We start from the raw sequence: 57,671 nt of genomic DNA, 5'->3' as shown, positions 1-57,671 counted from the left end.
TCATGGGGCGACCAAGCTTGCTAGTGCTTTGCGAGGACAGTTGGGTGAACGTGTACTCGGACCAGAGCCTCCATTAGTATCTCGTGTACGGAATTATTTTATTCAAACAATTACTTTAAAAATCGAGCGTAATAACGTGAGCATCGTAAAAGTGAAAGACTTGATACGTGTTTCTATTCAACAGTTTGAAATTGATAAAACAAATAAAGGGATAAGGCTGTCCATCGATGTTGATCCATATTAATCTGGGGATCGTTCCGGATCGATTCTATTTGAGTTTCTCCTGCTCTTTCCACTGTTTAGAGAACGATTTTTTAGCGATTGGTGGTAGTTCTCTTTTGGTGCCCCAGTTCTTTTTAAAGAACAGTCTTATGAAGAAATTTTTGAATTTTCCACCGAACATATCAATCAGTTTTCGGCGCTGGATAGCGTAGGTGAAGCCTTTCCACGTTTGCTTCTCTGCTGTCGAAACTAGGTTTTGATCAACAGCATCTTTTCGATTAAGCAGAAGCATGGTTTGTATGTCGATGCCTACTGGACAAACCTCCGTACATTTTCCACACAGCGAAGAGGCGTGACTGAGGTGATTAAATTCTTTCATGCCCTGTAGGTGGGGCGATATTAACGACCCGATAGGGCCTTGGTAGGTCGTTCCATACGTGTGTCCGCCAATGTTCTGGTATACGGGACAGACATTTAAACACGATCCACATCGAATGCAGTATAATCCCTGGCGCTGCTCCTTTTGCGCAAGCAGGTTCGTGCGCCCATTATCCAAAAGAATGACATACATTTCTTCTGGACCGTCCGATTCGTTAGTTTGTCGTGGACCGCTAAGTATCGTGTTATAAACGGTTAGGTTTTGTCCTGTGCCGTGTGTGGCGAGCAGGGGCCAAAATAAATCCAAATCCTGCATGTTTGGAATTATTTTTTCTATTCCCGCCACCGCGATGTGAATTTTTGGAAATGTTGTAGTTAAGCGTGCGTTACCTTCGTTTTCTGTAATTGCGATACTTCCCGTTTCGGAAACTAAGAAGTTGGCTCCGGAAATACCGATGTCTGCCGTTTTGTACTTTTCGCGAAGTAGTTCTCGAGCGGTCATCGTGAGCTGTTCGGCGGTTGCATCCAGAGGGGTGTCAAATTTCTCGTGGAACACTTTGGCAATTTCTTCCAAACTCAAGTGCATTGCTGGAGTTACAAAATGGTAGGGCTTCTGTCCTAAAAGCTGGATAATGAACTCTCCAAGGTCACTCTCAACGGTCTGGATACCATTTTCTTCCAAGAAACTGTTAAGTTCAATCTCCTCAGTAACCATCGACTTGGATTTGATGACAGATTTCGCTTGATGAAGATCTATAATGCGTGCTATTTCACGCTGCGCCTCTTCGGCATCGTTGGCCCATATTACATTCCCGCCGCGCCGCGTGAAGTTGCTCTCAAAGTCTAGTAAATATCGGTCGAGATTTTCCATGACTTTCCATTTAATCAGGTTAGCCTTTTTTTTGGAATTATCGAGATCTAAAAATTTACTTTTACCGCCCTCAAACGCCACATTGTATTTGTCGATATTGACATTAATAATGTCCCGGTGCGCTTGATCAAATGACTTGACAGCACTGTCGGTAAGAAATTTTTCTGCGATATTTTGCGCCATGTGGGTAAAAATAATCTTTTTTCAATGGATTAGCAAGGTAACTGGACTATTGGTTTGCGGTTAACGAAATGGGCGGCAGCTAAATGTAAAAGTTACGTATAGCTCGGATAGCGTGCTTTATGGATTTAAGGGGCTATAGTACAAATTTTAATTGTACTATAGCCCCTTAAATCACTAGAATTCTAACGGGGAATTAGTCTTGCACGTCTAGCTGGAGGTGCAATTCTTGTAATTGCGTTTGGTCGATCGCGGACGGCGCATCGATCATTATGTCGCGACCAGCGTTGTTCTTCGGAAACGCGATGAAATCGCGGATAGTTTCTTGCCCTCCTAAGATGGCGGTTAGCCGGTCAAGTCCAAATGCCAGACCTCCGTGCGGTGGCGCGCCGTATTCAAAGGCGTTCATCAGGAAGCCGAATTGTTTTTCGGCCTGCTCTTGGGTGAACCCGAGGTGTTTAAACATTAAGGCTTGCGTCTGTTTATCGTGTATACGTATTGACCCCCCACCAATTTCATTTCCGTTTAATACCAGGTCATAGGCGTTGGCACGCACTTCAACCGGATTCGTGTCAAGCAAATGTATGTCTTCCACTTTTGGTGAGGTGAAAGGGTGGTGCATCGCGTGGTAGCGGTTTGTATCTTGATCCCACTCTAAAAGCGGGAAGTCAATAACCCATAAAGGCGCGAATTCATCAGGCTTACGAAGACCTAGACGATTTCCTAGCTCCATGCGAAGCGCGCTTAACTGCCCGCGTGTTTTGTCGGCGGGTCCTGAAAGTATCAATATTAAATCACCTGCGCGTGCTTGGGTTGCTTTTGACCAGTTGGCTAAATCTTGTTGATCGTAGAATTTATCGACAGACGATTTAAACGTGCCGTCAATTTCGCATTTGCAGTACACCATACCCAAGGCCCCTACTTGCGGACGTTTAACCCAGTTGACCAGCTCGTCAATTTGTTTGCGTGTATAGGATGCAGCGCCCGGAACAGCGATACCGACAACAAGCTCTGCATTATTGAATACGGTGAAATCTTTGTTTTGAGCAACAGTGTTTAATTCACCGAATTCCATTCCAAACCGGATATCCGGTTTGTCATTACCATATTTATTCATCGCCTCACGATACGTCATGCGAGGGAACTTGTCGAGTTCAATATGATGTATTTCACGCAATAAATGACGTGTTAGCCCTTCGAAAACTTCTAGTATATCTTCCTGATCGATAAATGACATCTCACAGTCTATCTGTGTGAACTCAGGTTGACGATCGGAGCGAAGATCTTCATCACGAAAACACTTCACAATTTGAAAATAACGGTCCATACCGGCGACCATTAATAGTTGTTTAAACGTTTGCGGCGATTGTGGTAGGGCGTAAAATTGACCCGGATTCATTCGCGAGGGAACAACGAAATCTCTTGCACCTTCGGGTGTGGATTTAATTAAATAAGGGGTTTCTATTTCGCAAAAATCTAGGTTCGATAAATAGTTTCGCACCTGCTGGGTTACTTTATGACGAAACAATAAGCTGTTTTTAACGGGATTTCGGCGGATGTCAAGATATCGGTATTTCATGCGGATATCTTCACCTCCGTCTGTATCATCCTCGATCGTAAAAGGAGGAACTTGCGCCTGGTTTAATATTTGTAACTCATTAACAAGTATTTCGACTTCACCGGTTAACATGGTTGTGTTTTTTGCCTCGCGTTCGATGACCGTACCTTTTACCTGTATAACGAACTCTCGACCCAGAGACTTTGCCAGTTGCATGATGGATTTTTGCGTCCGAGATTCGTCAAATATGAGCTGTGTAATACCGTAACGATCCCGCAAATCGACCCAAATCATAAAACCCTTATCACGGGACTTCTGTACCCATCCAGATAGGGTAACATCCTTTGTTACGTCGGCAATACGTAATTCGCCACAATTATGACTTCTATACATTATAAACTAGAAATTTTAAAAATTTATACAAAATGAGCATAAGCACGCACGTCGCATTGTTTCACGGCGGGATATACCAAACGAACTCGATTTCGTACAAAAATATCGCATTTCGTGGACAATAAAGAAAGTTTGTAGTTCTAATCTACTCTCTTTTGTGACACATTCTCCCACCGCCGTTTAAGAACAGGGACAGGTTACACCACTTTTCCCCACCAAGGGGGCAGTTGCTTGAAAATTTCGGTATTTGAAGGCTTTTGTTTGAGATGTAAATGTGCCAAAATTGCTTATCTAATTACCAGGTGTTTCGATGACTAACGAAATTAATTTTCGCGAGGATCACCTTGTAACCCTTTGTTTGTAAGGCTGTACGCGGGTGTTAGCCAACTCGAGTTTCGTTTGTAGTGGCGTTATTTTCGATGTGGAAAACTTTTTTGTGTTATATTGTGGGGGAAAGTGGGAGAAAGTGTATACTTTTACATTATAATTAGAAAGAAGTGATATAAATAAATGGATTATTTAATCGGAGAATACGAATGCAAGTTGGACGCCAAAGGAAGAATGGTTGTTCCTGCCGGGCTCAAAAGGCAATTGCCTGATGTCGAGCGTGAAGGGCTTGTGGTGAATCGTGGTTTCGAGAAGAATTTAGTTGTTTATACGCGCGGTGAATGGAATAAGATTTTGGATCAACTTTCGCGCCTCAGTCAGTTTCAGAAAAAGGGGAGAGAGTTTGTGCGCAAATTTACGAGCGGTGCTACCGAATTGATGTTGGATTCGGCTGGGCGGGTTTTGTTACCAAAGAGTCTGTTAGAGTATGCGGAAGTGGGTAGTGAGCTCGTCTTAGCGTGTAACCTTCGGAAAATCGAAGTGTGGTCCAAGTCAGAGTATGATAGGCAAATGGTAGAGTTGGCGACAGAGGATTTTTCAGATTTAGCGGAGCAGGTGATGGGTGGATTTGATCTGGAAGGAGGTTTAAATGGCTAATCCTCGCGCATATCATATCCCGGTGATGTTGAACGAATGCATGGATGCACTGGCAATTAAACCTGATGGTGTTTATGTTGATGTTACTTTTGGTGGGGGTGGACACTCTAGAGAGATTTTAAGCCGCTTGGGTGAGAATGGTCGCCTGATTGCTTTTGATCAGGATCCTGATGCAGTGGAGAATGCTATTGACGATCCTCGGTTTACCCTTGTGCAGCATAATTTTAAATTCTTGAAAAACAATTTAAGATTACTCGGTATACGCAGTGTGGATGGGGTTTTAGGTGACCTAGGGGTTTCCTCGCATCAGTTTGATTCGCCGGAAAGAGGTTTTTCAATTCGTTACGATGCTGACCTAGACATGCGCATGGATCAGGTAGCTGACTTGGACGCTAAGAAAGTGCTAAATACATACAGCGAGGCGGAATTACATCGCATTTTTGGGATGTACGGTGAAATTCAAAATGCGCGTACACTCGCGAAAGCGATTGTTGTAGCTCGTTTAACCAAGGGCATTGAAACAGTTGCTGAATTGAAAGAAGCGATTGTGCGATTAGTACCTAAAGGTAAAGAACATAAATATCACGCACAGGTGTTTCAGGCATTGCGTATTGAGGTTAATCAAGAACTCGATGCTTTGCAGGAGTTTTTGGAGCAAACTGTTGCTGTGCTGAAGCCCGCGGGGCGGTTGGTTGTCATGTCCTATCATTCCTTAGAGGATAGATTGGTGAAGAATTTTATGCAAAAGGGAAAGTTTAGGGGAGATGTAGAGAAGGATTTTTATGGTAATGAGATCAAACCTTTTAAAGTTATAAGCAGAAAGGCTATAAGTGCTGGGGCTGATGAGTTGGAGTTAAATAATAGAGCACGTAGTGCGAAGTTGCGAGTGGCAGAACGACAGACTTAAGCTTAGATTATGGCTAGGAATACAATAAAAAGTAAAGAATTAAGCGACGAGGTTCAGGAAGAGATTCAGGAATCTGTCGAAGAGAAAGTTGAGGAAACGCATCATTTTCTGCGTTCGATCTTTGTAGCTAAGCCGCTTTCAAGCTATTTGGTGACCAAGAATCTTCCGTTCGCTGCCTTTGTTGCTTTAATTGGATTGGTTTATATATCAAATAGGCATTTGGCTGAAAGAACAGTTCGTTCCATAGATGGTTTAGCCGGAGATGTGAAGGAATTGAGTTGGGATTATAAGTCACTTTCTGCGGAATTAATGAAATTAACAACGCAATCAGAAATCGCTAAGCGCGCAGATACATTGGGATTAAAAGAACGTCGACAGCCTGCAATTAAACTGGAAGTAAACGAAGAAGCGGAGTAAAAGTAAAAAAGAAAACTAGAGGCAAATGAATATAAGGAAATCTATACTTATGAGGGTATACCTGGCATTCGGGCTTATGGTGTTTGGTGCTTTGCTGGTATTTGGGAAATTGATTCATTTGCAATATGTAGATGGTGCGGAGTGGCGCGCGATGGTTGATAGCTTGACGATTCGCGAGCGAACTATTGAGGCGGTTCGTGGGAATATTTACTCGAATGACGGTAGCTTGTTAGCGACGTCGGTTCCCGAGTATGAGGTGCGGTTTGATGCAATGTCGATTCCGGAGGAAGCGAATGATATATTTAATTCAAAAGTCGACTCGCTGGCAAGTCGTTTAGAAAAGAAGTTTGGTGATCGTTCTTCACGTCAATATTTAACGCTACTGAAGAACGCACGCGCTAAGGGACATCGCTACGTACTGCTACAGCGAGACGTGTCGCATCAGGACTTAAAAATAATTAAAAATTTCCCTTTGCTTCATACTTTTCGGGATGGTAAAAAACGTTATCCTACAAGCCTTGTTACGGTGCGTCAAAATAAGCGAATATTGCCTTTTACGAACCTAGCGGCACGTACGATTGGTTATAAAAATACTAAAGGAGATACCGTTTTAGTTGGATTGGAGGGAGCCTATGGTTCTTATATCGATGGTAAAAGTGGTTCTCAGATAATGCAGCGGATCGCCGGAGGCGTGTGGGTTCCGGTAAATCGAGAAGTTGAGGTCGCGCCGGTTGATGGGTCTGATATTATTTCTACGCTCGATGTTAATATGCAAGATATGGCACAACGTGCTTTAGAAAAGCAGTTGATTGCTGTCGATGCTGACAATGGTTGTGTTGTTTTAATGGAGGTTAAAACTGGAGAAGTGCGGGCGATTGCAAATTTCACGAGGGATAGTGAAGGTGTGTTTCGTGAGAAATATAATTATGCTATTGCGCAGGGGGCAGATCCTGGTTCAACGTTTAAGTTGGCAAGCTATTTAGCCCTTTTGGACGATGATTATGTGGATACCACCTCGACCGTGGACGTTGGAAACGGAACGTATAAAGTTCCCTCGCACACCATTCGTGATTCACATGCGCCAAAGAAATCGGTTATGACCGTTAGTGAGGCATTCGAGCAATCCTCAAATGTGGGAATTGCAAAATTAGTGAATACGTTCTATTCCGAGCATCCAGAAAAATATACGGAAAAGCTGCATGATTTTGGCCTTGGAGATCCATTAGGCTTGCAGATTCCCGGGGAAACAAAACCGTGGGTTAAATCTCCCGATAGTCGCACATGGAGTAAGCTTTCCTTAGTGCAGATGGCGTATGGGTATGAGCTTCGACTAACTCCGTTGCAAACGTTGGCTTTTTACAATGCCGTTGCAAATGATGGTAAGCTCCTAGCCCCCCTTTTTGTCAAGGAGATACGGCATTTAGGAAACACCATTGAAAAGTTCGATGCGCGTGTTCTTAGAGAGCGTATTGCTTCGCCTGATGCTATTCGTCAGGCACAGGATATGCTCGAGCGAGTGATGGTAAAAGGAACCGGAAAAACGTTAAGTTCTCCGCTTTACAGCTCTGGTGGTAAAACTGGGACTGCGCAAATGAACGATGGTGCTCGAGGGTATGGTGCTCGGCGTTATCAGTCCTCATTTGCTGGCTATTTTCCAGCGGAAGATCCGAAGTATTCCATGATTGTGGTTATTAGAAATCCAAGAAAAGGGTATTACGGGGCGACAACAGCGGGGCCTGTGTTTAAAGAGTTGGCCGATATGGTTTTTGCTAACGATATGGGGTTACATAAGACATTTGCAAGTAGAAAAGTGAATACCGTGGGGTCAACAATTCCATTGACGCTCGTCGGATCCAAAGAGGCTTCGAATGCAGTTTATCAAGCATTAGGATTTCGACCGACTAATTGGAGTGCACTCGTGCAAAATGTAGATACGGCCGGTAAAGGAATCCCATTTGTGGAGACGAGTATCAAAGAAGGTGTCGTTCCTAATGTACAGGGGATGGGGTTGACCGATGCGATATATGTAATGGAAAATGCGGGGTTTAAGACACATGTTACCGGAAAAGGTAAAGTCATCAACCAGTCGCTTGCCGCGGGAACAAAATCGAAAGTTGGTACGCCAATCATATTGGCATTGAATTAAGGATATGAAGCTGAAAGAACTATTACATGCGATTCCCGTTCAGCAATTTCAAGGAGAACTTGAGGTTGATGTCTTGTCGTTGTGTTTCGATTCTCGAATCGCAGTGGATGACAGTTTGTTTGTTGCAGTTCGAGGTGAACATACCGATGGTCACCTGTATGTTGATAAAGCGATCGCTCAAGGTGCTAAAGTAATCGTACTTGACGAATATCCTGTCGTGTTTAACGATGATGTAACCTATGTTTTAGTTGCCGACACCTCGTATGTGCTGGGTTTGTTAGCGACAAATTTTTACGGTGATCCTTCAAAAGAACTAAAACTTGTCGGTGTTACCGGCACCAATGGTAAGACGACCATCGCGACCCTATTATTTAATTTATTTGAAAATTTGGGTTATCACGTTGGTTTGATATCCACTGTTGAGAACAGAATTGGTAGTGAAATAATTGCAGCAACGCACACCACGCCAGATCCTATAGTCTTGAACTCGTTGTTGCGTAGAATGGTCGACCAAGGTTGTGATTACTGTTTCATGGAGGTTAGTTCCCATGCGATTGTGCAGCAACGTACTGCTGGATTACGCTTTGCAGGTGGGGTTTTTACGAATATTACACACGATCATTTAGATTTCCATTCGACGTTTGCTAATTATATCAACGCGAAGAAAAAGTTTTTCGACGATTTGGATCGTTTTGCATTTGCTTTAACCAATCATGATGATCGCAACGGTATGGTTATGCTTCAAAATACGTTTGGCCATAAAAAAACCTACGGTTTGAAAAATATGGCCGACTTTAAGGCGAAGATTATCGAAAGTCATTTTGACGGGATGCTGCTAGAAATCGATAGTCATCAAGTGTGGGTGAAACTCGTTGGTGGATTTAATGCTTACAACCTGTTGGCGGTCTATGGCACGGCAATCCTACTGGAACAAGAAACAATGAAGGTATTGACGATGATGAGTGAAATTGTAGGTGCTGAAGGACGCTTTGAGGTGGTGCATGCTAAAAATGGCGTGGTTGGCGTAGTCGACTACGCTCACACCCCCGATGCTGTTGAAAATGTGCTCTCCACCATACGGGAATTGCGTCAAGGAAAACAACAGATAATCACTGTTTTGGGTTGCGGTGGGGATCGTGATAAAACCAAACGGCCCGAGATGGCAAAGACTGCGGTTCGTTTGAGCGATAAAGTTATCATTACTTCTGATAATCCGAGGACAGAAGATCCACTGGCGATCATTCGTGACATGGAGCTAGGCGTGGATAGTAAAGATCGTAAGAACGTTTTTACTATCGCAGAAAGACGAGAGGCTATACGTGCCGCTTGCCATTTGGCCCAACCCGGTGACGTTGTTTTAGTAGCAGGGAAGGGGCACGAAAAGTATCAAGAGATTTCAGGCGTTAGACATCATTTCGATGATAGGGAAATATTAGAAGAAACATTTAACGAACAATAGAGATGTTATATTACTTATTTACGTGGTTACAAGAAAATATGCATATACCTGGAGCGGGGTTGTTTCAATACATCTCGTTTCGGACGGCTATGGCTGTTATTGTTTCGTTGATTATTACCACAGTATTCGGTGGGCGGTTGATAAGAGCGCTCCATAACAAGCAAGTTGGTGAAACAATTAGGGACCTAGGTCTGGACGGGGAGAAGCAAAAAGCCGGAACACCAACCATGGGTGGGCTAATAATTATTGCGGGGATATTAATTCCTACGCTACTGTTTGCGAAATTGGATAATATCTACGTCATCATTTTGATCATTACTACCGTATGGATGGGTGCGATCGGCTTCTTGGACGATTATATAAAAGTATTTAAAAAAAATAAAGAAGGTTTGGCTGGTCGCTTTAAAGTTATTGGGCAAATTGGTTTGGGGACTTTGATCGCTATTACGATGTATTTTCATCCTGATATTGTTGCGCGTCAACAGGTTCAAAACCCCACCTCAACCAAGGCTGTTCAAATAATGACCGACACCCAAACGGGTGAGCGCTATTATGCGGAAAATGTAAAGTCAACTAAAACGAATATTCCATTTTATAAAAACAATGAATTTGACTACGCTAAGGTGCTTAGTATGTTCGGGTTGAATAGTAGCTTGGCTACTTTTATTGTGTTTTTGATCGTTGTTGTTTTTATTGTGACTGCGGTTTCTAACGGGGCCAACATTACCGATGGTATCGATGGGCTCGCAACGGGTACATCTGCTATTATTGGGATTACTCTGGCCATCTTAGCTTATGTTTCGGGTAACGTTATCTTTTCGGATTACTTGAACATCATGTATATCCCAAACTCCGGCGAGCTCGTGATTTTTGCAGGTGCTTTTGTGGGGGCGTGTACCGGTTTTTTATGGTACAATGCATTCCCAGCGCAGGTGTTTATGGGTGATACGGGAAGTTTGGCTATTGGAGGAATCATTGCGGCCTTTGCAATACTTATTCGCAAAGAGTTGTTGATACCTATTTTATGTGGCGTATTTCTCATTGAGAATGTATCAGTTATACTACAGGTATCGTATTTCAAATATACAAAAAAGAAGTATGGAGAAGGTAGGCGTATCTTTTTAATGTCGCCGGTTCACCACCATTATCAAAAAAAGGGGTATCACGAATCAAAGATCGTTATGCGGTTCTTCATCGTGTCCATTATTCTAGCAATTTTAACGATAGTAACCTTAAAAGTTAGATAGAATGCCAAATATTGAAAATACATATTATCCACAGTCGGGTTTTCTTGTCGTTCTTGGCGCAGGGGAAAGCGGTATTGGTGCTGCAATATTAGGCAAAGAGAAAGGTTTCGATGTATTTGTTTCGGATAAGGGTGTTATCGCCACATCCTTTGAAGAAACATTAGTATATGAATCGATTGCCTTTGAACAGGGGCAGCACAGTGTCGACAAGATCTTGCGGGCCGACCTGATCGTAAAAAGCCCTGGAATTCCCGAACACGCTCCGCTCATTACGCAGCTAAAGGCTTCAGGTGTGCTTGTGATATCGGAGATTGAATTTGCAGCGCAATATACCGACGCTACATTGTACTGTATCACGGGGTCTAACGGTAAATCGACTACAACAATGTTAACCTACCACATGTTACAAAAAGGAGGCGTAAATATCGGCCTGGCGGGAAACATTGGGAAAAGTTTTGCATTGCAAGTTGCACGTGAAAATTTTGACGTGTATGTTTTGGAAATCTCGAGTTTTATGTTGGATGATATGTATCATTTTCGTGCTGACGTTGCTGTGCTGCTAAATGTAACGCCGGATCATTTAGATCGCTACGACCATAAAATTGAAAATTACATCGCTTCGAAATTTCGCATAATTCGAAATCAACGTGAGAGCGACTACTTTATTTACTGTGCAGACGATGAACTTACCGTTCAAGGATTAGCGGAATATAAAACCGATGCGACATACTTGCCATTTACCCAATTAGGGGATGTTCAAGTAGGGGCGCACCTTGACGGCTCAAATAATATTATAATTAACGTACCTAACAAAGACACTTTTACGATGAATATCGAAGAACTATCCCTTCAGGGAAAACATAACGTCTACAATAATATGGCCTCTGGGTTAATAGCGAAAGTACAGGAGCTGCGCAACCAGACGATGAAAGAAAGTATGGAGTCCTATGTGAACATTCCACATCGTTTGGAGCATGTCGCTTGTATAGGTGGGGTGAACTATATCAACGACTCGAAAGGAACAAACGTTAACTCTGTTTGGTACGCTCTCGAGAGTTTTTCGCCGGATATTGTCCTCATTATGGGTGGAGTTGATAAAGGGAATGATTACGAAATGTTGCGTGATTTGGTTAAAACCAAAGTGAAAGCCATTGTGTGTATTGGTAAAGACTCAACACGAATTCATGAGTCTTTTGAGGATGATACCGATGTTATCGTGAATGCCTCCTCGATGAAGGACGCCGTAGAAATTTCGTCATACTTAGCAAAAAAGGGTGATACCGTTCTTCTTTCGCCAGCGTGTGCCAGTTTCGATTGGTTTAAGAATTTTGAAGAACGAGGTGATAAGTTTAAAGAAGCTGTAATGAGCCTTTAAAAGATTAAATAATGGAACAGATATTTAGTAAGCTACGAGGAGATAAGTGGATATGGATAATTGTTATTATCCTATCTGGCTGGTCTTTGCTTGCCGTATACAGTTCAGTTGGAACTTTGGCCTATAAAGAGGGTAAAGGCACGGAGATGTACTTAGTTAAGCATTTCTCGATCATCGCCATCGGGTTGGTGTTGATGTATCTGTCGCACAAGTTGGATTATCGTTATTATGCAGGTATATCTAAATTGCTAATGCTGATAACGATACCCTTGTTGCTTTTTACATTGATCGGTGGCAATAGCGTAAACGATGCAAGTCGCTGGGTTACAATTCCGGTGATTAATCAAACGTTTCAAACGTCAGATTTAGCAAAGCTGGCCTTAATCACCTTTCTTGCGCGGATGCTCTCGCGTAAACAGGAGGATATCAAAGATGTGAAGCGCTCATTTGTTCCTATTATGGGGGCCGTTTGTGCGGTGTTTATTTTGATTGCGTGGGCGAATTTGTCAACAGCCCTGATGTTATTTGGTACCTGCGTTCTGTTACTTCTTATTGGTCGTATTAGCGCTAAGCAGATAGGCATTGTTTGTGTGGGGGGGGGATTTCTACTCGTGCTGGTGATACTTATCGGACCAAGAAGGGCAACCTATTTAAGTCGAATCGAAGGTTTTTTTCGTACGGAACAGGCTACGGGAAATCCGGTACCTTTTCAAGAAGATAAAAACTACCAAGCCAAGCTTGCAAAAATGACGATTGCGTCGGGAGAGTTTTTCGGAAAAGGGGCAGGGAATAGCGTAGGACGTAATTTGTTACCGCATCCCTATTCCGATTTTATTTTCGCGATTATAATTGAAGAGTACGGGACACTGGGTGGCGCAATTTTATTGTTTCTTTACCTTGCACTGATGTATCGATGTATTCGTATTGTGACTTTATCGCCACGCGCATTCGGTGCTTTTTTAGCAGCAGGGCTTGGCTTTAGTTTGACGATACAGGCGCTGTCAAATATGGGTGTGGCAGTTGGATTGGGGCCGGTTACCGGTGTTCCACTTCCGTTAGTAAGTATGGGGGGGACCTCGATATTATTTACCAGTATTGCATTAGGAATTATCCTCAGTGTGAGTAGGAATGTAGAGGAATTAAAGAATAAAGAAGAATTAAATGAATCACCACAATCTAGGAAGGTTGTAGTGGGGACAATATAATGATGATGGCTCATAAGATAATTATAAGTGGTGGGGGAACCGGAGGACATATCTTCCCAGCGATCGCAATAGCGAATGCTTTGCGTGCTATCGACCCAACTGTTGAGATTCTCTTCGTGGGTGCACATGGTCGTATGGAGATGGAAAAGGTACCCGCAGCTGGTTATCAAATTAAGGGATTGGATATTCAAGGGATCAATCGACAGTCGCTGTTTAAAAATCTTTTGTTACCCTTTAAGTTAATTTCAAGTTTGTGGACCTCGCGGCGAATAATTAAAGAGTTTAAGGCAGAAGTTGCCGTTGGTGTGGGTGGTTTTGCATCGGGGCCGCTATTGATGGCCGCTAACATGATGGGTATACCGACGCTAATACAAGAACAGAATTCTTATGCGGGCGTCACCAACAAGAGGCTCGGCGGAAAAGCAAAGAAAATCTGTGTTGCGTATGAGCAGATGGAAAGATTTTTTCCTACAGATAAACTGCTGCTCACCGGCAATCCTGTTCGTCGTGCATCCGTCGAAATTCATGGTAAACGTGAGGAGGCACACCTGCATTTTGGGATAAAGACGACAAAGAAAACGATTTTGGTTACCGGGGGAAGTTTAGGGGCAAATACCTTAAATACATGCGTTCGCCAGGCGCTGGGAAAGCTTCAAGAGGCAGATATCCAGGTGATTTGGCAATGTGGTAGTTATTATGTGGATTCATTGCAAGCAGATCTCGAAGGTGAGCTTTCTGAAAATGTGAAATTGATGCCGTTTTTACAACGGATGGATTATGCTTATGCGGCTGCAGATATTGTAATATCACGGGCGGGAGCAGGGACTATTTCTGAATTATGTGTTGTTGGTAAGCCAGTAGTGCTCGTACCATCTCCAAATGTTGCCGAGGACCATCAAACCAAGAATGCTGATGCTTTAGTACGTAAAGGCGCCGCCGTGATGATTAAAGACCGTGAAGCGACCGATATATTGATGACGACTGTTCTTAATCTACTCGATCACCCTGAACAATGTGCGTCTTTGGGCCGGGAAATAAATAAGATGGCGAAGCTCGATGCTGACGTCAATATAGCAAATGAAGTGTTGAAATTAATAAGATAAATGATGAATATCGACCATATTAAACGTGTTTACCTTCTAGGAATTGGAGGGATAGGAATGAGTGGGCTTGCTCGTTACTTCCATCACCTAGGGTGTGAGGTTGAAGGGTACGATAGAACCGAGACCGAATTAACCAAAGCGCTGGTAGCAGAGGGTATCCGTGTTATTTATCAGGACGATACTTCGTTAGTGCCCGATTCGTTTAATGAGCCGTCGAAGGAAAATTTAGTGATTTTCACGCCTGCTGTGCCACAAGATCTATCCATAAAGAGGGCTTTACTAGACAGTGGCGTTCGTCTTTATAAGCGGTCCGAAGTGCTAGGGATTATCAGTGCAAGTAGGTTTACTATTGCCGTAGCTGGAACGCATGGGAAGACAACAACCTCAACGATGATTGCTCATGTACTGAAAGATTCAGGTTACGACTGTTCGGCTTTTTTGGGTGGCATAAGTTCGAATTATAACACGAATGTGTTGTATGGAGAAAATAATGTTGTAGTAGTGGAAGCCGATGAATATGATCGTTCATTCCTGACATTACATCCGAACATAGCAATAGTTACCTCGAGCGATGCCGATCATTTGGATATCTATGGTGATGAGAAACATTTATTGGAATCTTTCGAGCTGTTTTTAGCGCGTGTTGTCGAGAATGGTACGAAGATCGTCAAAAAGGGACTCCCATTTGAAGGTTCTGTCCGTTATGCCTTAGAGGACAAGGCCGATGCATATGCCGCAAATATTCGAATTGAAAACGATGCTTTTCATTTTGATTTTTATGGAAAAGACGATACTATATTAAATATCCATTTGGGGATAGCTGGTATTCACAATGTGGAAAATGCCGTAGCCGCAATTGTCGTTGCCTTGGAATTAGGAATATCGGTCGAGAAAATAAAACAAGCTCTGTCCTCGTTCCGAGGTGCGAAAAGACGTTTTGAATATGTTGCACGCAATGAGCGCTCGATTTATATTGATGATTACGCACATCATCCCGAAGAATTAAAAGCTTTTTTAGCTTCGGTTAGAAAATTATACCCAAATCGGGAACTAACTGTTGTGTTTCAGCCACATCTGTTCAGCAGAACCCGAGATTTTGTGGATGGATTCGCCCAAGCTTTAAGTAGCGCAGACGTTCTGTTGTTAATGGATATTTATCCCGCACGAGAAATCCCGATAGAAGGCGTAAATGCTAGATGGTTATTCGATAAAGTAGAACTGGAAAATAAACGTCTTGTAACGCCCGAACAAGTTTTGGAATATGCGAAACAGGAAAAACCAGCATTGATCGTCACAATGGGGGCCGGAGATATTGATAAATTGGTTAAACCATTAAAGGAGATTATTGAACATGCTTAAATTTGTTCATAACATACCGTGGCGCATTGTAGGCTATTTCTTTTTAGCAGCTATTGGTCTGTTCGGTATTGGTATGCTAATGAGTTTGGTTAAGACGAAAGATACTGTTCAAATCTGCACTTCGATGAAAGTGATGGTTGAAGGTAAAGAAACATTTATTGATCAGCATGATATTTCTGATTTGGTCAACAAAGAGTTTGGTAGAATTGTTGGAACGGAACTCGCAACACTGCCATCCGAGCAAATTGAAAAGGCATTGTTGAAACTGCCTTATGTTGCTACTGCGGAGGTACATGCAGACATGGACGGCGTTCTACAGATTGCAGTCACACAACGAGAAGTGATATTGCGTATAGTAAACAATGTCGGACAGGAATATTATGTCGATACTGACGGCGCAAAGGTTCCTGTAACATTAAAATATGTTCCACACGTTTTGGTGGCAAATGGAAATATAACGGAGGGTTATAAGACCGCGTTGGATACTATTCAAACACAGCTTGTAAAAGATCTATTGTCGATTGTAAAGCATGTTAAGAATGATCCCCTTTGGAGCAATCAAATCGTTCAACTTTTTGTGAACGAGCAAAAAGATATAGAAATAATACCGCGGGTTGGCACCCAACAGCTTCTTTTAGGAGATGCGGATAATTTAGATGGAAAGCTTGATCGTCTGTCCATCTTTTATACGAAGATTTTACCAAAAGTTGGTTCAGATGCCTACAAAACGGTAAATGTAAAATTCGATGATCAGATAATTTGTGAACGTAAAGGCAGTTGGGTACTGGATAGTTTGCAAATGAAATTAAAAATGAACTAGAAAACAGAAATAATAACAGCAACAAAATACACAGCATATGAAACCAAGATTAGCAGAAAACGAGAGAGAAAATCCAATTATCGTAGGATTGGATATCGGTACAACAAAAATTTGTGTAACCGTTGGTCGTCGTAGTGGTACGAATAAGATCGAATTGTTGGGTGTGGGGAAAGCAGAATCTTCGGGGGTGAACCGTGGCGTAGTGGCCAACATCCAAAAAACAGTGGGCAGTATTAGAGAAGCAGTGTCGATAGCTGAATCTCAATCTAATGTCGACATTAAAGTTGTTAGCGTGGGGATTGCTGGTCAACATATAAAAAGTATTCAACACCGAGGTATCTTAACTAAACGAGATTATGACGAAGTCGGACGCATGGATGTCGAACAATTGATTTCGGACATGTACAAGTTGGTGCTTCCTCCGGGTGAGGAGATTATTCACGTTCTTCCGCAGGAATTTACAATTGATAACGAGCCTGGAATTAAAGAACCGATTGGTATGGCTGGTAGGCGTGTAGAGGCTAATTTTCATATTATTTCTGGTCGGGTGACCGACATTCGTAATATCAAGCGTTGCGTTGATAATTCGGATTTAGAAGTGTCATCGTTAGTGCTTGAACCTCTTGCATCATCTGAAGCTGTGTTAGATGAAGAGGAAAAAACTGCTGGTGTTGTTTTAGTTGATATTGGGGGGGGGACTACGGACCTCGCTATCTTCCATGAAGGAATTATTCGTCACACGGCGGTGATTCCATTGGGCGGGAATATAGTAACGGAAGATATTAAACAAGGTTGTTCCGTTTTGCGTAATCAGGCTGAACAATTAAAGGTTCGTTATGGTTCTGCTTTAGCCGATGAGAATAAAGATAACGAAGTTATCTGTGTGCCGGGTATTCGAGGACGCGAGGCGAAAGAAATATCCGTAAAAAACTTGGCCTATATTATCCAAGCTCGGATGGAAGAGATTATCGAGCACGTATATTACGAAATTAAGTCTTCAGGCTACGAAGATAAACTTATTGCTGGTATCGTTATCACTGGTGGAGGTGCTCAGTTGAGACATTTGGTCCAGTTGGTGGAGTACATTACGGGCATTGGGTGTAGAATCGGTTATCCAAATGAGTTTTTGGCTAAAACCGAAATGCTGAACAAACAAGCCTTAGAAGAATTAAAGAGCCCGATGTACGCCACCTCGATTGGTTTATTGATAAAAGGGGTGCAGAATATTGAAGAAGATGATGCAACCCATCAGGAAGTGGTCTCTAAATCAGCGCCAAAAGAGAAGGTTACAGAGATTGCGGAGGAGAAGCGGAAAAAGGAAAGCTGGTTTACAAAGATTCTCTCGGATTTTATTAAAGATGACGCGGGAATTGACGACGACACCTTTATTGGAAAGAAGTAGTTTTCCACAACGGATAATTTTTCCACAAATTAACAATTGTGGAAAACTGTTGTGAAGATTTTGGTATTATTACATTGTATTGTTGAATCTGTTTTTGGTTTTCTAAATGGTTTAACAAGAGTTAAATAGGGTAAATTTATGTCGATGCAATTTGAAATGTTAAAGGAACAATCATCAATAATTAAGGTTATTGGGGTTGGTGGAGGCGGCGGAAATGCCGTTAATCACATGTACTTGCAAGGAATAAGTGGGGTTGATTTTATCGTTTGCAATACCGATGCGCAGGCGTTAGAGCTTAGTCCAATTCCTAATAAGGTGCAATTGGGAACAAGTTTGACTGAAGGAATGGGCGCAGGTGCCGATCCGGATGTCGGTGAAAATTCCGCGATTGAAAGTATTGAGGATATCAAACGTATGTTAGGTACCAATACAAAAATGCTTTTTATCACTGCAGGAATGGGTGGCGGTACTGGAACTGGTGCGAGTCCCGTATTAGCTAAAGCAGCAAAAGAACTTGGCATTTTAACCGTTGCAATCATAACTACCCCTTTTACATTCGAAGGTAAACGTCGTCGTTCCCAGGCCGAAGAAGGATTAGAAGAATTACGGAAATATGTGGATTCGTATTTAGTAATCTCTAACGATCGTTTACGAGAGATCTTTGGCAACTTAACAATGACTGCTGCATTTGCTAAAGCAGATGATATATTAACGACAGCAGCAAAAGGTATTGCCGAAATTATCACGATTCCTGGTTATGTAAACGTTGACTTTAAAGACGTTCGAACCGTGATGAATGATAGTGGTGTAGCAATAATGGGTAATGCGGTGTCTAAAGGTGAAAACCGAGCCATTGAAGCGGTGACAGGTGCACTTGCTTCGCCTTTATTGAAAGATAATGAGATCGAAGGTGCTCGCTATATATTATTGAACATAACATCGGGTACCAAAGAAGTAACGATGGACGAGGTTGCAATCGTTACGGATTACATTCAGGAGAAAGCTGGCTTGTCAGCTGACTTGATTTGGGGTAATTGTATCGATGAGAATTTCGAAGATGAATTATCCGTAACAATTATTGCCACCGGTTTTCAGACTGCGGAGCAGCGTGTGAAAGAAAAGGAAAAAGAAAAAATTGCATTGCCGCTAACACCAGAGCCTACGGCTAATCAATTTGTAAAGCCTGTTGTTCAAAATCAGTTTTCTACCGAGCCTACTGATCCTACTCAGCCTTTCATTAAGCCCGTGCAAGATACAGTTGTTTCGACTCCGACTCCTAAGCCTGCGCCATCGGCAGATTTGTTTACCTCGCCAAAGCCTATTAACTCGGCGGTTACAAAGCCGCAAGAGGAGCCTCAAATAATACGTCATACATTAAGTTTCGATGACCCAGAGGATGTTTCGGAAAAGGAAGACGATACGCAAGGGTACGAATTAAAGACTTCGCCATCGGTATTTGAGTTTAAACTGCCGTCTGTGTTTGATAATTATAATGCGAAAGACGAAGGGACGAAAGAGGAAAGTGCGCCACTTGAAAAAATGCAGTCAGAATCGGCCGCTTCGGCATCGATTGAACAAGATAATAAAGAAATAGATTTCGAAGATCAACTAATGAAAACTAAGGAGCGTATTTTACGCTTAAAAGAGTTGAGTATGAAATTGAAATCGAGCAATGGTTTGCAGGAGCTAGAAACGGAACCTGCTTATAAAAGAAGACAAAAGCCGCTAGATGAGGTTCCTCATTCATCACAGTCTCAGGTATCTCGTTTTACGTTGTCCTTTGATGATGGTGAAACAGAAATTCGTCCTAATAACTCGTTTTTACATGACAATGTAGATTAATAATTACCCTATTATAAAAGGAGGACGGCGATGCTGTCCTTTTTTTGTTTAACGAATAATTTAATTTAAAACTTGGAATGTCAAATAAACTAAACAACCCGATTTGGGTAATGAGTTCTGCTTATGATAAGCTGCCCCTGGATCAATTGATTGAAGTCTCAAAAAATGTAGGTGCGCAGGGAATTGATTTATGTGTTTTTCGCAAAGATGGAACACGTACGGACCATACGGCCACACATTTGGACTACGAGAATTTTTCTACCGAGGATGCTAAAATTTTGCTAGATAAATTTAATACGGCTCAATTAGGTCTCTCTCTTGGTGCATTCGAGAACATGATCGGTGGCGAGGAAAAAGAGCGTGTTGCAAACCAAAACCATTTGCTCCGCTTGATCCGAATAGCTCACCTATTAGGTGGTGATCGTAATGACGTTAAAGTCGGTACTTTTGTCGGCTATAATCATGATCTGGGTAATCAGATCGATGGATTCGAAAAGAATTTAGAAGAGTATCAACGTGTTTTTACGCCGATTGTAAAATATGCGGAGGATTTGGGTGTGACGATCGTCTATGAAAACTGCCCGATGGAAGGGTGGCGTTCTGCTCGGTATACATCAACCTATAATAACTTGCCTGGTGTACTTGCGGCACGTAAATTAATGTATGCTATGATTCCTAGTCCGGCACACGGCGAAATTTATGACCCGTCGCACGATATATGGCAAAATAATAATCCTGTTGATGTAATTTCGCAAATGGATATGAATCGTCTTAAACGCATCCACGTAAAGACGACGCGTAACTTGAAGACAAAGGCTCGTGTGGAATGGGGAGGGATGTATCCTATGCAGCATGTAAGTGAAGCACTTGCTAGTCGGGCTGGTGTTGATATACCTGAGCACGATTGGGATCGTCATCACTATGAGGCAATGTTACCTGGTTTTGGAGGTACAGATCATATGGATTGGAATGATTTTGTATCGATATTGCAGGAGCGTGGGTTTAACGGCCCGTTTGAAATCGAGAATGAAGCGAAAAATTCTAAAGATACCGGCAATGTGCATGCGACCAACCAAGGTTTTGCACACTGCATTGGTTTTCTAGCACCATTGCTTTGGGATATAGATTGTAATCAGGGTTACGTTTACCCTAAATCGCAAGGTAATCTTCAAGTGCCAAGCGTTTCTGATATTCCTGAAATTACTATTGATCGATTGTAACGGAGCTACAGTCTTGAAAATATGGGGCATAACGGTCTCAACAGTGGGGTGGCTTCCTGGAGATTTAAATAGTCTCTAGGAAGCCACCCCACTTTTTAAAAAGAATAAAAATAGAATTATATTGCTATTGGAAGTCTCCAGTATGAAGCTTGTAAATCTCTATTAACTCCGGGATATTGTTTATATTTAGCTTTTCAAAAATTCTACTTTTATAGGTGCTAACGGTTGAGGAACTTAACCCCATTAGATTTGCAACTTCCAAAATTCCAAGCCCTTTTATGAGGTGTTTTGCAACGTCCATCTCGCGATTCGACAGTTGAAATAATGGGTTATTCTCATTAAATGAAGCTTTGCTACTGGTGATTTTTTGTACATAAAGCTCATTTACTGTGTCGGACATGTATTTCCCGCGCGATTCGATACTTTGTATTGCATTTTTTAATTCTGACATGGCCGTGTTTTTATTAAGGTAGCCAGCGGCGCCGGCGCCAATATACCGTAGGGCATATAAGTTCTCCTCGTAGGAAGAAAATACGAGAATTTTGATTGATGGCAGAATCGATAGTATTTTCTTTATCACGTTGATATTGTTCCCCCCAGGCATGTTTATGTCAAGAAGGATTAGATCGATCGGGGAATTATTCAGCGTCGCGTATACTTCATCGTAGGTCTGTGCCTGCAAAATTGTTGCTGTCGGCAATGTCTCCTTGATAATAACAGAGGCTCCTAGCCTAACGATGCTGTGGTCGTCCGCAATTAAAATGTTTTTCATAGGTTTAAGGCAGGAGTCACGCGTTATCCGTAGAGGGTGTGCGTGAGGAATGCGCCTGCGTATCGCTGCTTCCTGTTAATAATTATTGTTAATATCCCCTTATTTCCGTCGTTTTGCTGTCGTGATTTTTTTAGTATCGACGGCTTGTTTAGCATCTATTTTAATGATAGTTCGTAAACGTGCTCGACATAACATTCAAGTGGCAACAAAGTAATGTCCTTTTTATTAAGCTTCGTTAATAATTAGTCGTCTTTTACAAGGTCGCGTTCAATTTCTTATGTTTCGTAAGTAATGTTTGTTATCGTCGTTTCTCCCGCTGTGCAATTTCAAAATAGTTAACGAACAGCTTGCAGTTTTCATTTAATAGGCAGCTGATCATTTCTTGTATCTCAATATCTAAATTTAAGAAAATTATGCTAAACTTTTAGAGGAGTCTTTCCTAAAATAAAAATTAACTGATCCCGACCAATTGTCTTAATATTGTCATGGATTTGTGTATATTTATGTATACATTCATGTTTGTTAAAAATAGTTAATAGTTAAATTATGGGATTTGTAAAAGAATTTAAAGAGTTTGCAATGCGCGGAAGCGTAGTTGATCTCGCTATCGGTGTTGTTATCGGCGCTGCGTTCGGGAAAATTGTTACTTCATTAGTGGCTGATATTATTATGCCTCCAGTTGGGTATATAACTGGCGGGGTTGATTTTGCAAGTTTAAAATACGTAATGAAAGAAGCGAATGAGGCAGCTGGAGTTGCCGAGGTATCGATAAACTACGGTAACTTTATCAATGTGGTAATTCAGTTTTTGATTGTCGCCATGTGTATCTTTGCGGTGATTAAAGCGATGAATTCAATGAAAAAGAAAGAGATTGCAGCACCGGAAGCGCCGGCAGCCCCTACCAAGGAAGAAGTGTTGCTAACAGAGATCAGAGATTTACTCGGATCTAAATAGCGACACTAAAAGTCTAACGCACAGGCATAGCCACCGCTCGATCGGTGGCTATATTTTTCAGGTGGTTTTGTGATTGTTAGTGGTAATAAAAAAAGAGAATAATGTTTGCTTATTTTCTAAAATTACCTTACTTTTGCATTCCCCTTGGAGGGAACAAGTTGATTAAAAATATTTAAAATAAGCAATATAGCGTCATGAAAAGAACATTTCAGCCTTCGCAAAGAAAAAGAAGAAATAAGCACGGATTCAGAGAGCGTATGAGTTCTGCTAACGGTAGAAGAGTATTGGCTTCTCGTAGAGCTAAAGGTAGAAAGCGCTTAAGCGTTTCTGACGAATACCGTCACAAAGGTTAATATGTGTATGCGGTGACTGCTGAAGGCTTGTACGCCGACATAAAGTCATTATGAAACATACATTTAAAAAAGAAGAACGATTGTGTAGTAAAAGGTTGATTGATAGACTTTTTCATGATGGTTCTTCTTTTGTTGTATATCCCTATCGGGTTGTATTTAAGTCATTTGATCCTCTTGCCAAAGAGGTTCCCTTACAATCCATCCTCTCTGTATCTAAACGAAGGTTTAAAAGAGCTGTTGACCGAAACTTTATTAAGCGACGAATGCGCGAGGCGTTTCGATTGCAAAAGTACGTACTCGTAGAGTTCCTTGAAGAACATTCGTTACATTTGCTTCTTGCATTACAATATATAGGAAAGGGGAGTGATATGCCTGCATCAACAGATTTACATCTGCGGATGCTGACCGTGATAGAAAGATTGAAGGATGAAAGTAGTAAATTATATCTGGGAAAAGTTGATTAAAACGCCTTTGCAAGGGGTTTTTGTATTCATTATCCGTCTTTATCAGATGTTTCTATCTCCACTGCTTGGTGCGAATTGCCGCTATTCTCCTACCTGCTCACAATATGGCAAAGAAGCTATATTGAAGTATGGTCCATTTAAAGGGGGGTATTTGGCAATTCGGCGTATTCTTCGTTGTCATCCTTGGGGTGGTCACGGACATGACCCCGTTCCATAGTGAAGAAATATGAAAGATATCTTTATTCTGCAAATAGAAACGGCTACTTCTGTTTGCTCTGTAGCAATTAGTAAATCGGGAGAAACAGTCGCTGTTATAGAATCTGCCGAACCGAATATTCATGCGAGCTACTTAACACTTTTTATAAACCAGGCATTAGTAAAAGCCGGGATTTCAATGTCGCAGCTTGATGCGGTTGCCGTAAGTATGGGGCCTGGGTCTTATACAGGACTTCGAATTGGGGTGTCTACCGCCAAAGGAGTGTGTTATGGTCTGGGTTTGCCTCTAGTGGCAGTGGATACATTAGATGCGATGGCCTGCGGCTTTTCCAAAGCCGTGGAAGTTAAAGCCGATCAGATCTTGGTTCCGATGATAGATGCTCGTCGGATGGAAGTTTATACGGCGCAGTATACAAGCAAGCTGCGGAGATTGGACGAAACCAAAGCGCGCATAATTGACGGCGATTCATTTGCACCTGATCAGAGCAATTTTGTGCTGTTTGGCACTGGAGCTGATAAGTTTATTGATCTGTTTTCTGCAACACCTAATGTAGCTGTTACAACGCAATTTTATAATTCAGCCGCCCACTTAAGTGATTTAGCTTTTAAAAGATTTCAAACCGAACAATTCGAAGATATTATTTATTTTGAACCTTTCTACTTAAAGGATTTTATCGCAAGTACACCTAAGTCGCGGTAGTTATAGCCATTTACGTTTTCGAAACCAGTAGTAGATCAAAAGTGCTAAAATCGCCATCAACAGCAGGACTGAGGGATATCCGTAGTACCAGTCTAATTCAGGCATATTTCTAAAATTCATCCCATAGATGCCAACGATAAAGGTCAGTGGCATGAAAAATACGGATATGATCGTCAGCGTACGCATTATATCGTTGGTGTGATTAGACTCGATGTTGAAGTAGATAGAGAGTAATTGCGTTGTGTTTTCTGCTGTATTACGATAAAGCGTCGAGCACCTATTGTATGCATCTTTCAGATCCTGTGTATATATGGTATTAAACGCTGAAACATGAAAGAATTCAACTATATCTCTGTATAGGGTAAGTATAATGCGAATCAAGTCTACCTGTCGCTTAATATAGTACAACTGGCGTAAAAACCCTTTTTTTCGTTTATGCAAGAAAACCATTTCTTCATAATTATCGAGGCGTGGCGTTAGTTTATTGATGAGTAGGTTTTCAAAAGTTTTAAGCGCTTCGTAGGCAATCTGGATAATTAAGTGTTTGCTTGTTGTTATCTTTTTAGCGGGGTAGTTTTCGATTAACCTGTCTAGGTAGGTAATCGAACCGCGGTGGACAGTAATCACAAACTTATCGCCAAAAAATAAAGACACGCGTTGCGAAATTTCCGTAAGGGTATCCGAGAAATTACCTAACTCGGTAGGGATAGATCGAATGATTAGAAAGTGATAGGCTTCGAATTCTTCTATTTTTGGAAGCTCTCCTGCCTGTAGGCAGTCGTCGATTGACGCGTCGTGGAGTTTATATTTCTCTTTTAGGTCCGCGAAATCGGCTAAAGTTGGTTCCGAAATGTCAATCCACTCAAATCCTGAGGAAGGGTGTTCTAATATTTTTCTAACCATGGTTAAGCCGTTTAATGGTTAAACAAGATATTAATCAATCCATTAAAATCCAAATCGAAACTGACCGAAACTAAAATAAAAAAACGGCATTCTATTTTATTAGAAAGCCGTTCTATAGAACTAATAAGAAGTCCTTATTTTTTTTCTTTGTCGTTTTTCGCTTTATACTCTTTGTTTAGAGCCTCGATCACCTCGTTTGTAATCTCAAGTTTTGAATCCGCGTATAATACGGTTGGGTTGGATTTTGAGTAAGTTAATACAAGTTTGTATCCGTTTTCCTGTGCGTGTTTTTTCAAGTATTCAGAGATGGTCGTGTACACATTGTTAAATTCAGTTGACTCGTCTTGTGCGAGAGAGGCCGAAGCATTTTGATCCAATTTACCAAGCTCCTCTTGTTTACGCGCTAATTTTTCTTCAGTCGCTTGGCGATCTGAGGCACTCATTGAGGCGGCCTTTTGTTGGTATTCTGCAACCTCACGTTGAAATGCTTGACCTTTTGATTGTAAGTTACTTTGTGCCTTTTTTACTTTAGACTCAAGTTTAGTTCTGATATCTTTAAAGTATTCGTATTTTTCTGATAGGGTGTCGGAGTTGATATAAGCGATTTTACCATCTGTTGCAGCTCCCGATGCTGTTGAAGCGGAATCTGTCGATACACTTGCGGCGGTGTTTTGGTTCTGGTTACAAGAAGCGGCAGCGATAACAACCGTCAATCCAAGGGTAACTTTCGTTAATGTTATAAATAGTTTATTCATTCCTTTTAAATTTTTCTATTTCTGATTCGAAAAGCAAACCTAATATAAAAAAATTATATTTTAGTGTTTCTGGAAATTTTCTTGTAAATAAATTGATTTATTTTAGGTTTTTATTAAAAGCCTAAGATCGACTTTATATTTGATTTTTAGCGGAAAAATTCGTATTTTTGAATGTTAAACAGTACTCATTTTAATTAAATTTCATGAGCGAAGAAAAGAATAATATGTCAACGTACTCCGCTGATAATATCCAGGTTTTGGAAGGGTTAGAGGCGGTACGTAAGAGGCCTTCCATGTACATTGGAGATACCGGTGTTAAAGGTTTGCATCATTTGGTATATGAGGTTGTCGATAACTCTATTGATGAGGCGGTTGCTGGGTATTGTAGTAATATCAAGACGATCATCCATGCGGATAATTCGATATCGGTCTCGGATGACGGGCGGGGTATTCCTACAGGTATTAACAAGAAGGAAAATAAATCGGCGCTTGAACTTGTTATGACGATTTTACATGCCGGCGGTAAATTTGACAAAGATACCTATAAAGTCTCTGGTGGTTTGCACGGGGTAGGTGTTTCCTGTGTGAATGCGCTTTCTTCTCATTTGTCGGCGGTCGTATATCGCGATGGGAAAATTTTTCAACAGGAATATGAAAAGGGGAAACCGCAATATGAAGTTAAGGAAATTGGCGAGAGCGACGTAACCGGCACAACAGTAACGTTTAGCCCTGACATGGAGATTTTCACCATGACCACGGTATATAATTACGATACCTTGGCAAACAGGCTTCGTGAGCTTGCTTTTTTAAATAAAGGTATACGCTTAGTTTTAATAGATGAGCGCGAGCAAAACGAGGATGGAACATTCAAGGAAGACGTATTCTTCTCGGAGGGCGGATTGCAGGAATTTGTTAAATTCTTAGACGGTACGCGTCAGTCGCTGATTGCTGAACCGATATACGTAGAGGGAATAAAGCAAGGAATCCCCGTAGAACTAGCTTTACAGTATAATGATACTTATTCTGAGAACGTACATTCTTACGTGAATAATATTAATACGATTGAGGGCGGAACGCACGTCGCGGGTTTCCGTAGAGGTCTGACGCGCACGCTAAAAACGTATGCGGACAAATCTGGGCTGCTTAAGAATCTTAAGGTAGATGTTACTGGAGATGATTTCCGTGAAGGTTTAACGGCCGTGATATCCGTTAAAGTTGCAGAGCCTCAATTTGAAGGACAGACGAAAACAAAATTAGGAAATAATGAAGTGATGGGCGCGGTTGACATCGCGGTTGGCGAGATATTGAGTGCTTACCTCGAAGAAAATCCCCGTGAGGCGAAAGTCATTGTCCAAAAAGTAATTATTGCTGCTCAAGCACGTGCTGCAGCTCGTAAAGCGCGAGAACTGGTACAACGTAAGACGGTAATGGGTGGTTCTGGTTTACCGGGTAAATTGGCTGACTGTTCGGATAACGACCCTGCTAAATGTGAGATATTCTTTGTCGAGGGAGACTCCGCGGGTGGAACCGCGAAGCAAGGCCGTAATCGCCGCTTTCAAGCCATTATGCCCCTTCGTGGTAAGATTCTTAACGTCGAGAAAGCGATGGAGCATAAGATCTATGAAAATGAAGAGATTAAAAATATGTTTACTGCGCTTGGGGTTAGCGTCGGTACGCCGGAGGATTCAAAGGCTTTAAATATAGATAAGTTACGTTATCATAAAATCATTATCATGACCGATGCGGATGTCGATGGATCGCATATTGCAACCTTGATTTTAACCTTCTATTTCCGTTATATGAAAGAGTTGATCGAAAGAGGATATGTGTATATAGCCACGCCGCCGCTTTATCAGGTGAAAAAGGGACGGGAATCTGAATACGCGTGGTCAGAAGATCAACGTGCGGCAGCCGTTCAGCGTTTGAAAGGGAACGGTAAAGAAGATTCGGTAGGCATACAGCGATACAAAGGTCTTGGTGAAATGAATGCCGAACAGTTATGGCTAACAACCATGAATCCGGAACATCGTACCCTTCGCCAAGTAACAATCGATAACGCGGCTGAATGTGATCGTATCTTCTCTATGTTGATGGGCGATGAAGTTGCGCCTCGTCGCGAGTTTATAGAACGCAATGCACGTTATGCAAAAATCGATGTATAATTTGCACATTAGATAAAAATGTAAAGTCTAGCGTAACAGCTAGGCTTTTTTTATATATTGGGGTATCTTTATAATAGATTATGTCAAATATCGATTTTATTCTTGAAGAGAAGGCTGCTGATATTGGTAATTTTCTTGTCGGAAGGTTATTACCGTTTCGGCAGAAACGATCTATTGGGCCATTTGTTTTTATTGATCACATGGGTCCGGTTTGTCTATCTGAATATCAAAATCTAGACGTGGCTCCGCATCCGCACATTGGACTATCAACACTCACCTATCTTTTTGAAGGAGCGATAATGCATCGCGATAGTATGGGGAATGAAATTGAGATTCAGCCTGGGGCGGTTAATTGGATGACGGCAGGAAAAGGCGTAGCACATTCAGAACGTACACCTGAGTATCTACGGACGAGTGATAAGTGCCTCCATGGTCTTCAAATTTGGGTAGCACTTCCTAAGGAAATTGAATTTATGGAGCCTGAGTTTTTTCATATTGATGCATCTGCTATACCGGTGTGGGATGACCAAGGCGTATCTTATAAATTGATCGCTGGAGAAGCCTTTGGTAAAAAATCGAAGGTGCCCGTATATTCTCCCTTGTATATGATTGAAATCAGCACTACAAAAAACGTTACGCTGGATATCGGCCCCGAGCTTTTTGGGGAGAGCGGGTTGTATATCCTCGACGGAGAGATTGAGAATTCTGGAAATGTTTATGGCCCGAAGCAGATATTGATTACTAAAGACGCACGTTTATGCTCTTTTTCAATGCGCGCCAATACGACCGTATACATATTTGGCGGTGAACCATTTGCCGAGGAACGTTTTATTTTCTGGAATTTTGTTGCTACGGATAAACAAATTATAGCGAACGCGAGGGATCGATGGCGAGATCACCAATTTCCAAAGGTAATAAACGATGACGGCTACGTACCGCTTCCCGAATCTAAATTAAAGTAGTTATTTTAGATGATAGACAATTCCAATTCCTAAGTTCCACATTTCACTAAAGTCAACTGCGCTGGCATTCTTTACATAGTTAATCACGCGTTTATCGGTAGCCCCTAACTCGTAGTATATTCCCCAGTTGTTGATGCGAGCTTCGCTACCGATAAATATCGAAACATTGAGAGCGGTCGGGAAGTAGTAGTAACCATTGTCATAGTGATGTGGTAGACTCAGAAAATACTTGTCTCCGAAGGAGTAGTTGTAGAACATCCCTACATTTAACCAGTTCACCGCTATGTTTTGTTTTTCGTACTTACGGTACAAGGTGGCGTACTTCCCTTTAAGTGTTACTGAGTGAATTGGGGAATCTGCATATTTTGATGGTACAACCCCATAGAATAGGTCTGCCTTCCACTTTTTATTTTTAGTCTGATAGCCTATGCCCGCTGAAAACATACCGATATTTCCCGCGTACTGAATTTTTACGTTGCTAGGCATAATCTTATAGAAGAATGAAGTGGAATCCTTGATTTGCGCCGGTAATTGGATGGAACACAAAAAGCAGAGCAAGAATATTGTGCGTGTTTTATAATTTTTCATTAAAATGTGATAAGTCGCTGATGTGCGGTATTTCCTTCGACAGTTACCAATATAAAAGATCTAGAAATTAAAGATGGTGCTACCAAGTAGTTCATGCCATCATCGTAGGGTTGATCAAATAAATAGGTATGGGTATGGCCATGTAGGGAGAGTAGAGACCTAGATTCGTTTGCCAGGAGCTCCGCATAGGGCATTTGGATATTAGGATCAAAATCCGATGAATAGGGAGGGACATGCGCTAAATAAATTATATTTTTTATATCCTCGTCCGAGTGTTGCTGCGATTTTATCCAATTCAAATTGGGAAGTGTTCCGTCAAATGAAGCCTCACGTGAATTGCTGTTAAAGGCAATGAACTTTGTAGATCCAAAATTGAAAGTAAAATCGTCTGGTCCGAAATAACGTCTATATACTTCGCTTCCATTTCCCAACATATCATGGTTGCCGATAACACCAACGACAGGGAATTTTAGCTTACGTATATCGTCGTAATAGAGGTTGAATTCAAAATTGGCGCCATAATCCGAATAATCTCCACCGTGCAATACGAATGAAATACTATCTAAGGAAAGATTGTTATTCGCGAATTCAACGAAATCTTGTAACTCTGCGTAGGCAATTTGTGTATCGGATATAAAGAGGAATGAAAAGGTATCCTTCGGCACGAGTTCTTGAATGCGTTCGATTGCTTTCAGATTCATATTTCGTGTCAATGGTTTCACCTCGAGCACTGAATATTGAAAGTTTCGTTTGCAAGAGGAAAGGAATAGCAGCGCTAACGCCATTATGGGCAGTAATGTATATCGATAGCTCGTCATGAAATAGAGTAATTTTTTACAAGGTTATAAATTTAATAATTAACCATTGTAATTGAAAAGTCAGTTTCTTGAAACAAAAAAAATCCCCGGCTTAAAAACCGGGGATTTGAAGTATTTAAAGAGATCTAATTATTTAGATTTCTTTTCATTACCTTCCATTTGCTCTTTTAATTGAGCTAGGACGTCTAAGTCACCTAAAGTAGACTTCTCAACAGAGTCTTTTACTTTTTTCACTGCGGAATTAGCCGCTTTAGCCTCTTTTTTACGTGCATTGAATTCATCAATACGCGCTTCAGCTTTCTGATCTTCCCAGATACGTGAATGTGAAATTACTAAACGTTTGTTTTCTTTATTGAATTCGATGATTTTGAATTCATTCACTTCGTCAACTTTCAAAGCACTACCGTCTTCTTTAACAGAGTGTTTGTTCGGACAGAATCCTTCAACACCATATTGTAAAGCTACGATATCACCTTTTTCACCCACTTTGATTACTGTACCTTCGTGAATTGATCCTTCTGTGAAGATCGTTTCGAAAGTATCCCAAGGGTTTTCTTCCAGTTGTTTATGTCCTAGTGATAATTTGCGGTTTTCTTCGTCTAACTCTAAAACAACAACTTCTAATCTTTCACCTACTTTAGTGAATTCGTTAGGATGGTTGATTTTTTTAGACCATGATAAATCCGAAATATGAATTAAACCATCGATACCATCTTCGAGTTCTACAAAGACACCGAAATTGGTCATGTTTTTAACTACTGCAGATTGTTTTGATCCTACTGGGTAACGTTCTGTGATGTCTTTCCATGGGTCAGGAGTCAATTGCTTGATACCTAAACTCATTTTACGGTCGTCACGATCCAACGTTAAGATTTCAGCTTCGATTTCATCACCTACCTTTAAGAACTCTTGCGGAGAACGTAAGTTTTGAGACCAAGACATTTCTGAAACGTGGATTAAACCTTCAACGCCAGGGATGATTTCAAGGAATGCACCGTAATCAGCTACAGTAACAATTTTACCTTTAACTTTAGAACCGATAGCTAGATCTGTGCTTAAAGATTCCCAAGGGTGTTCTGATAATTGTTTTAAACCTAAAGCGATACGTTTTTTCTCGTCATCAAAGTCCAATACTACCACGTTAACCGTTTGGTCAAGTGCTAATACCTCTTTTGGATGTTCAATACGTCCCCATGAAATGTCTGTAATGTGAAGTAATCCGTCAACACCACCTAAGTCGATGAATACACCGAAGTCAGTGATATTTTTAACAGTACCTTCCAATACTTGACCTTTTTCCAGTTTCGCAACGATTTCTGTTTTTTGGTTTTCTAAGTCGTCTTCGATTAATACTTTGTGTGAAACAACAACGTTTTTGAACTCATGGTTGATTTTTACCACTTTGAATTCCATTGTTTTTCCAACATAGATATCGTAGTCACGAATCGGTTTGATGTCAATTTGAGAACCAGGTAAGAAAGCTTCTACACCTTTGATGTCTACGATTAAACCACCTTTAGTACGTGATTTAACAAAACCATCGATAATTGCATCGTTTTCTAACGCAGCGTTGATCGCTTCCCAAGATCTTTGTGTTTTAGCACGTTTGCGTGACAATACTAATTGACCATTTGCATCCTCTTGCGATTCAACAAATACATCAACCGCGTCGCCAACTTTCAAGTCAGGTAAGTCGCGGAACTCAGAAAGTGCTACTAGCCCATCAGATTTAAAACCAACGTTCAAAACAACATCTTTATTATTGATTGATACAACGATCCCTTCAATAATCTCACCTTGGTTGATTTGGTTGAATGTTCCTGCGTACTGCTCTTCCAGTTTAGTGCGCTCTGCGTCACTGTAATTACCGAAAGCTTTCTCATCAAAATCCCAGTCGAAGTCACCTTCTGGTGTGCTCCATGTGGTTGTTTTGATCTCGTCGATTAGTTTTGAATCTGCCTCAGACTCGATTTTTTCAGTGTCTTTCACTACTTTAGTGTCGACACCCTGTAGCTCTGCGTTTTTCGCCGCTAACTCTTTTTCTGCTTCTTGTTTTTTTGTCATTAATTAATTTATCTCCTTTTCCCTACATTGTAGGGACTGCAAAAATACGAAAAACTTTTATATACAAGAGATTATGTTTAAAAAAGTATGTAACTATTGATTCGCGGTCTTTTTTCGGTGTACCGATAGTGGTAATGTCAGTGGGTTTAGGGAGATAATATTAGGATGACCGCAGGACAGCTGTATTATTTTTTAAGGTTTCCTCGTTTGTAACATATTGTTGGTTAGGTTTTTATGTTAGTCTAAGGCTTTCGGGGGTTTGAAAGAGTTGTAAAATCTGGGTTTTACAATTTTTATGCTTTGTTTTGATAATGCGATCGCAGCATTAAGTTCAAATCCTATCAGAAGGATCAATGAATTTAAATACATCCATATCATTACCACAATTAACGTCCCGATAGACCCATATAGCTTATTGTATGCGCCAAAGTTGTTTATGTAAAATGTAAATATCGAGAAGGTAATGACAGCGAGTATAGTTGCTAAGGTTGCACCCGCATTCAAGAATTTCCATTTTTTAGCGTCACTTGGGCCAAATTTGAAAAGCAAACTAACAGTGATGAAATAGATGCCAAATAGTACGACCCACCTGGATAATTTTAAAGTTAACGTCCAAAACCAGGAAAGGTCGTAATTGATATGGCTTTTGAGGTATGTTATAACAAAACCAGCACCCGTGAATATACCGATTCCAATAGTTAGAGCGAAAACGATAGCAAAGGCAAGAAAGATGGCTACGATACGCCTACGGATCCAGCTTCGTTTCTCCTTATATAGTGCTGCCTTGTTGAATGCCATCATAAGGGTCGCCATACCGTTTGTGGCAAACATTGTTGCAAGCAGGAAACCGACCGAGAGAAGGCCCGAGTTCTGGTTTTTAATAATGTCAACTAGCGTCGCTTGCAGCACTTCATAAGCATTCAAAGGCAATGCGACGGTAATTAAGTCTAATAATTTTTGTTGGAAATTGCTTACCGGTATGTAGGGGATTAGCGTGAATAGAAATAGGATACCAGGGAATATCGCCAGCATAAAGTTATATGCTAAGGAGGAGGCTTTATTTAAAATGGACTCTCTAGCGATTTCTTGAAAAAAAAAAGTGAAGACCGTATATAGTGGGAGCGAACCGAAGCCCGGGATAGTAGCCACTTTAGTCCATTCTATAAAACGATCGTATGGTTTTATTTGTCGTAAAGTGCTATGTATCTTGTTATGCTTCATTTTCCAAAATACGGTTCCATTTTTTCCTGGAATATTTGCGGCGCGCGGCACGGTTTGTTGCGCACCATGTCAACAAAGACCAATTGCGTGCTACCTGTATTTAACAATAAACCTTGTTCGTTGAAAATTTCGTACTCAAATTTTAGACGTACATTCGGACGTTCCTTGATGGTAGTTTTAATCGTGATCAAATCATCATAACGAGCCGGATGATAATACTTACATGTTAAATCCATGACAGGCATCATCACGCCCATTTCTTCAAGCTGCCGATAGGTGATGCCCGTGGTTCGGAGCATTTCAGTCCGAGCTACCTCGTAAAAGGAAGCGTAATTGCCATAATATACATACCCCATCTGATCAGTCTCGGCATAGCGTATACGTATTGTGCTTTCATGTACAAACATAGTTGAAAATTAAAAACTTATTGCGTTAAAACAAAATCGAAAGTTAATTTGCAACAGTCTCCATTCAATCGGCATTAATTATGCCTGGTCTTTACTTTTTTATATTACGTAAATCTAATGCTCTTTGAAATTTACGGGCATTTACCAAATGTTCCGATTGGGTTTTTGCAAAGTTATGATAGCCGGAAAAGTCATCTTTAGCACACATATAGATATAGTCGTGGCTTGCGTAGTTTAATACGGCGTCAATTGATGCAATACTAGGTAGCATAATAGGTCCCGGAGGCAAGCCCGCATATTTATAGGTATTATAGGGATTGTCGATTTCCAGGTGTTTATAGAGTACCCTGCGGATGGTAAAGTCGTTATTAGCAAATATCACGGTAGGGTCTGCTTGCAATAGTATACCTTTATGTAGCCTATTAATATATAAACCCGCAATTTTAGGCATCTCATCTTTATGCAGAGCTTCCCCCTTAACGATTGAAGCCAATGTGCTTACTTCTTGTTGGGTGAGTGAAAGCTCTTGGGCTTTTTGTTTACGCTCCTGAGTCCAAAAATTATCGTACTCGTCTTTAAATCTTTCGATGATTTTGTCAGGTGCGGTATTCCAGTAAACTTCGTACGTGTTAGGAATAAACATACTGAAGAAATTCTCTTGAGTGAAGCCATATGAGATGGCCACCTCTTGGTTGTTTAAAATCTTAGCGAACGTGCTCGAGTCAGCCTCAAACGATTTGCCGAGCAGGGCAGCGAAATTCTCCCGGTGACGCAAGTTTTCAAATCTGAATTTTATCGCATCTTGATAGCCTCCACGAAGCTTGCCAATCAGGTCACGATTCGACATGTCAGCAGTCAGTTTATAGCGACCTGGTTTTACCATGGTATGATAATCCATTGCCTGGGCCGCATACTCGAATAACCGGACGTTCTGAACAATATGTTGTTTTTCGATTTTTGCCAACACATCTGAGTAACTATCCTTTGAATTAATGAATAGATATTCTTGATCTTGCGTGACACTCGGTGCTATAAATGCTTTATAACCCAACCATCCCACAATGGTAACCGCAAGAAGAAGAATTAATGCTATAATTTTAAAAGCCTTAAAACCTTTATTCTTTTCACTCATAGTACGACGGGTTAATTTGAGAGTGTTAAATTTACTGCAGTTCCTATGCTTATCAAGCCAGCCGTAGTGTCTGGTTGTTGCGCGATAATTTTACCAGCCAACGAATCACTGACAGTTGTCGAGTAGGAAACGGCCCCCAAATTCAAGCCTAAACCGATTAACGCAAACTTTGCCTCATCGACCGTCAACCCAATTAGATTTGGTATTTCAACTTCATTGGCCCCTTGTCCATTCCCTAATACGACTGTTATTTTTGACCCTTTGGGCACCATTCTGCCTGCTTTAAGCGGCTGGCCAGCAAATTTTACATCTAGCACTACGTCACGTGCAATATCAGGGATATAGACCGTGTCTGCAATTTTTAGCGATTGATTTGTTAATATCGCGGAGGCTTCGATAAAGGTTTTATCAACGATATCGGGAAAGGCAACTTCTGGCGGAACTTGCGTGATGATTGTGAGGTATATTGTTCGCCCATTTTTAACATGGCTTTTGGATTCTGGATCTTGTTCAATGACTAATCCTGGTTGTTTATCTATCTGATAAAGCGAATCCACGTGATATTCTAGATCTGCGTTGTTTAATACTTTGATTGCTTGTCCGATATGGAGTCCTTCCAGTGTTGGTACTTCTATAGAAACACCATGTTTGGTGTATGATTTCAAACCGAAATATATACCTAAAAATACGAATATGACTAACACCAATGCGATGATTAGGTTCTTTCTAAATGTGTCTGTCTTAAGATACAATAATAGTTTTGACATGTTCTTTTTTTATTTCTATGGGAACCATTAGCAATATTAACGCCATTCCAAATTTGAAGTCTAATTATATAACGTAATATAACAGCAAAATTATTCGTTTTTCCGTAGAACGCAAATTATATTTGCTTACTTCAATTTAAAATATGAAAACAAAAGTAGCATTAATTACGGGAGGTTACACGGGAGAGGCTGAGGTTTCTTTAAAAAGTAGTGCTTTTGTGCATTCTCAGCTTAACCAAGACACTTATGAAATTTATCCTATTGTTATAAGCCGAAATGGGTGGTATTATGATACTGAAACTGGGACCCGTATTTTAATTGACAAGGAAGATTTTTCGCTTACGATCGACGGGCAGAAGGTTATCTTCCAGATTGCATTCATTACTTTACATGGAACTCCGGGAGAAGACGGCAGGATACAAGGTTATTTTGATATGATCGGACTACCATACACCTCTTCCGGGGCATTAACTTCAGCGCTAACGATGAATAAAGGGTATACCAAGGCGATTGTAGCTGGAATTGAGAATCTTTTCGTTGCCAACTCTGTGTTATTATTTGCCAGTGATCGCGGTAGAGGTGTTGAAAAGATACGCTCAACCTTAAAACTACCGTATTTCGTTAAGCCAAATGCTGGAGGAAGTAGTATCGGGATGTCAAAGGTTAATGAGGTAGGGGCGCTACAGCATGCACTTGATATGGCTTTCGATGCAGAAGATACGGGCGCTCAAGTTATCGTAGAGGAGTTCGTTCAAGGGCGTGAGTTTTCGCAAGGGATATATCGTAATGCTGTAGGAGAGCTTGTGGTACTTCCGGCCACGGAGGTACGAACGACACGTGAATTTTTCGATTTCGAAGCGAAATATACACCAGGTTTGAGTGAAGAGATTACACCAGCGGACTTAAATGAGGAACAAATTGCGCGCGCATCGGCGATTATCCGTGATATTTATGTACGCCTAAATTGCGCAGGAATGGTACGCGTAGATTTCTTTCTAGAAAAGGATACCGATAGGTTCTATTTTATTGAAATCAACACTATTCCAGGGCAAACGCCACAAAGTTTTATTCCGCAGCAGATACGAGCTTACGGCATGAAAGAGACAGATTTTTATAGTGAATTAATCGAGTCTGCGCTCCAAAGGCGGCCATAATTACCCCCCGATGAGTGAAGAGCTATAAGCGGGTTTTTGGTAGGATGTTGTAACCCCCTTCTTATCTTATTTAACAAATACGATCCCACACTTCAAATGTAAAATCGTACGCGTGTTTTTCGTCTTTTGGATGTTTTTCGCTGCTTGTAAGCTTCCATTCTTGGGGACTCAACACAGGAAAGTATGCGTCTCCTTGAATTTCTGTGTGCACGCGAGTTAAAAGTATCTTCTGGGCAATTGGCAGGGTTTGTTCGTATAGCTGCGCACCACCAATAATAAAAATCTCTCGCTCATCTCTGCAGTAGTTTAGAACTTCGGAAACCGAGTTAGCCACATCCACGTCGTAGTTGCTAAAATTTAAATCTCTCGAGAGTACAATGTTTCTTCGCTCAGGAAGTGGTTTACCAATCGAAAGAAAGGTTTTTCGTCCCATTATAATGGAATGGCCAATCGTGGTTCGCTTAAAGTATTTAAAGTCCTCCGGCAAATGCCAGAGCATTTTGTTGTCTTTTCCGATAGCATTGTTTTTACTAGCTGCTACAATCAATGTGATTTTCAAATTACTCATTTATTAATTCGGTATTTTAATTTAGCAATCAGTTGTGCCTGGCTATACGGCCACCGGTGCTTTGATGTGGGGATGCGGTTCGTAATTTTGAAGCTCGAAATCCTCAAACTCAAACGCAAATATATTGTTGATCGCTGGATTTATTTTTAAAGTTGGAAGCGCTTTTGGTGCTCTACTTAATTGCAATTCTGTTTGTTCAAAATGATTGCTATAGATATGCGCGTCACCAAGTGTATGAACGAAATCACCAGCTTCCATATCACAGACCTGCGCTATCATCATTGTTAAAAGTGCGTAGGATGCTATATTAAAGGGTACGCCCAAGAAAATATCGGCACTCCGTTGATATAATTGACATGACAGGCGAGGCTTTAGCTGTCCTTTTTCGGGTGATGCTGGTGCCACATAAAATTGGAAAAGCGTATGGCAAGGAGGAAGCGCCATATTCTCGATTTCAGCAACATTCCACGCTGATACGATAATTCTACGTGAATCTGGCACATTTTTTATTTGGTCGATTATCTGGCTAATTTGATCGATATCCTTCCCCTCGGGTGTAGGCCATGAGCGCCACTGCGAACCGTAAACCGGTCCCAAATTACCGTTTTCATCCGCCCATTCATCCCATATACTTACTTTATTTTCTTTCAGGTATTTGATATTTGTATCCCCCCGAAGAAACCAAATTAGCTCGTGAATGATGGACCGAAGATGTAGCTTTTTCGTGGTCACTAATGGAAAGCCCTCCTGTAAATTAAAACGCATCTGATAACCAAAAACGCTTCGCGTTCCGGTTCCTGTTCTGTCGGTTTTTTCTACACCGTGTTCATAAACGTGTTTAAGTAAATCGAGGTACTGCTTCATGACAAAATATTGAGACAAAATAAATGATTTCGCATACAAACTTACGTAAAAAATGAACATCAACCAGGCCATATCGTAAAATGGTCTTGTCTTGAAAATCATTACAGTGACAGATTTTGTGTAAATCGATTATTTTGTAACTTTTTGTGTATTTTTGCAAAATTATTATGAATAAAAAAGTAGCTTTTTATACGTTGGGATGTAAACTGAATTATTCAGAAACATCGTCTATTGGCCGTATCTTTAGGGATGCAGGGTATGAAACGACGGAGTTTAATAGCGCCGCTGATGTTTACGTTATTAACACGTGTTCGGTAACGGACAATGCAGATAAAAAATGTAGAAAAGTAGTTAAAGAAGCGCTTAAGCACTCTCCGAATGCGTATATTACTATTGTAGGGTGCTATGCGCAGCTTAAACCGAAAGAAATCTCTGAAATTCCAGGAGTGGACATGGTTCTAGGTGCGGCAGAAAAATTTAATATCATTGAACATATCAATGATTTAACAAAACAAGAGAAAGCAGTTATTCATAATACCCCAGTTGATGAAGCGAATCAGTTTATACCTGCCTTTTCAATCGGTGATCGTACCAGGACATTTTTGAAAGTACAAGATGGCTGCGACTACTCATGTACTTTTTGCACTATACCACTCGCGCGTGGCGCCAGTCGTTCGGGCAAAATTGAAGATATCGTCGAACAAGCGCAGCAGATCGCTGCCTCCGGCGTAAAGGAGATTGTTTTGACGGGGGTTAATATTGGAGATTATGGTATTCGCGATGGTAAGCGGCAGGATCGCTTTTTAGACTTAATACGCGCCTTGGACCGAGTAGAAGGGATAGATCGCATACGCATCTCTTCGATTGAACCGAATTTGCTGTCGAATGAAATTATAGAATTTGTAGCGCAATCAAGTCGCTTTGTGCCGCATTTTCATATGCCGTTGCAATCCGGGAGTAATAAAGTATTAGGCATGATGCGCCGCCGCTATAAACGCGAACTTTATGTGGAACGTGTTGCCAAAATTAAATCGTTAATGCCTGAGTGCTGCATTGGGGTAGACGTTATCGTTGGTTTTCCAGGAGAAACACGAGAGGATTTTATTGATACATATAACTTCCTTAATGAACTACCGATATCTTATTTGCATGTGTTTACGTATTCGGAACGAGAAAATACAATTGCCGCTCAGATGGAAGGTTCCGTCCCTGGATCGCAGCGCAGTGATCGCAGTAAAATGTTGCATATCCTTTCGGAAAAAAAACGCAGAGCATTTTATGACAGCCAGATCGGTACTGTTGCTGAAGTACTATTTGAAGGCGATATTAAAGATGGATATATGCATGGTTTCTCTAAAAACTATGTAAAGGTTCGTTCGCAGTATGATCCACTTTTGGTTAATGAAGTTATTCCTGTTGAGTTGCTCGCGGTCAATGAACTGTGTGAAGTCGATGTAAAAGAATTACCTGTAATATTGAACTACTTATAGCTTTCGATTTATCGTTTAAAGGATTTATCCACTTGAATTGGGGATGGCTTTTTGGACGATGAACGGGGTACTCGTCAATTAAAAGCCATCCCGACATTACGTTATTTAGGCGTCCTCCCATTTCTGAAGTTTTCAAACTCCTTATGTAAACGCAAAAGCTTGAACGTTGAACTAATAAGTTCGTTGGTTTCGAGCAATATCGAGAAATACAGTTTTGTATTTTTTGGGCTGCTTTCAGAAGTACGGATACGGTCAATTTGTGCGTCGAGCATTTCGTTGATCGTATCTTGGAAAGCGATGCGTTCGTTTATTATAATGTCGATTTTGGAGAAATCAAGTCGCTTATAAACGTCATTAATTTTCGAGTACCAATCACTTAACTTGGCCGCGTTGTATTTGAGATCTTTGGCTTGATTTACTTTCAACGATTTGTGATTGTTGTCTAAATGGGTGTGGATGTTTGCTGTTATTACCCCAAGGTTTTCCACGATGTCTTGCAAGTAGCCAAGTGACTGTATATAATAACGAATCCCCTTAACCGAATTTTCATCGAGGTTTCTGATGAAGTCATATAGCGAACTATTAGTTGAATTAAGTTCATTTTGAAGCTTTTTGACCAATTTTCTTGCTGTATTAGAAGAGTTTAAGTCTTGGTTAATTAAGCTCTCAATCACTTCTTTGTACAGTACATTGGTTTTGGTGACGATTTCGCTAATTTGTTCTGCGCTCGCCTCGGTTACTTCCTGTAGTGTTTGGATATCGGTGCTCTCTATTTTTAGTTTTAGCAGTTCTTTTTCCTTTTTCTTTTTCGAATGGCTTTTAGCGTTGCGATAAAGAAGAATACCCATAAATATTAGGATAGAAAAAAGAGCGATTTCCTCACCAATGGTTAGTAGATAGGCAATTATAAAAGCACCGCTAAAGGCACACGCTGCCGTAATAAACCATCCACCGATGACATGGAATACCCCCGATACGCGATAAACCGCGGTTTCTCTATCCCACGCCCGGTCGGCAAAAGCTGATCCCATAGCAACCATGAAGGTCACATATGTGGTAGATAAGGGCAGCTTCATTGAGGTACCTAAGGCAATTAATATACTAGCTACCATCAAATTCACCGATGCGCGCACCATGTCAAACATTGGCTCGTCCGGCGTTTTCTTAGTCGATAAAGGTAATTGAGGGTTCTCAAACTGCTTATCTAACCGAGTTTGCAGCGTTCGAGGAAGTATGAAGTTTAGCCCGTGCCCAATCGTAATGAAGAAACGAACAATATTTTTAGAAAGAAAGTTTGCCGAAAACTTCTCTTCATTCGAAGATTGGCTGGATAGACTCATCTCCGTTTCTATGACGTTCTTCGCTTTACTTGAAGTCCAAAGGGTGAAAACCATTATTACTCCTGCGACGATGAGAATCCAGACAGGAGCCGCTATATTATCGTTCGCAAGATCGCCCATCATAAATGTTGTTGCTCCTACGCCCTCACCCGCGGCATGGAATATTCCGATCGATTGATACGCGGCGACGGGAACACCGATGAAGTTTACTAAATCGTTTCCTGCAAAAGAGAGTGCTAAAGCAAATGTCCCGACTATAATTATCACCTTAAATATGCTCGTGTTTGTCCGGGTAATAATAAAGCTAATAATTGTCATTAAGACGAACGTACAAGCTACCAATACGAGTTCATACTCATGAATCCACGCTTTTACATCAGTCGAGATAAAGGTGACTGTTTTTAAGCCTTTAATTAATATAAAATAAGAGATCGCGGCAAGTGCTATACCGCCGAATATTGGGCCAAATTTTTTTGTTTTTCTCTGGAATTTAAAGGTGAATGCGAGACGGCAGATATATTGTATTATCATCCCCAAGCTAAACGACACGGCGACCGATAACAGTATGCTCACTACTATTTCGGACGCTTTCTCGGTATTGATATAGGTTGATATTAACCCCCAACTAAGCCCACCATCGTATATTTTATATAGCGTCAACGAGACCGCCGCGCCTAAAAGTTCAAAGACAATGGAAACGGTGGTTGAGGTCGGGAGGCCAAAAAAGTTAAAAATATCCAACAAAATAACGTCGGTAACCATGACTGCGACAAAGATGATCATGACTTCCTGAAAGGAAAACTTTTCAGGGACAAAAATACCACTACGGGCTATTTCCATCATTCCGCTGGAAAATACCGCCCCACAAAGGATACCCAAGCTTGCCACAATCATAATCGTTTTATATGGGATGGCCTTTGAACCGATTGCTGAATTTAGAAAATTAACAGCGTCGTTACTAACGCCGACCATTAGATCAATAACGGCGAGCACTACAAGTACCGCGAGAATTATGAGAAGGTAGCTTTCCATATAAAAATTAAATTAATGCAAATGTCGCTCATTTTATTGTTTCTAGTATAAACTTAATGTTAAGTTTATTGTATATTAATGTTAACTAAAAATTAACCATTCAGTTTTTTTTCCTTGGAAAATTTATGACCACGATTGTGAGTAGTATACATGCTACCCCAACAAATTGTAGCATAGAGACATGTTCGTGCAGTATCATAAACGATAAGCATATCGCAACCGGAAGCTCAACAGTACTAAGTATGCTTGCAATTGGAACCCCTGTCTTTGGTATTCCGTAGGCAAAAAGTACAGGAGGCAACACCGTTCCTAGCGTAGCTAGCAATATGCCGTAAGACCAAATTTCGGTAAAAATATTTTTTTCGAAAATTGAAAATGGTCGAAATAGGATGAATATAAAAATACATGCTCCAGCGACCATAATCGCACTTTTTTGAACGGGCGGGTGATCGTTTCCGACGCGGCCGTTAACAAGGATAAAACTTGCATAAGCAGTTGCCGCTGAAAGTCCGTAGGCAACGCCAGCGATACTAATGCTACGAAGGTCATATTCGAACACGCCGGTGGCCAAAAGTGTTGCGCCGAGAATTACTAGGGTGCCGAACAGTTGTTTCCCACTTGGTTTCGAACGAAATATCAAAAATTCTAACAACTGCCCAATCCATATGTATTGCATCAGTAATACAATTGCTAATGAAGCTGGAATTAACCCGATGCTTTTATAATATAATATACTAACAATACCCGTGGATATGCCGCTGATTAGGATTACCCATTTAGGGCTTTTTGATGGATATTTTTGGAAATAACGGGCATTAAAAATTTTAAAAATCGCAAGCAACACAAAGAGGACAATCATACCATACAAAGCTTGAACACCCGTTATCTCCCCCAGCGTGAAGCCTTTTTCATACGCTTTTTTCACGAATGTAGATAGTACTCCAAAGCTGGCCGCACCGATTGTTACAGCTATTGCACCCTTAATTTTGTCCATTTGAAATTTTGGCGCAAGTTACAAAATTACCTGTATTTCGCTTGGCTCTATCTGCATTTTGGTTACATTTGTTGTATGTTTAAATCGTTCAGTAGGCCTGGTGTTTTCCTGTTGTCATGGATACTTGTCGTTAGTTTACTTTCTTCTTGTGGCGCGCGGAAAGAAATTGCTCGAACCTCACGTGGCAAATCAATTGCAACGGATGCCAGTGATATGCGCAATAAGAAGTTGTCAGGTAGCAAAATGGAGAACTATGCTTCGCTTCTGGGGGTTTCCACACGTGCGTTAAAAAATAAAGATCTCTACAATTTCATCGACAGTTGGGCAGGTTCTCCACATCGGATGGGCGGGAACAGCAAATCGGGTGTTGATTGTTCGGGTTTTGTAAACTTATTGTACCGTAGCGTATATCGAAAGGATTTGCCACGTACTTCACGTGAAATGGGCAAAAAAGTTAAAAGGAAATATTTAAGAAATTTGAAAGAAGGAGATCTCGTTTTCTTTTCTTTTGGAGGACGTAACATAGATCATGTTGGTGTCTACCTGCATAACAACAAGTTTGTTCACGTTTCTACACGAAAAGGTGTTATAATATCGGATATCAAAGATAATTGGTACCACAAATACTTAGTACGCTCAGGAACGCCGAAGATCTAACATTTATATTACAATTTCAATAAAGATTACTATTTATTATGGGCACTATCCTCGTCCGTAATGTGTATTTTTGCGACATAATTTATCCTCATGAAACAAAGAACGAAAGCCATTTTTCTTGGTTTGTGTATAATAGGTTCCTTTTTTATCTATTGTGTATTTTATTATTCTAACATGGTGAAAAATGCACCTTATCGCTTCTCTGATTTTAAATATGTTTCCATACGATATGGGACTCCCGACTCCATGTACAATAGTTATAATTCGGAAACGCAAGAGTATCAATTTATCAATCGATCGAATGAGGTAGTGAAATCGAAACTTAAATTATCGAAAGACGATCTTCTGTTTTTGCATCGCAAAGCAATGGAAATGGGATTTTGGAATGTCGATGACGATATGACCACGGTACGAACCGATTCGGCCAAAGGTGCGGATGTACCGCGCTATATTTTAGAATTTAGGTATAAAGAAAAAGGGAAGACGGTTACACTTGATGCCGATTACCCCGGCAATCAGAAAATGAAGGATGCCGCGAAAACTACTATCGAGAAAGTACTTGATATGATAAATGTCGCCAATGCGCGCTAGTTCGCGGCGGTCGGCAGAGGGCTGTAATAAGTAACAATAACTTAATAACTTGTTTACTTCATTTTTATGTTATAAGTTTATGTTTGACCGAATATATCAAACAGAAATTTATGAAAAATATTGCTTGGGTCCTTGTCGGACTCTCACTCACTGGAAGCGCTTATGCTCAGGGTGTTGCCAAAGGAACAGTGTATGTTGATGCAAATGGAAATGGCCAGAAGGACCGGAAAGAAGTTGGTCTAGCGGGTGTGGGGATTAGTAACGGAGTGGATGTGGTGCAGACGGATAAAAATGGAAAGTACGAAATCCCCGTTCAGAACGATAATATTATTTTTGCGATTAAACCGGCGGATTACAGCTTTCCACTCGACGAATTTAACCAACCAAAGTTTTATTATACCTACAAACCTCAAGGTAGTCCAAAATTAAAGTTCGAGGCCGTTCAGCCAACGGGCAAACTTCCTAAATCTATAGATTTCGCTGTCGTGGAGACGGAAGAAGAGAGCGAATTCACGGCATTTGTTTTCGGCGACCCGCAAGCGTACAACGAGGACGAATTAGAATTCTTTAAAAAAGGAGTCGTTGATGATGCTAAAACGGTAAGCGGCCCGCTATTCGGAATTAGCTTAGGGGACTTAGTTGGAAATGACCTTAGTCTTCACCCGGCGTATAAACGTGCCATGACTGAAATGTCGTTACCTTGGTATCATGTGATTGGAAATCATGATTTAAACTTCGATGTTCAAGTGGATTCTTTATCCGATGAAACGTTTGAGAAAAACTTTGGGCCGGCGAACTACTCGTTTAACGTTGGACGGGCGCATTTTTTAATTCTTGATGATATCATCTACCCGCACCCAACTACCGGTAAAGGGTACCAAGGGGGATTCAGGAAGTCACAGTTGGATTTTATTGAAAACGATTTACGTACGGTCAGCAAAGACAAGCTCGTGGTTTTATCGTTGCACATTCCTTTGAACCCGACAAATAGTGCGTCGTTTAGAGATCAAGACAGACAGCGACTGTTCGATATTCTAGCTGAATTCCCAAATATCGTTACCCTATCGGCGCATACGCATTATCAACAGCAAAATTTTTATGATCAAGTTCATGGCTGGAAAGGGGGAAAACCATTACATGAGTACAACGTGGGTACTACTTCAGGAGACTGGTACTCTGGACAACTTACTGAAAAGGGTATCCCTGTGTCGACAATGCGAGATGGGACACCAAAAGGATATGCTATCTTGAAAATTAACGGCAACCAATATTCATTTACTTATAAGGTTGTCGGTGAAGACGCGGATTATGGTTTAGCAGTATTTGGTCCATCTACCGTGTATAAAAAATATGTCAGACGTTATCCGTTGTATGTTAATTTCTTCATGGGTGCTGCCGATGATGAGGTTCGCTACCAAATCGATGGTGGAGAATGGAAGAAAATGGAGCATGTTGAGGCGTACGATCCAGCCTACTTGAAGTCTGTACTTGAATTTGATGGTGCTACCAGTTTACTTGATGGACGACGTCCGTCGGATCCCGTATCCTCTCGACATTTGTGGCGTACAAAACTACCAAAGCTGAAAGGTGGGAAACACCAGATTAAAATCGAGGCTACCGATATGTACGGGAAAGTATACTCTTCAGTGAAGCAACTCGAAGTAGTAGAATAATATGATGATGAAATCTTCATGATCGGGTAACATTGATGTAATATTTAAAATGCACTTTTGAACTAGAGTAATTTTTGTTCATTGTGTTATAGTAAATGTTAAGGCCTGTTGTGAAATATGCTAAGACCGTATGTTAAACATGCGAAAAAGGCCGTATCAAACTAAAAATGATATGGCCTTTACTATTTTAATCTCTCGGCTATTTTGGGAATGAACGACACTTTGGAAGCGTGTTTCGTATTTCTTTTATTATTGCGTCTGAAGTAATTAGACTGACTGAAATGAGACCATTGTTCTATAGTGAGCTCTCGGTTCGAACGTATTTTACTGTACTCGGTTGCTAGCTCCCTTAAAACTTTTCTTGATCTCGAGCAGTACTAGGATCGTTGTTAATTGATTATTTCTCTTCGTTATTGTTTATATTGTAATCTGCTTTTTCACTGGAGGAAGGCACTGTTTCATTCTTATATCTTCGGCACCCGTTAACCATTTTGCTAGTGTTATCTTCAAAAAGTGGGACTAAGCAAATATAAACAAGCGAAAAAAAGAGAGGCTTTCCAGTTAATATCGGACATGCATTCTGCTAGACGAGTGTTTGAGACAAATACAGGCCGATCGAACGAAAATACCGGCCTGTATCTGTTTCTTGTAGAAACTCACGCTTTTTATTCCGAGGTGTTTTCCGCTGGCGTGCTAACGCTTTTTGGCGCGCTATAAAGTTCTGGTAAGAATTTGCGGATATCGTCCGAAGCTGGCGATTCAAATATTTCTAAATTGAAATATTTTATTGCTGCAAATAGATGATCAAAAACATCTGCCATCGCATTTTCAAAGAATACCCATTCGGTGCTACTGGTAAACATATACAGTTCTAAAGGGAGTCCGTGTTCTGTGGGGGCCAGCTGCCGCACCATCATCGTCATTTTATTATGTATTTTTGGATTGCTTTCTGCGAACCGTTCAATGTACGCTCTAAATAACCCAATATTTGTCATTCTTCGACCGTTAACTAAAACGGATGCATCGGTATTGTTTTTCTTGTTGAATTCTATGATCTCTTGTTGACGCTCGGCGATAAAGGGTGCGAGCAGTTGTATTTTACTTAATTCGGCTATCTCTGCGTCGTTGAGATAGCGAATTGTAGATATCTTAATGTTTATTGCTCTTTTAATCTGGCGTCCACCCGCCTGCTGCATGCCTCTATAATTCCTAAACGAATCACTCAGCAAGGTATAGGTTGGGATGGTAACGATTGTTTTATCAAAATTTTGAATCCTGACATTATTCAGGTTGATCTGTAACACGTCCCCATCTGCCCCATATTTCGCCATTTCAATCCAATCCCCAACTCTGACCGAATCATTTGCAGAAACCTGAATACTAGCGACAAAACCGAGTATAGTGTCTTTAAAAACGAGCATGAGTATAGCCGAAGCTGCACCAAGTGATACGAGAAAGGACCATGGAGAATTACCTGTTAATACACTGAAAATAAGTGTTCCACAAATGAAATACAGAAATATTTGGATCACCTGTAAGTAACTATCAACGGGCTTATCTACAAATGCTTTTGAGCCACTTAATATATCCCGACCGGTTTTTAAAACACCTACTATCATAGCCAAGACAGTAATAATCAATAAGATCGATAGAAATTTAGAGAGGACAATTGTAAACGATGGGAATCCAATAAAGATGTCTGGCAAGATTACCTTTGCTATTAACAGAGGAATTAAATGACTTAAGTGTTTAATGACCTTGTTTTTTAAAAAGTAATCGTCCCAGGTTGCGGCACTTTTTTCAATTATTTTGGTAAAAACAGTTCGTAAAATCTTTCGCGTCACATAGTCAACAACGAACAATAGAATCGCTGCAGCAACGAGCAAAATTGTAGTTGAAAGTATATTAACAATGTTATCGCTAAGACCACTGCTTGATATTTTTTCAAAAATCCAGTTATACGTAGTACTTGTTTCGGAAGAGGCAGAGTTGATGATTTTTGTAATGCTCATAATTGAAGCAAAAATACGAAAAATTAGTGCGTAAAACTGCGAAAATCATCTATAAAGTAGTTAAAATGCTTTATTATTTCCGTTTTTCTCAATTAGTTTTAATGGTGCTTTTGATCAATTTCATGCTTATGCTTAAACAAAAAAGCAAACGATAGGGCGATGCACAATGTGTAAAGTGCAAAGGCAATCCATATGTTATGCCAGTCTTTTAACATCAATTCGGTACTTAGCTGTCCGTTCGCTAAAATCGATACCCCACGGTTTTCAATAAACTTTAGTAGCGAGGGATTATTAGTCTCTGTTTGTAAAAATGAAGATAGGGAGTACACGTCGACAAAGTGTTTTGTGAAATTGTGATCAATCACCCACCCCGAAATTAGACTACCGAATACGGCACCGAAACCATTGGTCATCATCATGAATAAACCCTGCGCTGAGCTGCGGATTTGTGAATTAGTAGACGATTCAACAAATAAGGACCCTGAAATATTGAAAAAGTCAAACGCCATACCGTAGACGATGCATGAAAGTACAATCATCCATAGTCCGGTCGTAGGGTCCCCATAAGCAAATAATCCAAATCGTAATACCCAGGCAAACATCGATATGAGCATCACTTTTTTTATGCCAAAGCGTTTCAGGAAGAAGGGGATCGCTAATATGAATAACGTTTCTGATATTTGAGATATTGACATAATAATTGTTGAATATTTTACAACAATTGATTCCGCATATTTGGGGTAATACTTGAATTCGTCGAGAAAAACATCGCCGTAGGCATTAGTCAGCTGAAGGGCACCACCTAAAAACATGGAAAATATAAAAAATAAGGCCATTTTGTAATTGCCAAATAATTTAAAGGCTTCAAGTCCTAGCGTTTGTCCTAGCGTCTGGTTCTCCTGACGCACGCTTCGTGGTGGGCATTTGGGTAGGGTTAATGCAAATAGGCTTAAACCTAATGCTGCGGTTCCTGCGATTTGGAATTGCACTGCACTTGATTTGTTTCCTGTCAAGTTGATGAGCCACATCGCTGCGATGAATCCTATTGTTCCCCAAACGCGTATGGGAGGGAATGCTTTTACTAGTTCATAGTTACCATTGGTTAACGCCGTGTAGGAAATGGAGTTTGACAAAGCGAGCGTCGGCATGTAAAAGCACATTGCCAATAACATTATGTAGAAGAATAGCTGTGGACTGTTTACAAAAGGAAGATAAAACAGTGCGGCGGCGTATAAAAAATGCATTAAACTGTATAGTTTTTCCGCATTGATCCAACGATCGGCGATTATCCCCATAAGTGTCGGCATGAAAAGCGAAGCTATTCCCATCGTTGCAAAAATGGCCCCGAACTGTGTACCGTCCCATTGTTTGGTTCCAAACCAATAGTTTGCGATTGTAATTAACCATGCTCCCCAGACAAAAAACTGAAAGAAGCTCATGACGGTTAACCGTAATTTAATAGACATGGATGCGTAAGTGTTATGTAATTAGGATTTTCTTCGCTCTATTTCATCACGAATTTTTGCTGCAGTTTCGTACTGCTCTGACGCGATAGCTTTATCTAGGGCTTCTTCTAATTGGGCATCTGTTAGACTCGCATACGGCGATTTTACGTGCTTTTCTGTTTTTGTATCGTGCTCTTTTCTCGGATCTTGATGTAACGTATTCTCTTTGTTTGGTAGATTGTCTAAATTTTCTAAAAAAGCGAAATCGTTACTTTCGATTATGATTCCTGCGGCATCCATAATGAAATCATACGTAGAGATTGGGGAGCCAAATCGTACTGCTAATGCAACGGCATCTGAGGTTCTTGAGTCGACCTCAATCTTCTTTTTGCCATCCGAACAAATAAGCTTGGCGAAAAATATACCGTCGATCAAGTTGTATATTAAAACCTCTTGAATTTCAATTTTAAAATTTTCAGCAAAAGTTTTGAATAGGTCGTGGGTGAGTGGTCGGCTTGGGTGCATTTTCTCAATTTCCACAGCGATTGCTTGAGCCTCAAAACCTCCAATTATAATTGGAAGTCGCCGGTTTCCCCCAATTTCCCCTAGAACCAGGGCATAAGCGCCTGATTGAGTTTGACTATAGGATAGTCCAACGATATCTAATTTGATTTTCTTCATTCTTTACTGACAGACTACAAAGATGATAATATTCGCGACAAAATAAAAACGCTGGGTATTTATTGTTAAAAAGGAGCCTGTTTAATTTTACTTCTCTATAATTTGCGAGTCCGCGGGATCATCGTTTTTTAGCGCCAGGCTCGGCTGTCAGAACCTGGCGAGTAGCAACTATTGCTCGATGAAATATTGCTGCGATTAATTTTTAAAAGCCTTGATTGCTTCTGTTAATTTAGGTACGATTTCAAAAGCGTCACCAACTATTCCGTAGTCTGCAACTTTGAAAAATGGCGCATCGGGATCCTTGTTAATGACAACAATTGTCTTCGATGAGCTAACGCCCGCCAGATGTTGTATTGCGCCTGAAATTCCAATTGCAATATATAAATTCGGGCTAACGGCAAGTCCGGTTTGTCCAACGTGTTCCGCATGCGGACGCCACCCAGCGTCCGAGACCGGCTTAGAGCATGCTGTTGCCGCGCCAAGGACGTCGGCAAGTTCTTCAATTATTCTCCAGTTTTCTGGGCCCTTCATTCCCCGGCCAGCAGAGACCACAATTGTTGCATCAGGAAGGGACACTTTATCGGTGGCGCGTACAATCTCCTGAATGGTCGTAGCAAGGTCATTGGATAATAGTTCCGATTGGAAAGTTTCGATCTGGGCGGGAACGGGTGCTTCTTTAGTTTCTACACTATTTGGCGTTAAGGCGATTACTTTTACAGCGGCCTTAAGCTCTTCCGTGGCAATAGCTTTGCTTGAAAAGACACTTTTTTTTATCGTCCAAACATCGCCTGCGATTGCAGGAATGTTAATTGCGCCATCGCACAGTACGGCATCCAATTTTACAGCAATTCGGGGAGCTAACCCTTTGCCATTAAAGGTATTCGAGAGAATAATAGTTTTTGCGCCAGTACTTTTTGCAACGTTAGCAATCAATTGCGCATATGCTTGATTGATAAATTGTTTCAACTGATCGTTTTCTATTTTAATGACTTTGTCGGCACCATATTGCGCAAGCTTCTCTAATTCAGCGGGTGGAACAGCTCCGATGCTGAGTGCGTTTACCTCTTCACCGAGGAGGCCAGCAATTGTTTTGGCATAAGAAACTGCTTCAAAACCAGATTTTTTAAATGTGCCCTCGATGTTTTCTATATATACTAATACTGACATATCTACTTTTAATTTAGGTTATATAACTTTTGCCTCACTATGTAACAGCTCCACCAACTGATTTACCTGTTCTTTGTCAATTAGATTGACTGTTCCACGTGGTACGGGTGATTCGAAGCTTGTGATTTTTGATAGTTGGGTAACTTCAATAGGTGGGATGACATTTAAAGGTTTTTTACGAGCATCCATGATTCCACGAACGTTTGGTATTTTTGGCTCTGCAACGCCCTCGGCCGTTCCAACTACAACGGGTAGATTTACTGTTAAGACCTCTTTTCCACCCTCGATTTCACGTTCGATGGTCGCTTCATTGTCTGTAATATCTAATTTTTTAGCGATTGCAACAGACGGCAACGACAAAAGTTCAGCGACGTAGCTTTGAACCTGGGCGCCGTTATAGTCTATTGATTCGCGACCAGTTAAAATAAGATCGTAGGGATTGGTGCGGACATAGTCTGCGATTTGATTTGCAACAAACCACGCATCGCGCGGCGCAGCATCAATTCGTACAGCTTCATCTGCTCCGCATGCTAACGCTTTTCGGATTGTCGGCTCTGTAGACACTTCACCAACATTAAGGACAGTCACCTTACCATTTCCGTTCGCGGCTAATCCGATTGCTTTAGCAAGTGCTATTTCGTCGTACGGGTTGATGATAAATTGGATGCCATTTTCATTAAATGACGCATTGTTATTCGTAAATGTTATTTTTGAAGTCGTGTCTGGCACGTTACTTATACAAACAAGAATTTTCATCATAGTCAATATTTAAGTCTTGTACTAATTGTTTTATATTCGTCTTACGGAATTCTTCCACGCAATCAATTGTTCCTATTGATAATAGGGGGTAAGACCCTATTCACAAACCTATCATTTTTTGCAAGTAAAAACAAGCTATATCCGGTCGAGTGCATTTTAGTATTTGAGGGTTCTGGATTTTCAATTATTAGGTCGGAGGCATGATTACGCTGTTGATATTTCTGTATATAGTTCTTATTTATGAGGGCGGCGTAGTGTTTTGATGCAATCATTTGAAATATCGCAATCGTCAATAGAATGTCATTTTATATGCTAGCATAGTAAGTTCTTCTTTGGAGTGGTGTAATGTGTGCGTCAAATAATCGGCCCATTTGTCTCGAATATTTCTGTCGTAGTATTTTAAGCGCATAAACTCACTGTTGCTCAGAAAATGAACACAAAACATCACAAACTCCCTTCAGATGTCGAAAAATCCAAAGAAGCGTCTCTGGCGAAATTGTTTACCGAAAAAAGAATTGTTAAGTAAGCGCATTTACTAAGAAGCCGTGTAAAACTAATGCGTCATTTATGCCGATCGGATGTAAGCTACTATTAGCCGTGTGTATACTTCGTTTGTACGTCGGCTTTTCAGGATAAGACTTAAACAAATTGTTTCAAGATTATTATCATTAATCGGTTAACTCTCGGAGTTGATAAATGGTATGTTTTATTAATTTTGTACTTTTGTTCCATTAAATTAGCATTAATGACCACAAGATTAGACGAATTACAGAATTTCCTAAACGAAACACCCAATGACCCGTTCTTGAAATATGCGATCACGGCGGAGTATAGGAAAATGGGAAATAAACAGAAAGCGCGAGAAGGATATATAGACTTAGTTACAAACCATAGCGATTACGTTGGAACTTATTATCATTATGCGAAATTTTTAGAAGAGCAGGGCGAGCAAACCGGATCACTTGAGATTTATAAGCTTGGGTTAGAAGTTTCCAAACGACTTGGAAATCGCCATGCATACAACGAGCTTATGGGGGCTTACAATTTGGCGCAAGGCATCGACGAAGACGAAGACGAATAAGGGAGCTTATTTGATTGAAATGCTATGGAGTTAGATTTGTGGTATCTTTTTTGTGAAAGATAATGTAAATCTAATATGATGCGTTTTGTTGTATATTTAAGTGGACTTTTGATTGCTCTATTCCTTATGATTAGTTGCATAAACACTCGTAAGAATGCGGGAGTCGACAGCAATACGTTCGTTAAAGCCACAGAAGGGCGTGTCGTTGGAACCTATCAAGGAGATTTGCCTTGTATTGACTGCGATGCGATATCAACCGTGTTGACATTAAATAGTGATAAAGCCTATAAATTAGACTATATTTATGTTGGTAAAAATCCAGAGCCCTTTTCTCGTACGGGCACCTGGGACTTGGATGAGGGAGAACTCAATCTTGATGGGCTTGATTATAAGTATAGAGTTGAACCAAATCAACTTCGGCAATTAGACTTATCTGGGAACGAAATTACTGGAGAGCTTGCAGACCGGTACGTTTTACGTTTCACAAATGAATAACCGCATGAAAGTTTTTTAACGCTTCCATCCGGCGAATTGACCTATTTCAGTTACTAAAAAAGTTACGTGATTAATACCCTTGTAACTAATCGTTGTTGCAGATTTTAGCGATTTTTTCAACAACAAAGTCAATTTCTTCCTTCGTGTTAAACTTACTAAACGAAAATCGTACGGAAGGGCGATCAGTGTCTGGATTGATAGCTTGTAAGACGTGACTGCCAATTTCCGAACCTGAGCTGCACGCACTCCCACCGGAAGCAGATATACCAGCAATATCTAAGCTAAACAGCAGCATATCGGCAATATCTATACACGGAAGCGATACGCTTAAAACGGTATAAAGGGAGTTCGCTGCCGAAAGGGTGCCATTAAATTGTACCTCAGGGATCGTTTGGGTAAGCCGTTCCTGCATATAATCTTTAAGCCCCTGAATATATGCTTGATGGGTATCCATTTCATGGTAAGCAAGTTCCAATGCTTTAGCCAGCCCAACAATGCCATAAATATTCTCCGTACCGCCACGCATATTTCTTTCTTGTGCTCCGCCGTAGATAAAAGGATTTATTTTATTGCGGCCATTGATGTATAGAAATCCAACACCCTTTGGTCCGTGAAATTTGTGTGCCGCGCCGGTAATAAAGTCAATGTTGAGCTCTGTAAGGTCGTGCTTGTAATGTCCCATAGTTTGGACCGTATCAGAATGATAGACCGCGTTGAATTCTTGACAAATCTCCGATACAGTTTTAATATCGGTGATCGTACCAATTTCATTGTTTGCGTGCATTAAAGAAACCAGACTGCGGGGACTGTTATGCAGTAATTCTCGTAGGTGATTTAAATTAATATTTCCGTCACTATCAATTTTAACGAAACTAAGTTTTATTAAACCTCTCTTTTGTTGTTCTTCTAAAGTGTGTAGTACAGCATGATGTTCCAATGGAGAAGTAATAGCATGTGACAGTTGCAGATCAGCGATGGAGCGTACAATCGCCATATTGTCCGCCTCGGTGCCTCCGGAGGTGAAAAAAATTTCCGATGGAGACGCTTTTAATAAAGACGCGACAACTTTTCTAGCCTTTTCTATTATTGTTTTCCCTTGACGCCCATGTGCATGGATTGATGAAGGGTTGCCAAAATCCTTCTCCATCGTTTCAGTCATCGCTTTGATAACTTGCGGATCTAGAGGCGTGGTTGCGGCATTATCGAAATATACTTGCATGGGTGCAAAAATAGGTAAACCAACGGTAATTTTAAATTCTTATGCTCCTGGTCGATCTTTTTTGACAATTAGATAGAATGCATAAAGACCGCCTGCTAGAATAAGGTAAAGTATTAAATCACCATTTTTTGTGTAAAAGGTTAAGTCTTCATTAAGATTTATCTCCTGCGCTCGGGCGGCGGGCTGCCACCACTCGGTTTGCTGAAAGATATCACCACGTTGATTGATGAAACCCGATAATCCGGTATTTGCTGAACGCGCCACCCAACGACGGTTTTCTATCGCGCGTAGTTTCGCGTAAAGAAGATGCTGATCTTTGCCGGAGGTATTTCCCCACCAGCCGTCATTAGTAACAATGGCGATAAACTGGGCGCCTTTTTTTACGTATTCGGCGACATAGTTTCCCCATATTGACTCGTAGCAAATAACCGGCGCAACGCCGATACCACTTTGTGAATAGAATACAGATGGCTCCGCTTGACTTCCGTAACCGCCTGTTGAGCCCCCAAATTGTGCGAACAAAGGTTTCATGAAACTCAGCGCTTCACCAAAAGGTAGTTGCTCGACACCCGGGACGAGTTTTGATTTATGATAAAACTGCAATTTACTAGACTGATCAACTAAAACTGCAGCATTAAATGGATCTAGGAATGTTCCGTTGCCCAAATCACGCGCGGTGGACGTATTAGCGGAATCGTAAATTGCAACACTTTCAATTCCCGATACGACGTTTGCATTTCTAAAACTGTCTAAAAATAATTGGATTTGTTCGAACGCGTTGGTGGTTCGAAATTCATCTTCGACAAGATGATAGCCTTGGGCCGAAATGGCCGTTTCAGGCCAAATAAAGAATTCTGTATTTGGTTTAGCAACTTGACTAGAAAGCTCGATCAAGGATGTCAGCTGCTGCTGTGGTGAAATAGCCCCAAACTTTCCATATGGATCAATGTTAGGCTGTACGACTACCACCTGTGAGGGGTTTATGTGTTCTTGGTAACTTGTATACTGGATCAGAGATACGCTGATAGGAATAATAATCGCGGCAAGTAAAGCTATAGTAATTTTCTTGTTACTGTAGGTTGCTGTTTTTGTAATTTTTTGGTGTACAAGTAAAAACGAGATAGTATTGATGCTCCATATCCATATTGTTCCGCCAAACACCCCTGTTATGGAGTACCACTGGATGAGTTGATGAAAACTAGCGAAACCATTTCCTAGTGTCATCCATGGGAATGCGAGATCCCACCACTGGTGTAAATATTCGTATCCGACCCAGAAGCATATTAAACCCATTAAAGCAAATACCTGCGTAGTTTTCTTACGTAATTGATAGTAGAGACGAAAAACGAGTGCCATAAGTAGTGGCGCGAGTCCAAACGGAATTAAGGAGATTAGCAGTGCAATATAGTTAGGTAAATAGGCACTCATCGCATTATAGACCCAATAGATTGAGGCGGTGTTCCAGAGGAAACCAGCCAGAAAAGCTAGATTGAATACTTTACGTCCCTTTTTAACGTCATTCCCTTTTATCACGCGCTCGATAGCGATTAACAGCGGTACAAATGCTACCCATAAAAGTGGGGCGGTATAAGGAACTGGTGGCCATGCTAGCCAAAGCAATACAGCACTTAGGAGCGCTAAAAAATAGTTGTTTCTCACGTGCTAAAGTTGGGATAGTAATTCTAGTTTCTTGTTCTCGTATTCCATTTGTGTAATCAATTGGCGGTCGTAGAGTGATTTGAGTTTTTTGAGTTTCCGTGTAAGCTCGTCATCCTCTGTTGCGTTTAATCCCGGCACAGCGATCGTTGGTGTCGAACTTGATTTGATTTCTGCAGGTTCGCCGACGGGAGGGGTCTCATTATGGCGGCGAATGGGGTTCTCGTCCAGTTTTTGTGTTAGCCCAGCGGAAGATGTGGCGGGCACCTGCACGGACTGATCTTTCTCAATTTTGGGTGCTAAAACTTGTGGTATTGTATTTTCGACCCGTGGCATTTGCGGTTTGGGCTTGTTGAGTTCATCTAGATTAAGCTTAATTAGTTGATAGAGTTTTCGTGCTTGTACCTTAGGAATGTAATCAACTGTTAGGTTTTCGCCGGTGAACGGTATGACCGTGACTTTAGAAC

The 57,671-nt window shown here is 40.9% G+C and carries 53 protein-coding genes (2 of these 53 running past the window's edge); 29 read left to right on the top strand and 24 right to left on the bottom strand.

Annotated elements, in window-relative coordinates:
- On the top strand, window positions 1-244 hold the end of the coding sequence (priA, locus tag FM107_RS06280; RefSeq protein ID WP_306298637.1) for a primosomal protein N'. The gene continues 2,318 nt to the left of window position 1, outside the view; the window shows 244 of its 2,562 coding nt (coding positions 2,319-2,562); the start codon falls outside the window, past its left edge; its stop codon occupies window positions 242-244.
- Between the two features lie 24 nt (window positions 245-268).
- Here priA and FM107_RS06275 read toward each other — a convergent pair whose 3' ends face one another.
- Together FM107_RS06275 and aspS are read right to left on the bottom strand one after the other, a co-directional pair.
- On the bottom strand, window positions 269-1,654 hold the full coding sequence (locus FM107_RS06275) for a LutB/LldF family L-lactate oxidation iron-sulfur protein (protein WP_086947661.1): 1,386 nt from the start codon (window positions 1,652-1,654) through the stop codon (window positions 269-271).
- Window positions 1,655-1,847: 193 nt separating this feature from the next.
- A complete protein-coding gene (gene aspS, locus FM107_RS06270) occupies window positions 1,848-3,602 on the bottom strand; it encodes an aspartate--tRNA ligase (protein ID WP_086947660.1) in 1,755 nt (584 codons plus the stop codon).
- Window positions 3,603-4,112: 510 nt separating this feature from the next.
- Here aspS and mraZ point away from each other — a divergent pair.
- The 14 genes from mraZ (at window position 4,113) to FM107_RS06200 (ending at window position 21,088) form a co-directional block, all read left to right on the top strand.
- Window positions 4,113-4,586 carry a division/cell wall cluster transcriptional repressor MraZ gene (mraZ, locus tag FM107_RS06265; protein WP_086947659.1) on the top strand — a complete coding sequence of 158 codons (474 nt, stop codon included), beginning with the start codon at window positions 4,113-4,115 and terminating at the stop codon, window positions 4,584-4,586.
- Window positions 4,579-5,493 (top strand): 16S rRNA (cytosine(1402)-N(4))-methyltransferase RsmH, encoded by a 915-nt coding sequence (gene rsmH / locus FM107_RS06260; RefSeq protein ID WP_086947658.1) that lies wholly within the window; start codon window positions 4,579-4,581, stop codon window positions 5,491-5,493. Before mraZ ends, rsmH begins: the two co-directional genes overlap by 8 nt.
- A gap of 9 nt (window positions 5,494-5,502) precedes the next feature.
- Complete coding sequence (locus FM107_RS06255; protein ID WP_086947657.1) at window positions 5,503-5,910, top strand: FtsL-like putative cell division protein; 408 nt, start codon at window positions 5,503-5,505, stop codon at window positions 5,908-5,910.
- A gap of 25 nt (window positions 5,911-5,935) precedes the next feature.
- Window positions 5,936-8,056, top strand: coding sequence for a penicillin-binding protein (locus FM107_RS06250; RefSeq protein WP_086947656.1), 2,121 nt, complete (start codon window positions 5,936-5,938; stop codon window positions 8,054-8,056).
- 4 nt (window positions 8,057-8,060) lie between these two features.
- Complete coding sequence (locus tag FM107_RS06245) at window positions 8,061-9,515, top strand: UDP-N-acetylmuramoyl-L-alanyl-D-glutamate--2,6-diaminopimelate ligase (RefSeq protein ID WP_086947655.1); 1,455 nt, start codon at window positions 8,061-8,063, stop codon at window positions 9,513-9,515.
- Window positions 9,516-9,517: 2 nt separating this feature from the next.
- Entirely contained in the window at window positions 9,518-10,762 is a 1,245-nt protein-coding gene (gene mraY, locus FM107_RS06240; protein WP_086947654.1) for a phospho-N-acetylmuramoyl-pentapeptide-transferase, read from the top strand.
- Between the two features lies 1 nt (window position 10,763).
- The gene (gene murD, locus FM107_RS06235; protein ID WP_086947653.1) at window positions 10,764-12,137 is read left to right on the top strand and encodes a UDP-N-acetylmuramoyl-L-alanine--D-glutamate ligase; all 1,374 of its coding nucleotides are present in this window, start codon (window positions 10,764-10,766) and stop codon (window positions 12,135-12,137) included.
- An 11-nt stretch (window positions 12,138-12,148) separates the two neighbouring features.
- On the top strand, window positions 12,149-13,342 hold the full coding sequence (locus FM107_RS06230; RefSeq protein ID WP_086947652.1) for an FtsW/RodA/SpoVE family cell cycle protein: 1,194 nt from the start codon (window positions 12,149-12,151) through the stop codon (window positions 13,340-13,342).
- Between the two features lie 5 nt (window positions 13,343-13,347).
- Complete coding sequence (murG, locus tag FM107_RS06225; RefSeq protein ID WP_086947959.1) at window positions 13,348-14,445, top strand: undecaprenyldiphospho-muramoylpentapeptide beta-N-acetylglucosaminyltransferase; 1,098 nt, start codon at window positions 13,348-13,350, stop codon at window positions 14,443-14,445.
- 3 nt (window positions 14,446-14,448) lie between these two features.
- Window positions 14,449-15,804, top strand: a complete 1,356-nt coding sequence (gene murC, locus FM107_RS06220) for a UDP-N-acetylmuramate--L-alanine ligase (RefSeq protein ID WP_086947958.1) — start codon at window positions 14,449-14,451, stop codon at window positions 15,802-15,804.
- A complete protein-coding gene (locus FM107_RS06215; protein ID WP_086947651.1) occupies window positions 15,797-16,624 on the top strand; it encodes a cell division protein FtsQ/DivIB in 828 nt (275 codons plus the stop codon). Before murC ends, FM107_RS06215 begins: the two co-directional genes overlap by 8 nt.
- A gap of 37 nt (window positions 16,625-16,661) precedes the next feature.
- Window positions 16,662-18,026, top strand: coding sequence for a cell division protein FtsA (gene ftsA / locus FM107_RS06210; RefSeq protein ID WP_086947650.1), 1,365 nt, complete (start codon window positions 16,662-16,664; stop codon window positions 18,024-18,026).
- 144 nt (window positions 18,027-18,170) lie between these two features.
- Window positions 18,171-19,868, top strand: coding sequence for a cell division protein FtsZ (ftsZ, locus tag FM107_RS06205; protein ID WP_179204428.1), 1,698 nt, complete (start codon window positions 18,171-18,173; stop codon window positions 19,866-19,868).
- A 77-nt stretch (window positions 19,869-19,945) separates the two neighbouring features.
- Window positions 19,946-21,088 carry a sugar phosphate isomerase/epimerase gene (locus tag FM107_RS06200; protein ID WP_086947648.1) on the top strand — a complete coding sequence of 381 codons (1,143 nt, stop codon included), beginning with the start codon at window positions 19,946-19,948 and terminating at the stop codon, window positions 21,086-21,088.
- A gap of 124 nt (window positions 21,089-21,212) precedes the next feature.
- On the opposite strand, the gene FM107_RS06195 is transcribed toward FM107_RS06200, so the two are convergent.
- Window positions 21,213-21,860 carry a response regulator transcription factor gene (locus tag FM107_RS06195; RefSeq protein WP_086947647.1) on the bottom strand — a complete coding sequence of 216 codons (648 nt, stop codon included), beginning with the start codon at window positions 21,858-21,860 and terminating at the stop codon, window positions 21,213-21,215.
- A gap of 546 nt (window positions 21,861-22,406) precedes the next feature.
- Between FM107_RS06195 and mscL the strand changes: the two genes are divergently transcribed.
- From mscL to tsaB, 5 genes are all read left to right on the top strand, one after another.
- A complete protein-coding gene (mscL, locus tag FM107_RS06190) occupies window positions 22,407-22,814 on the top strand; it encodes a large-conductance mechanosensitive channel protein MscL (protein WP_086947646.1) in 408 nt (135 codons plus the stop codon).
- A gap of 194 nt (window positions 22,815-23,008) precedes the next feature.
- Window positions 23,009-23,167 (top strand): 50S ribosomal protein L34, encoded by a 159-nt coding sequence (rpmH, locus tag FM107_RS06185; RefSeq protein WP_086947645.1) that lies wholly within the window; start codon window positions 23,009-23,011, stop codon window positions 23,165-23,167.
- A 50-nt stretch (window positions 23,168-23,217) separates the two neighbouring features.
- Entirely contained in the window at window positions 23,218-23,631 is a 414-nt protein-coding gene (locus FM107_RS06180) for a ribonuclease P protein component (protein WP_256959378.1), read from the top strand.
- Complete coding sequence (gene yidD / locus FM107_RS06175) at window positions 23,594-23,848, top strand: membrane protein insertion efficiency factor YidD (protein WP_086947643.1); 255 nt, start codon at window positions 23,594-23,596, stop codon at window positions 23,846-23,848. Before FM107_RS06180 ends, yidD begins: the two co-directional genes overlap by 38 nt.
- Window positions 23,849-23,857: 9 nt before the next feature.
- Window positions 23,858-24,547: a tRNA (adenosine(37)-N6)-threonylcarbamoyltransferase complex dimerization subunit type 1 TsaB gene (gene tsaB / locus FM107_RS06170; RefSeq protein ID WP_086947642.1), complete on the top strand. Its 690-nt coding sequence runs from the start codon at window positions 23,858-23,860 to the stop codon at window positions 24,545-24,547.
- Here the strand turns inward: tsaB and FM107_RS06165 are convergent, their stop codons facing one another.
- The gene (locus FM107_RS06165; RefSeq protein ID WP_086947641.1) at window positions 24,548-25,450 is read right to left on the bottom strand and encodes a CorA family divalent cation transporter; all 903 of its coding nucleotides are present in this window, start codon (window positions 25,448-25,450) and stop codon (window positions 24,548-24,550) included.
- Between the two features lie 134 nt (window positions 25,451-25,584).
- Window positions 25,585-26,205, bottom strand: a complete 621-nt coding sequence (locus FM107_RS06160; protein WP_086947640.1) for an OmpH family outer membrane protein — start codon at window positions 26,203-26,205, stop codon at window positions 25,585-25,587.
- Between the two features lie 203 nt (window positions 26,206-26,408).
- Between FM107_RS06160 and gyrB the strand changes: the two genes are divergently transcribed.
- Window positions 26,409-28,367, top strand: a complete 1,959-nt coding sequence (gyrB, locus tag FM107_RS06155; RefSeq protein WP_086947639.1) for a DNA topoisomerase (ATP-hydrolyzing) subunit B — start codon at window positions 26,409-26,411, stop codon at window positions 28,365-28,367.
- A gap of 80 nt (window positions 28,368-28,447) precedes the next feature.
- Window positions 28,448-29,329, top strand: a complete 882-nt coding sequence (locus FM107_RS06150) for a pirin family protein (protein ID WP_086947638.1) — start codon at window positions 28,448-28,450, stop codon at window positions 29,327-29,329.
- On the opposite strand, the gene FM107_RS06145 is transcribed toward FM107_RS06150, so the two are convergent.
- From FM107_RS06145 to FM107_RS06115, 7 genes are all read right to left on the bottom strand, one after another.
- Window positions 29,330-29,917 (bottom strand): hypothetical protein, encoded by a 588-nt coding sequence (locus tag FM107_RS06145; protein ID WP_086947637.1) that lies wholly within the window; start codon window positions 29,915-29,917, stop codon window positions 29,330-29,332. It lies immediately after the preceding gene.
- The gene (locus tag FM107_RS06140) at window positions 29,917-30,735 is read right to left on the bottom strand and encodes a metallophosphoesterase (RefSeq protein ID WP_086947636.1); all 819 of its coding nucleotides are present in this window, start codon (window positions 30,733-30,735) and stop codon (window positions 29,917-29,919) included. The genes FM107_RS06145 and FM107_RS06140 overlap by 1 nt, the downstream gene beginning before the upstream one ends.
- Before the next feature lie 129 nt (window positions 30,736-30,864).
- A complete protein-coding gene (rpsA, locus tag FM107_RS06135) occupies window positions 30,865-32,799 on the bottom strand; it encodes a 30S ribosomal protein S1 (protein ID WP_086947635.1) in 1,935 nt (644 codons plus the stop codon).
- Between the two features lie 237 nt (window positions 32,800-33,036).
- A complete protein-coding gene (locus FM107_RS06130) occupies window positions 33,037-34,020 on the bottom strand; it encodes a YihY/virulence factor BrkB family protein (RefSeq protein ID WP_086947634.1) in 984 nt (327 codons plus the stop codon).
- Window positions 34,017-34,427, bottom strand: a complete 411-nt coding sequence (locus tag FM107_RS06125; RefSeq protein ID WP_086947633.1) for a thioesterase family protein — start codon at window positions 34,425-34,427, stop codon at window positions 34,017-34,019. The genes FM107_RS06130 and FM107_RS06125 overlap by 4 nt, the downstream gene beginning before the upstream one ends.
- 91 nt (window positions 34,428-34,518) lie before the next feature.
- Window positions 34,519-35,559, bottom strand: coding sequence for an endolytic transglycosylase MltG (gene mltG / locus FM107_RS06120; protein ID WP_086947632.1), 1,041 nt, complete (start codon window positions 35,557-35,559; stop codon window positions 34,519-34,521).
- Between the two features lie 11 nt (window positions 35,560-35,570).
- A complete protein-coding gene (locus tag FM107_RS06115) occupies window positions 35,571-36,326 on the bottom strand; it encodes a PASTA domain-containing protein (RefSeq protein WP_086947631.1) in 756 nt (251 codons plus the stop codon).
- Between the two features lie 143 nt (window positions 36,327-36,469).
- Between FM107_RS06115 and FM107_RS06110 the strand changes: the two genes are divergently transcribed.
- Entirely contained in the window at window positions 36,470-37,480 is a 1,011-nt protein-coding gene (locus FM107_RS06110) for a D-alanine--D-alanine ligase family protein (RefSeq protein ID WP_086947630.1), read from the top strand.
- Between the two features lie 70 nt (window positions 37,481-37,550).
- Here the strand turns inward: FM107_RS06110 and FM107_RS06105 are convergent, their stop codons facing one another.
- Together FM107_RS06105 and FM107_RS06100 are read right to left on the bottom strand one after the other, a co-directional pair.
- On the bottom strand, window positions 37,551-38,048 hold the full coding sequence (locus tag FM107_RS06105) for a dihydrofolate reductase (RefSeq protein WP_086947629.1): 498 nt from the start codon (window positions 38,046-38,048) through the stop codon (window positions 37,551-37,553).
- A 42-nt stretch (window positions 38,049-38,090) separates the two neighbouring features.
- Complete coding sequence (locus FM107_RS06100; protein WP_086947957.1) at window positions 38,091-38,912, bottom strand: thymidylate synthase; 822 nt, start codon at window positions 38,910-38,912, stop codon at window positions 38,091-38,093.
- Between the two features lie 167 nt (window positions 38,913-39,079).
- Between FM107_RS06100 and mtaB the strand changes: the two genes are divergently transcribed.
- A complete protein-coding gene (gene mtaB / locus FM107_RS06095; RefSeq protein ID WP_179204414.1) occupies window positions 39,080-40,402 on the top strand; it encodes a tRNA (N(6)-L-threonylcarbamoyladenosine(37)-C(2))-methylthiotransferase MtaB in 1,323 nt (440 codons plus the stop codon).
- 101 nt (window positions 40,403-40,503) lie between these two features.
- Here the strand turns inward: mtaB and FM107_RS06090 are convergent, their stop codons facing one another.
- Together FM107_RS06090 and FM107_RS06085 are read right to left on the bottom strand one after the other, a co-directional pair.
- Window positions 40,504-42,774 carry an inorganic phosphate transporter gene (locus FM107_RS06090; protein ID WP_086947627.1) on the bottom strand — a complete coding sequence of 757 codons (2,271 nt, stop codon included), beginning with the start codon at window positions 42,772-42,774 and terminating at the stop codon, window positions 40,504-40,506.
- A gap of 100 nt (window positions 42,775-42,874) precedes the next feature.
- Entirely contained in the window at window positions 42,875-43,768 is an 894-nt protein-coding gene (locus tag FM107_RS06085) for a DMT family transporter (RefSeq protein ID WP_086947626.1), read from the bottom strand.
- 75 nt (window positions 43,769-43,843) lie between these two features.
- On the opposite strand from FM107_RS06085, the gene FM107_RS06080 reads away from it, so the two are divergent.
- The 3 genes from FM107_RS06080 (at window position 43,844) to FM107_RS06070 (ending at window position 46,689) form a co-directional block, all read left to right on the top strand.
- Entirely contained in the window at window positions 43,844-44,425 is a 582-nt protein-coding gene (locus FM107_RS06080) for a C40 family peptidase (protein ID WP_086947625.1), read from the top strand.
- Window positions 44,426-44,599: 174 nt separating this feature from the next.
- A complete protein-coding gene (locus FM107_RS06075) occupies window positions 44,600-45,016 on the top strand; it encodes a hypothetical protein (RefSeq protein WP_086947956.1) in 417 nt (138 codons plus the stop codon).
- Between the two features lie 110 nt (window positions 45,017-45,126).
- Window positions 45,127-46,689 carry a calcineurin-like phosphoesterase C-terminal domain-containing protein gene (locus FM107_RS06070; protein ID WP_086947955.1) on the top strand — a complete coding sequence of 521 codons (1,563 nt, stop codon included), beginning with the start codon at window positions 45,127-45,129 and terminating at the stop codon, window positions 46,687-46,689.
- A 665-nt stretch (window positions 46,690-47,354) separates the two neighbouring features.
- Here FM107_RS06070 and FM107_RS06065 read toward each other — a convergent pair.
- The 5 genes from FM107_RS06065 to FM107_RS06045 all read right to left on the bottom strand — a co-directional run bounded on the left by FM107_RS06065 (window position 47,355) and on the right by FM107_RS06045 (window position 52,750).
- On the bottom strand, window positions 47,355-48,701 hold the full coding sequence (locus tag FM107_RS06065; RefSeq protein ID WP_086947624.1) for a mechanosensitive ion channel family protein: 1,347 nt from the start codon (window positions 48,699-48,701) through the stop codon (window positions 47,355-47,357).
- 98 nt (window positions 48,702-48,799) lie between these two features.
- Entirely contained in the window at window positions 48,800-50,167 is a 1,368-nt protein-coding gene (locus FM107_RS06060; protein WP_086947623.1) for a nucleoside permease, read from the bottom strand.
- 21 nt (window positions 50,168-50,188) lie between these two features.
- A complete protein-coding gene (locus FM107_RS06055; protein WP_086947622.1) occupies window positions 50,189-50,827 on the bottom strand; it encodes a bifunctional nuclease family protein in 639 nt (212 codons plus the stop codon).
- A gap of 195 nt (window positions 50,828-51,022) precedes the next feature.
- On the bottom strand, window positions 51,023-51,994 hold the full coding sequence (locus FM107_RS06050) for an electron transfer flavoprotein subunit alpha/FixB family protein (RefSeq protein ID WP_086947621.1): 972 nt from the start codon (window positions 51,992-51,994) through the stop codon (window positions 51,023-51,025).
- Between the two features lie 18 nt (window positions 51,995-52,012).
- On the bottom strand, window positions 52,013-52,750 hold the full coding sequence (locus tag FM107_RS06045; protein WP_086947620.1) for an electron transfer flavoprotein subunit beta/FixA family protein: 738 nt from the start codon (window positions 52,748-52,750) through the stop codon (window positions 52,013-52,015).
- 748 nt (window positions 52,751-53,498) lie between these two features.
- On the opposite strand from FM107_RS06045, the gene FM107_RS06040 reads away from it, so the two are divergent.
- On the top strand, window positions 53,499-53,834 hold the full coding sequence (locus FM107_RS06040) for a hypothetical protein (protein WP_086947619.1): 336 nt from the start codon (window positions 53,499-53,501) through the stop codon (window positions 53,832-53,834).
- Window positions 53,835-53,960: 126 nt separating this feature from the next.
- Window positions 53,961-54,329: a copper resistance protein NlpE gene (locus FM107_RS06035; protein ID WP_218778929.1), complete on the top strand. Its 369-nt coding sequence runs from the start codon at window positions 53,961-53,963 to the stop codon at window positions 54,327-54,329.
- Window positions 54,330-54,414: 85 nt separating this feature from the next.
- Here the strand turns inward: FM107_RS06035 and FM107_RS06030 are convergent, their stop codons facing one another.
- The 3 genes in view from FM107_RS06030 to FM107_RS06020 are tightly spaced (at most 39 nt apart) and all read right to left on the bottom strand, a layout consistent with a single transcriptional unit that may run on beyond the window.
- Window positions 54,415-55,548 (bottom strand): cysteine desulfurase family protein, encoded by a 1,134-nt coding sequence (locus FM107_RS06030; RefSeq protein WP_086947617.1) that lies wholly within the window; start codon window positions 55,546-55,548, stop codon window positions 54,415-54,417.
- A gap of 39 nt (window positions 55,549-55,587) precedes the next feature.
- Complete coding sequence (lnt, locus tag FM107_RS06025; RefSeq protein ID WP_086947616.1) at window positions 55,588-57,207, bottom strand: apolipoprotein N-acyltransferase; 1,620 nt, start codon at window positions 57,205-57,207, stop codon at window positions 55,588-55,590.
- A gap of 3 nt (window positions 57,208-57,210) precedes the next feature.
- A protein-coding gene (locus tag FM107_RS06020) for a PH domain-containing protein (RefSeq protein WP_086947615.1) crosses the window boundary here: on the bottom strand, window positions 57,211-57,671 show its 3' portion. It continues 271 nt past the right edge of the window; 461 of the gene's 732 nt are visible here — the last part of the coding sequence; its start codon lies off the right edge, out of view; it ends in the stop codon at window positions 57,211-57,213.

It is taken from the genome of Sphingobacterium sp. JB170 (assembly GCF_900163865.1).
Classification (GTDB): Bacteria; Bacteroidota; Bacteroidia; order Sphingobacteriales; family Sphingobacteriaceae; genus Sphingobacterium.
Note: the sequence above shows the minus strand (reverse complement) of the source record. Positions and strands in the feature narration are given on the sequence as shown.

Bases quoted from the DNA above. Each gene is read 5' to 3' on its own strand.
- FM107_RS06130 (WP_086947634.1), bottom strand. From the start codon at position 34,020: ATGAAGCATAACAAGATACATAGCACTTTACGACAAATAAAACCATAC.
- rpsA (WP_086947635.1), bottom strand. From the start codon at position 32,799: ATGACAAAAAAACAAGAAGCAGAAAAAGAGTTAGCGGCGAAAAACGCA.
- FM107_RS06045 (WP_086947620.1), bottom strand. From the start codon at position 52,750: ATGAAAATTCTTGTTTGTATAAGTAACGTGCCAGACACGACTTCAAAA.
- FM107_RS06070 (WP_086947955.1), top strand. From the start codon at position 45,127: ATGAAAAATATTGCTTGGGTCCTTGTCGGACTCTCACTCACTGGAAGC.
- ftsZ (WP_179204428.1), top strand. From the start codon at position 18,171: ATGCAATTTGAAATGTTAAAGGAACAATCATCAATAATTAAGGTTATT.
- FM107_RS06030 (WP_086947617.1), bottom strand. From the start codon at position 55,548: ATGCAAGTATATTTCGATAATGCCGCAACCACGCCTCTAGATCCGCAA.
- FM107_RS06040 (WP_086947619.1), top strand. From the start codon at position 53,499: ATGACCACAAGATTAGACGAATTACAGAATTTCCTAAACGAAACACCC.
- murC (WP_086947958.1), top strand. From the start codon at position 14,449: ATGAATATCGACCATATTAAACGTGTTTACCTTCTAGGAATTGGAGGG.
- FM107_RS06035 (WP_218778929.1), top strand. From the start codon at position 53,961: ATGATTAGTTGCATAAACACTCGTAAGAATGCGGGAGTCGACAGCAAT.
- FM107_RS06215 (WP_086947651.1), top strand. From the start codon at position 15,797: ATGCTTAAATTTGTTCATAACATACCGTGGCGCATTGTAGGCTATTTC.
- FM107_RS06080 (WP_086947625.1), top strand. From the start codon at position 43,844: ATGTTTAAATCGTTCAGTAGGCCTGGTGTTTTCCTGTTGTCATGGATA.
- FM107_RS06060 (WP_086947623.1), bottom strand. From the start codon at position 50,167: ATGTCTATTAAATTACGGTTAACCGTCATGAGCTTCTTTCAGTTTTTT.
- mraZ (WP_086947659.1), top strand. From the start codon at position 4,113: ATGGATTATTTAATCGGAGAATACGAATGCAAGTTGGACGCCAAAGGA.
- FM107_RS06195 (WP_086947647.1), bottom strand. From the start codon at position 21,860: ATGAAAAACATTTTAATTGCGGACGACCACAGCATCGTTAGGCTAGGA.
- gyrB (WP_086947639.1), top strand. From the start codon at position 26,409: ATGAGCGAAGAAAAGAATAATATGTCAACGTACTCCGCTGATAATATC.
- FM107_RS06125 (WP_086947633.1), bottom strand. From the start codon at position 34,427: ATGTTTGTACATGAAAGCACAATACGTATACGCTATGCCGAGACTGAT.
- FM107_RS06075 (WP_086947956.1), top strand. From the start codon at position 44,600: ATGGTGAAAAATGCACCTTATCGCTTCTCTGATTTTAAATATGTTTCC.
- mltG (WP_086947632.1), bottom strand. From the start codon at position 35,559: ATGAGTGAAAAGAATAAAGGTTTTAAGGCTTTTAAAATTATAGCATTA.
- FM107_RS06115 (WP_086947631.1), bottom strand. From the start codon at position 36,326: ATGTCAAAACTATTATTGTATCTTAAGACAGACACATTTAGAAAGAAC.
- FM107_RS06105 (WP_086947629.1), bottom strand. From the start codon at position 38,048: ATGAGTAATTTGAAAATCACATTGATTGTAGCAGCTAGTAAAAACAAT.
- yidD (WP_086947643.1), top strand. From the start codon at position 23,594: ATGAAAGTAGTAAATTATATCTGGGAAAAGTTGATTAAAACGCCTTTG.
- FM107_RS06275 (WP_086947661.1), bottom strand. From the start codon at position 1,654: ATGGCGCAAAATATCGCAGAAAAATTTCTTACCGACAGTGCTGTCAAG.
- FM107_RS06255 (WP_086947657.1), top strand. From the start codon at position 5,503: ATGGCTAGGAATACAATAAAAAGTAAAGAATTAAGCGACGAGGTTCAG.
- mscL (WP_086947646.1), top strand. From the start codon at position 22,407: ATGGGATTTGTAAAAGAATTTAAAGAGTTTGCAATGCGCGGAAGCGTA.
- rsmH (WP_086947658.1), top strand. From the start codon at position 4,579: ATGGCTAATCCTCGCGCATATCATATCCCGGTGATGTTGAACGAATGC.
- tsaB (WP_086947642.1), top strand. From the start codon at position 23,858: ATGAAAGATATCTTTATTCTGCAAATAGAAACGGCTACTTCTGTTTGC.
- FM107_RS06140 (WP_086947636.1), bottom strand. From the start codon at position 30,735: ATGACGAGCTATCGATATACATTACTGCCCATAATGGCGTTAGCGCTG.
- murD (WP_086947653.1), top strand. From the start codon at position 10,764: ATGCCAAATATTGAAAATACATATTATCCACAGTCGGGTTTTCTTGTC.
- FM107_RS06050 (WP_086947621.1), bottom strand. From the start codon at position 51,994: ATGTCAGTATTAGTATATATAGAAAACATCGAGGGCACATTTAAAAAA.
- FM107_RS06065 (WP_086947624.1), bottom strand. From the start codon at position 48,701: ATGAGCATTACAAAAATCATCAACTCTGCCTCTTCCGAAACAAGTACT.
- rpmH (WP_086947645.1), top strand. From the start codon at position 23,009: ATGAAAAGAACATTTCAGCCTTCGCAAAGAAAAAGAAGAAATAAGCAC.
- FM107_RS06090 (WP_086947627.1), bottom strand. From the start codon at position 42,774: ATGGAAAGCTACCTTCTCATAATTCTCGCGGTACTTGTAGTGCTCGCC.
- FM107_RS06145 (WP_086947637.1), bottom strand. From the start codon at position 29,917: ATGAAAAATTATAAAACACGCACAATATTCTTGCTCTGCTTTTTGTGT.
- FM107_RS06055 (WP_086947622.1), bottom strand. From the start codon at position 50,827: ATGAAGAAAATCAAATTAGATATCGTTGGACTATCCTATAGTCAAACT.
- FM107_RS06230 (WP_086947652.1), top strand. From the start codon at position 12,149: ATGGAACAGATATTTAGTAAGCTACGAGGAGATAAGTGGATATGGATA.
- FM107_RS06250 (WP_086947656.1), top strand. From the start codon at position 5,936: ATGAATATAAGGAAATCTATACTTATGAGGGTATACCTGGCATTCGGG.
- mtaB (WP_179204414.1), top strand. From the start codon at position 39,080: ATGAATAAAAAAGTAGCTTTTTATACGTTGGGATGTAAACTGAATTAT.
- FM107_RS06180 (WP_256959378.1), top strand. From the start codon at position 23,218: ATGAAACATACATTTAAAAAAGAAGAACGATTGTGTAGTAAAAGGTTG.
- FM107_RS06245 (WP_086947655.1), top strand. From the start codon at position 8,061: ATGAAGCTGAAAGAACTATTACATGCGATTCCCGTTCAGCAATTTCAA.
- aspS (WP_086947660.1), bottom strand. From the start codon at position 3,602: ATGTATAGAAGTCATAATTGTGGCGAATTACGTATTGCCGACGTAACA.
- murG (WP_086947959.1), top strand. From the start codon at position 13,348: ATGGCTCATAAGATAATTATAAGTGGTGGGGGAACCGGAGGACATATC.
- mraY (WP_086947654.1), top strand. From the start codon at position 9,518: ATGTTATATTACTTATTTACGTGGTTACAAGAAAATATGCATATACCT.
- FM107_RS06160 (WP_086947640.1), bottom strand. From the start codon at position 26,205: ATGAATAAACTATTTATAACATTAACGAAAGTTACCCTTGGATTGACG.
- ftsA (WP_086947650.1), top strand. From the start codon at position 16,662: ATGAAACCAAGATTAGCAGAAAACGAGAGAGAAAATCCAATTATCGTA.
- FM107_RS06150 (WP_086947638.1), top strand. From the start codon at position 28,448: ATGTCAAATATCGATTTTATTCTTGAAGAGAAGGCTGCTGATATTGGT.
- FM107_RS06165 (WP_086947641.1), bottom strand. From the start codon at position 25,450: ATGGTTAGAAAAATATTAGAACACCCTTCCTCAGGATTTGAGTGGATT.
- FM107_RS06200 (WP_086947648.1), top strand. From the start codon at position 19,946: ATGTCAAATAAACTAAACAACCCGATTTGGGTAATGAGTTCTGCTTAT.
- FM107_RS06110 (WP_086947630.1), top strand. From the start codon at position 36,470: ATGAAAACAAAAGTAGCATTAATTACGGGAGGTTACACGGGAGAGGCT.
- FM107_RS06100 (WP_086947957.1), bottom strand. From the start codon at position 38,912: ATGAAGCAGTACCTCGATTTACTTAAACACGTTTATGAACACGGTGTA.
- FM107_RS06085 (WP_086947626.1), bottom strand. From the start codon at position 43,768: ATGGACAAAATTAAGGGTGCAATAGCTGTAACAATCGGTGCGGCCAGC.